This window comes from Thermomonas flagellata (genome assembly GCF_022419185.1).
GTDB lineage: Bacteria > Pseudomonadota > Gammaproteobacteria > Xanthomonadales > Xanthomonadaceae > Thermomonas > Thermomonas flagellata.
Genome location: NZ_JAJOZK010000005.1, coordinates 56070 through 111620, shown reverse-complemented (window position 1 = coordinate 111620; position 55551 = coordinate 56070). Strand labels below are relative to the sequence as shown.

Here is a 55551-nt window from a genome sequence, read left to right as displayed (position 1 = left end):
CGATGGAATTCCAGACCGGCGGCGAGGCCAAGTACTTGAGCCGGCAGAAGATGGACATCGGCTCCAAGCAGGAAATCGACATCCACGGCGGCCTGCAGCTGCTGCTGGAGGCGAATACGCTGGTGAGCCTGAAGGTCGGCGGCAGCGGCATCGTGATCGACCCCTCGGGGGTGGCGATCGTCGGGCCGATGGTGCGCATCAACTCGGGTGGAAGCCCCTCCTCGGCAGTGGTCGACTCGGTCGGCACCCGCCTGGTGGAGGCGCAGGGCACCCAGGCCACCCGCGACGGCCAGGTCACCAGCTCCATCCAGCAACTGCAGGCGCAGGCCCTGCGCAACGCCGCGCGGGCCGCGCAGCCGTTCTGTGCCGAATGCGAAGCGGCGCGCGCCGCACTCGAGGCCCTGCGTGCATGACCTGTCGCGCCCGCTTCCGCCGTATCGAAGGCTGCACGCGGCCCGTGCCGCGCGCGCACCGCGGCCGTGGGGAACCGCATTCAGGCAATCACGCACGCGCGCCGGGATGCGCACGCAGGCACCCGCATGGAGAGACCCACCGGTGATCCCGCCAAACCAGTTCGAGGTATTGCAGCGCAGGATCTTTTCCACCCCCGGGCGGGCGGTGTACGCGGTGATGGACGGGGCGATGGTGGACGGGCTGCCGGCGCGTCTGGCGCAGGTCGCCCCGGACGCGATGTGCCTATTCGAGGGCAGCCTGGACCCGATGCTGAGCGCCGCCGCCCCCTGGCTGCTGCACCTACAGCCGGGCACCGACGCCGCGCGCATGGTGCTGGCCGAGGGCTGGAACGGGCACTGGGGCATCGTGCTGGAGACCGACGCCAGCCACGACCTGCGCGCCGTCCGCGCACATCTGCGGCGGGTGCTGCGGGTGCGCGCCCCGGACGGCACCGCGATGCTGTTCCGCTTCTACGACCCGCGCGCGTTCCGCGCGGTGGTGCCGGTGCTGGAGCCGGCGATGCGGCGCGAGTTCTTCGGCCCGCTGCGCGGGGCTTACGTCGAGGCGCGCGCACCGGATGCGGTGCTGTACTTCAGCCGCGACGGCCAGCCCGAGCCGCAGACCCTGATGCTGGCGACAGTGGCCTGAGGACGCGCGCATGCTGGCGATCAAGCGCAAGCAGATGGCGGCGATCGGCGAGGCCCACCTGCGCCACAGCCTGGCCGACTGCGTCTCCCGCCACTTCGGCGCGCAGCTGCCACTGCCGCTGGACCAGCTCGACGCCGAGTTGGATGCGGTGATCGCCTATTGCCGCAAGGCCGGGCTGCGCAGCCAGCGCGCGATCGCGGCCTACGCCGTGGCCTGCGTGCTGTTCGGCAACCGCCGGGTGGCGCAGGACCCCTCGATCGCCGCGATCCTGGCCGACCGCGGCAGCCCGCAGCTGGACCGCGCGCTGATGATCGAGATGTGGACCGCCACGGCCTATGCCGACTACCGGCGGATGCAGGGGGCGTGACGATGTTCGACGGACTGACCTCAGGACTGTCGTCGATCGGCGCCAGCGCCGGGCAGGCGGTGCAGCAGGCGCAGCAGGCCGCCAGCGCCGCGGCCGCCAGCGCCGGCCAGGCCGCACAGGCGGCGATCGGCGAGGCCCAGACCGCGGTCGCCAATGCCGCGTCCGCGGCCGCGGGCGCCGCCAACGGCGCGATCGCGCAGGCGCAGCAGGCCGCGCAGCAGGCCGCCGCACAGGCCGGGGCCGCGGCCCAGGGCGCGCTGGCGCAGGCCAACCAGGCCCTGGACGCCGCCCGCGCCAGCGCCAACGACCTGGCGCAGAACGCACTGGCGCAGGCCAACCAGGCCCTGGACCAGGCCAGCCAGCAGGCCGGCGCCGCCGCCCAGGGCGCGCTGGCGCAGGCGCAGGGCGCGGTGGATCGTGCCCAACAGCAGGCACGCGCACTCGCGGAAGGGGCCTTGGCGCAGGCCAACCAGGCCCTCGACCAGGCGATGGCCTGCGCCGAACAGGCCGCGCAGGAGGCCATCGACCGCGCCATGGGCATGGTCGACAACGCGATGGCGCTGGTCGAGGACGGCATCGGGCGCGCGCTGGACGCCGCCAACACCGCCATCGACCAGGCGCAGGCGGCCCTGCGCGATGCCACCACCCGCGCGCTGGAGCAGCTGCGCGGCGAGGTGCTGGGGCGGGCGCGCGACGCGCTCGGCCAGGTCGCCGCGCTGCTGGACGCGCTGCCGAACGAATTCCCCAACCTGCCAGTGGACTTCCCCGCCTCAGACTGTCCGTACGTGCGCGCGCTGCAGGAGGAGCTGGCGCGGCGCGCGGCGCAGGCCAACAACGCGCTCGCCAATGCCACCGGGGCGCTGAACGACATCGCAGGCAATCTGCTCGACCAGGCCGATGCCCTGCTCGACCGCGCCGACGGGCTGGCCGACCAGGCCCTGGACGCGATGGACCGCGCGCTGGATGCGATCGACCAGGCGCAGGCCGTCGCCAACCAGGCCGCGCAGCAGGCGCTGGACACCGCGCGTGGCGCCGTCCGCCAGGCGCAGCAAACCGTGCGCGAACAGGCCGGGGCCGCGATCGCACAGGCACGCGATGCCGTCAACGGCCTGCGCACGCAGGCCAACCAGGCCGCGCAGGGCGCGATCGACCAGGCGATGGCCGCGATCGACGGTGCGCAGCAGCAGGTCGGCGAGGCCGCCCAGCAGGCGATCGACACCGCCCAGCAGGCGATCGCCCAAGCCCAGCAGCAGGCCAACCAGGCCGCGCAGCAAGGGTTGGCACAGGCCAACCAGGCCGCGCAGCAGGCGCAGCAGGCGCTCAACGGCGCCGCGCAGCAAGCCCTGGGCAGCGCGCAGCAGGCCCTGCAGTCGGCTGCGGCGAATGCCGGCGAGGCCGCGCAAGCCGCGGTCGCGCAGGCACAGGCTGCGGTCGGCGAGGCTGCCGCCGCGGCCGGCCAGGCCGCCCAGGGCGCCGTCGCCGCCGCGCAATCGGCCGCTGCCGGTGCTGCCGGCGCGATCGGCAATGCCGCGCAGTCGCTCGGAAATGCCGGACGGATGCTCGGCTGACGCACGCCGCGCGGGCGCGGTCCTGCCCCGCTCCGTGCATTCTTCGTCCAACAGTGCGCTGCCGCCGCCACCTCGCACAGGACAGGACGCGCGCGCTGACGGCACGCCAACCTCAGACGATGCGCGGGAGCGTGGGAGCGCGGACACAGGGTGCCTGCGGATACCGCCGGGATCGCGCGGGAATCATCGACGCTGCGGCCGGCACCGCTGCGGCCAGCGGCGCGGGCCGCCGGGGTGTACCGGCAGGCCTAGGGAATCAGCTCAGTCACCTGGCCCGGATTGAGCACGCTCACCAGCCCACCCCACAGGCACTGGCAGGTGCAGGTGTTGTCCACCGCCGGCAGGTTGCCGACCAGCACGGTGGCGGCGCCGGGCGTCCACGGCGTCTGCGTCATCGGGATGCAGGGCTGCGGGGTCAGCACCCCGCTGGCGGCGGAGGTCGCCGCCGCCACCTGCGGATTGGCCAGGCTCATGCACATGCCGAACGGCTGCACGTTGAGCATGGGCTTGTGGTCGAGGATGTTGGCCGCCGGCTGGTTACCCGAGAACACGCGGTTCGTCGGCAGCACCACCAGGCTGGAGGGCAGCATGCCGAAGCTGCACAGCAGCTGCGCGCCGTTGACGACCTGCAGCGGCATGGCCGCGGCTCAGCCACCAGTGGCCTGGATCTCGACCCGGCGGTTCTCCGCGCCCAGCGGATCGTCGGGATTGAGCAGTTCGCTCTTGCCCTTGCCCACCGCCCGCAGGCGCGAGGCCTCGACCCCGTTCTCGATCAGGTACTGGCGCACCGCGTTGGCGCGCCGCTCGGACAGGGCCTTGTTGTAGGCCGCCGAGCCGCTGGCATCGGTGTGGCCGACCACGGTGAAGCGGCGGCCCTCCAGCTGCGGCGAGGACAGCGCCTTGGCCAGAGTGGCCATGGTCTTGGCCGAACTCTCGGAGATCCGCGCGGAGTTGTAGTCGAAGTTGATGCGCATGTTGACCGATGCCGGCTTCGGCTTGGCCACCGGGGCGGGCGTCGGCGCCGGCGCGGTCGCCATCGCCGCTGCGCCCGGGCGCAGCGCGCGCGTCTGGCCGGGCCCTTCCGCCGGCGGATCGGCCTTCAGGCTGTTGATGATGGAATCGACCGACGGTGATTCCTGCACCGCCGGCGCCTGCTGGGCCGCGGCGATCCCGGCGGCGGACAGCAGCGCCAGCACCAGCAGCGGACGGAACGGAGCAGTCGTGTTCATGGCATGCCTCAGGTTCGGATCGGGACTTCCGACCGGTGCGCAGCGCGGCGCATCGCGGTCACAGCGGAAGTCTGCGCCGCGCGCGCCGCGAATTCGATACGCCGTTCGGTGTAGTCCACCGCCCATACACGAGGCGGCAGATAGCGCCGACGGCCTATCGCCGCCCCCGGCGCGGAGTCCTAGCCTGTGGGTCGAAACGGACATGCCTACGCACGATGGACATGCTGACTGCCGTGCTGGGGGGGGGGGCCGCGGCCGGCCTCGGCCTGCTGGCTGGCCTTACGCTGCAGGGCCGGCGCCTGCGGCAGGCACAGGCGCGCGCGCTGGCCCCGCTGCTGGCGGCAGCGCAGGACGACGACACGGCGTGTGCGCCAGCACCCGGCACCCCGGCCGCGCTGGCGGAACTGGCGCAGCGGATCGTCGAATGGCGGCGCCGGGCGCGCGACATGCAGGCGCAGCAGGAACGCATGGCCGTGGAGATGCTGCACCTGATCCAGCAGGGCGAGGGCGCACTGCGGGCGCGCCAGCGCATGCTCGACGCCACCGGCCACGACCTGCGCCAGCCGCTGCAGCGCATGCAGCTGGCGCTGGCGCGTCTGCCGCCGCCGCCCGACCCCGAGGCCGAGGCCGCACTCGCCTCGCTGCGCGAGGGCATCGCCGACATCGCCGGCGTGCTCGACGGACTGCTGCTGCTGGCACGCTGCGAAGCCGGCGCGGTGCAGCCGCAGGCCGCCGACTGCACGCTGGAGCCGCTGTTCGCCGCGCTCGTGCACCGCCACGCCGCCGCCGCGGCCCGTGCCGGCATCGGCCTGCACTGGCGCGCTGGCCGCTTCGCCGTGCACACCGACCCGGCACTGCTGGCGGACCTGCTGGAACGCCTGCTCGACAACGCGCTGCGCGCGACGCCGCCGGGCGGTCGGGTGCTGCTGGCCGCGCGCCGGCACGCCGATGGCGTGCGCATCGAGGTCCGCGACAGCGGGATCGGGATCGCGCCGGTGCACCAGCCACGGGTGTTCGACGAGTTCTTCCAGATCGGCAACCCGGAGCGCGATCCGCGCCGCGGTTACGGCCTGGGCCTGGCGATCGCGGCGCGCCTGGCAGCGCTGCTGGGCACGCGCGTGGAACTGGACTCGGCCCTGCACCGCGGCAGCCGGTTCTGGCTGGCACTGCCGCGCGCGGATGCGCAGGCGACCCGCCCGCACGCGCTGGTGTACGACCGCGATCCCGCGCGCGCCGCGGCCTTGGCCGGATTGCTGGCCTCCTGGGGCCATGCCGCGCAAGCCTGCACGTCGCCGGCGCAGTTGCAGGCCGCCCTCGCTGGTGGCGAAGCACGGCCTGCGCTGCTGCTGTGCGCGCTGGAGGACGCCGACGACCCGGCCTGGTTGCTGCTGGACCAGGAGCGACGGCACAGGCCGGCGCCGCAGATGGTCGTCCTGTGCCGGCAGCCGCGGCCGGAGCTGCTGGCACGCTGCGCCCGCCTCGGCGCGCGCCTCGGGCCGCTGCCACCGGCCCCTGCGCGCCTGCGCGCGCTGCTGGCCTCCAGCCCAGCCGTGCCTGCCTGCGCGCCGTGAGGCCCCGGCCCGGTTCCGACGCATTCGCGCATCGAACCGGGCCGGCCGGCGGATGCCGGCTCAGAACTCGTTGCAGCCGTTGCGGCGCTCGCTCTCGAAGCAGCTGCTCAGGTTCGGGCGGGTGCGCACCCGTGCCCACTCGTTGGCCAGGTCGTCGCCGGCGCTGGCCAGGCCCGGATCGTCCAGGCTGGCGTTCAGCGCACACACCGGCGCCCCCGCGATGTTGCGGTCGTAGACGTAGGTGTTCACCGGCTCGCTGACGAAGGCGGTGGGCGTCGCCGACAGCTGCGGCAGCGGGATGATCTGCAGCGCCGTGGCATTGCCCGGGGCCTGGGTGATCACGTAGTTGCGCGGGTTGCCGGTGCCGAGGATGGGATAGAACCCGATCGGCGAGAGCAACCCGGCCGGGCTGGTCCAGATCGGCGCGCTGCCGAACACGCTGGCCACGGTGTCGCCGTTGCGGAAGCCGGTGACCGTGCCCGTGAACGGCGGGTTGGCCACGCCGAGGTAGCGCACCGCCGGGTCGGCGGTGAACAGCAGGGTGGCGGGGGTGATGCTGAGTGTGCCCGGCAGCAGCACCAGCCGATAGCCGGCGGCGGAGGTGAAGCTGCCGCTGATGGGATAGGCGCCCACGTCGCTGCCGATGGTGGCGGGGGTGCCGGCGCTGCCGCTGGCGACCGCGGCCGGGCTGTCGCCCAGGATCGCGCCGGTCACGCTGAAGGTGAACACCGGATTGGGCAGGCCGTACTCGCGGCTGGCATCGTCGAAGCGGATGGTCGCCACCGGCTGCTGCACGTAGATGAAGTGGTCGTCGCCGGCCGGGATGCTGACCCCGCAACTGCCCTGGTACTGGCAGCCATACAGGTTCGGCAGCGCGCCGCTGCCGGCCAGGCCGCCACGGGTCTCGCCGACCCAGGTCTGCGCCCACACCCGCCAGTGACCGCCGGCGAGCAGGCGTGCGCCGACCGGGTTCTGCAGCGTGTTGGCGGTGACCAGGTCGATGTCGGCACCCGCCACGTCCGCACGCAGGGTGAGATCCCCCTGCAGGTTGCGCACGAACACATCGCCGCCGGCCTGCACGCCGCTGGCGGAGAGCGTGCCGAAGGCGTTGCCGCTGGCATCGAAGCCGGCGCCGGCGACCGTCCCGATCGCCAGTGCATCGCGGTCCTGGTAGCGGAAGCTGCCGCCCGCGCGCCCGGCGAGCGTGGTTGCCGCCACGTCGTTCTGGGCGGCGTCCAGCGCCACGTTGCCGCCGGCGATCGCGAGCAGGCTGTGGGCGCGCAGCGCACCGGCCGCGGTCTGGGTGATGTCGCCGCCGCTGGCGAGGGTCAGCGTGCCGCTGCCGACGTCCAGCCCGGCCTGCAGATCGATCCCGCCGCTGCCGCCCTGGTTCTGCAGGGTCAGATCGCCAGTGCGGCCGATCGCGCCCAGCACCCGGATCGCACCGGCATGCTGCTGGCTGCCGATCACCAGCCGCGGGGTCTCGATGCGCCCGAGTTCGCCGGCATCGAGCACGAACCCGCCGCTGCCCGCGCCGAGCAGGATCGCATCGCCGGTGCGCTCGGTCAGCCCGCCGCCGGCATCCACGCCTCCCGGGCGCAGGTTGATACCGAAGCTGCTGCGCAGGCGGCCGTCCAGCACCACCGCGTCGCTGCCGCCGGCATTGCCGGCGCGCAGCACCAGCAGGCCGTTGCCGGCATCCACTAGCGCGCCGTTGCCGACCCGCACCCCGGCGCCGCCGACGCCCTCCCCCGCCAGCGCGATCCCGCCGCCGTTGGTCGTGAGGTTCACCCCGTCGCCGATCACCAGCCCGCTGGAACCGGCCCCGGTCCCGCGCCCGCGCAGGTCTAGGCGGCCGCTCACCGTCGTCACCTGGCCGCTGTCCAGCGCCAGCCCCACGTCGCGCCCGATCCCGGTCAACCCGATCCCGCCCGTCGTGGTCGCCACCGCCGCCGCACCCGCAAAGCGCAGCCCGCGCCCGTTCGCCGCCTCGCCGACCACCACCACGTCGCCCGCACCGCCCTGCAGCCGGGCATCCACCAGCTCGGTGCCGATCCCGTCGTTCCCGCTCGCGCTGCCGCGCACCTCGATCGCCCCGCCGCCGCTGGCCAGCGTGCCGTCGCGCAGCGACACCCCCAGGCCCGCACCGCTGCCCACGATCCGGATCGCCCCGCCACCGCTGCTGAACCCCGGCGCCGCGTCCAGCCATACCCCCGTATCGCCGCTGCCGGTGATGGCGATTGCACCGCCGCCGCTGGCGAAGGCCGTGCCGCTGCTGCGCACCCCGGTTCCGCTACCGCTGCTGCTGCCGTCGATCCGCACCCGGCCACCGGCGCTGGTGAGGCTGGCGCCGACCAGGGCCACGCCATGGGTGAAGTCCGCCCCCTGCCCGACCAGGGTGAGGTCGCCGCCGGCGGTGTCGAGGCTGGTGCCGTCCACCCGCACCCCGGCATCGCCATCGCTCGCATCGGCCGCGGTGCTGGCCCCGCGCAGCAGCAAGCTGCCACCACCGGTGCGCACGCTGCCGCCGATCAGGCGAATGCCGCTGGAGAAATTGCTGGCGAAGCCGGAGAGCGGGTCGGACTGGCCGTACAGCCAGATATCGCCGCCGTTGCTCTCGAGGTCGGCGTTGGCGAAGCGGATGCCGGCATAGCCGCCGCTGCGGCTGGAGGCATCGGCATTGAAATACATCGCTAGGCGGCCGTTGAGGCTGGCGCCGATGCGGAAGTCACGGCCGGTGATCGCACCGTCCGCGTCCACCCGCAGGAACAGGTCGGCGACCCGGTTCTGGATGTCCACCCCGGCGGCGAAATCGACGTTGCCGGCATCCGCCGGCCCGGTGCCGGCGCGCAGGATGACATTGGTCGCGTTGGCCAGCGCGCCGTTGATCTCGTTGTCCTGCAGGCTCAGGCCGGCCGCAGGCGACGCCAGCGACCCGAGGGCGTTGCCATGCACGACAGAGAGATTGGGTGCCCACAGCGTCCAGCTGCCGGGGGTGAGCCCGCTGGCATTCACCTGCAGGCCGCGCACGTCAAAGTTTCCGGCGGTGGCGGTCAGGATGCTGCCGCCCGCAATGGTGCCACTGGCATTCAGCGCGCCGTACAGGGCGAGCGCACTGCTGGCGACGGCCAGCACGCTGCCGCCATCGCCATCCTTGGAACCGGCCCTGACCTCCGAATTGCGATCCATGCCCACTGCCTGGCCGGCGATGCGCACATTGCCGCCATCGCCGCGCAGGCTGGCCTCGGCCAGGACCTGCGAATTGGCCGTCAGCAGCACGGCGGTGTCCGCCAACAAATCGACAGCACCGCCACCGCCACTCCCGGAGGCATCGATCCTGCTGGCCACCGGGAACGGGTTGCCCGGTGCGAAGGGCGTGTCGTCCTCGTTGATCAGGATCACGGAGTTGCCGCGCAGCAGCGCATAGCCGCCGGTCTGGCCGCCGTCGCCGGTGACGTCGATGTAGCCGGCGGTGAACGGCGAGCTGGCATCGGAGAACACCCCCGGCGCCCCGAGCATGACCATCCCGCCGTCGGAGGTCAGCTCGACCCGGCCGTTGACGTTGGAGAGGGTGCGCGCGCGCAGGCTGCCGCTGACATACAGGTTGCCCCCGCTTCCGCCGGCGGTGGCGGCGGTGCGCAGCAGGATCCGGCCCGCATCCGCGGTCATGCTGCCGCGCCGGGTCTGCACGAACGCCGAGTTGATGTCCGCCGGCGCGGCCACCAGCACCTGGGTCAGGCCGTCGCCGAAATAGTCCAGTGCCACCGCGGTGCCGGCGCCGACCGCGATGGTGGCGCCGTTGGCGGTGATGCTGCCGTTGTTCACCACCGAAGGCCCGACCAGCGCCACCCCGCCGGCCCCGGCCTGGATGCTGCCGTTGTTGCGCAGGCCGGCGTTGCCGGTGTAGCCGGTGAACTGGAAGCGGCCGGTGGAGATGCCGGCGAGGAAGTCCGCATCGCTCATGGCCAGGGTCGAGGCCACCAGCCCGCCGACGTTCACCTGGGCATTGCCGCCGAACAGGATGCCGGCGGTGTTGAGCAGGAACACCCGGCCGTTGGCGCTGAGGGTGCCGTCGATCACCGACGGGCCGCCGGTGCCGACCACCCGGTTGAGCGCGACCGCGCTGGCGTTGGGCTGGTTGAACTGGACGCTGTAGCCGTTGCCGATGTCGAAGTTCAGCCAGTTGATGATCACGCCCTGGCTGGACTGGTTGATGGTGGCCTGGGTGCCGGTATAGCCGATCGTGGCGCTGCCGGAGACCACCGTGCCGCCGCCGGGCAGGTTCTGCGCCTGCGCCGTGGAGGCCGCCAAGAGCGTGAACAGGGCCAGTGCCAACCGCCGCCGGCGCAGCTGGCGGGTGGGCGCAGCGTAGACGTGGGCGCGCATGCCGATATCTCCTTCAGAACGCCTTCTGGACCGACCAGAACAGCCGCGGGTTGCGGTCGCCACCGTCGGTCAGGCCCGGGCCGGTCTGGCGCCAGGCCAGGCTGAGGTTGACCGCGTAGTTGCCGGGCTTGCCCCAGTTCAGGCCCAGCCCGTAGCCGCGCAGGCGGCGGGTATTGAACAGGTCGAACGGACGCGGATCGTGGTACACGTCGCCCTGCGCCGCGTCGTAGAACAGGAACACAGTGGCCTCGCGCCGCAGCGCCAGGCGCAGTTCGACGCTGGCCAGCCAGCCGTCGTCCACCAGCACCTCGCCGGTGGCATAGGCGCGCACGGCCTTGGGCCCGCCGAGGGAGAACTTCTCGTAGGGATCGAGGTTCTTGCTCGCGCGCTGGGTCGCGGCGCCGACGAACAGGCTGAGCCGCTGGGTGAGCCGCTGTAGGCGGGCAGCCTGCAGGGTCAGCTTGCCGAATCCGCCTTCGGTCTGGTGCCCGAACGGCGGGCGGTCGAAGCTTTCGCTGACCGGATCGCGGATGTCGAGGTCGCCGTGGTAGAGCATGAGGTTGGCGCTGCTGTAGCCGCCCCCGAGCCAGCCGTCGCGGTGTTCGAACGACAGCCCGAGCCCGGCGCCGACGATCCGCTTGCGGCTCTCGAAGGACACCGCCTCGAAGCGGTCGGTGAGGTCCTTGTGGTCGACCACCCCGCGCAGGAACAGGTTGGTGCTGCGCTGGCGGATGATCGGATAGCTGAAGGACAGGTCGGCGACATCGCCGACGCCGGTGGGCTTGAGCAGCGCGAACGGCCCGCCGAGTTCGTACTGCACCCGCGCCAGGCCCGCGCCGACGCGCAGGCCGCGGTAGCCGAGCGGGGTCTCGTAGGAGAGCCGCCCGAACGCGGTATGCATGCCCTGCGCCAGCATCAGGCGTAGGTCGAGGTTGTCGCCGCGCTCGAGCGGGCTGGCCCAGCGCAGGCTGCCAGTGGCGCGCAGGCGGCCGGAATCGCGGGTGCCGTGGTTGTCCAGTTCCAGCCCGTACTGCAGGCGCTCGCGCGGATCCACCTTGACCAAGAGGTCGGTGGTGCCGGGCGTGCTGCCGGCAGCGATCGCCGACTGCGGGCGGATGCCCGGCAGGTCCGACAGCAGCAACATCGCGCGCTCGTACTGGCGGCCGTCCAGCGGCTTGCCCGGCTGCAGCACCGCGAGCGTGCGCGCGACCCGCTCGCGCGCCAGCGGGGTGCCGGGCGCCATGTCGATGCCGACGCTGCCGAGCGCGTTCTCGCTGACCGCGATCCGCACCCGCCCGTCGACCACCTCCTGCACCGGCACGTACGCCTGTGCGAGCGCGAAGCCGCGGCGGTGGTACAGCGCGGTGATGCGCACGGCCAGCTGCTCGAGGTCGGCCAGGGTCACGCGGCTGCCGATGCGATCGGCCACCGCCGCCTGCAGCTCGGCCTCCGGCACGCCGGTGGCGCCGCTGAACTCCACGCCCCGCAGCTCGAAGCTGGCCGGCTCCGCCAGCGCCGGCTCCGGCAGCGGCTGCACCTGCTGCGCCTCGTCGGCGGTCGCGGCCAGCGCCGGGACCGGCGCGAGCAGCGCGGCAAGGCAGACGGCCAGCGGGCGGGCCTGCCACTTGCCGGGAAGGATGCGGCCAGCGCGGGGCATCATGGGGTCACCTTCAGTCGCCAGTTGCCGATCAGGTTGAACGGCGCCCAGTAGTACGGATGGGCGGTCTGCGGATCGGCCATCACCGCCAGCTGCGCGTCGCGCATCGCATCCTGCAGTTCACGTCCCTGCGCCAGATCCGCGTACAGGGTGGTCATCAGCTTCTCGGTGGCCGCGTCCGACACCGGCCACAGCGAGACCAGGAGGCTGGAGGTGCCGGCCGACAGGAACGAGCGCGTGAAGCCCAGCACCTCGTCGCCGTCGTCGACCCGGCCGAGCCCGGATTCGCAGGCCGACAGGGCCAGCAGCGCGACCCCGGACAGGTCCATGCCGATCACCTCGCGCGCCTCCAGGTAGTTCGGCTTGCCATCCTCGTCGGCCAGCAGCACCTTGGAATGCAGCGGGTCCAGGCTGTCGGCGGTGGCGTGCGCGGCGACGTGCACTAGCGGCGCGCCGGGGGCGGCCGCCAGGAAGTTGGTCTTGTTGGCGTCGGCGTTGAAATACAGGCGCGCCCCGGGGAACTGCTGCGCCAGTTCGCGCACCTCGCGTTCGGCGCCGGGCAGCGGATCGGCCACGTCCGGCGAGATGGTCGGGTTGCCGAACGCGAGCAGCCGGCGCGGCGCGCTGGGGGTGCGCCTGGCCAGGCGCGCGGCGATGCTGATCGAAGGCGCGATCGCGAGCGGATTGCGCTGGATCAGGTACTGATCGTCCAGGCGCAGCGCCTGGAACGGCAGGTAGTGCAGCGGACCGTGTGGGACGATGATCAGGCGTCGCCCCGGCTCCACGCCGAGCGGTGCCAGCAGCAGTGCGCCGATCTGCGCGCTGACCTCCGGTGCGCGCGGGTTGAGCTTGATCAGGGCGTCGCGGTAGGCATCCACCAGGCGGTTGAGGTCGGCGCGCGCCAGCGCGGCCGGGAAGCGCACCTCGCGCACGCCGTCGCGGGTCAGCACCCAGGCCACCAGCCGGTCCGGCAGGCTGTGGTAGGCGACCACCGCCTCGTCCGCGGCCAGCATCGCCTGCAGCTGGCGCGCATCCAGCGCGGCGCCGGTGTCGCCCTTGAGCTCGGCGCGCCCGGCGACCGCGTCCAGCAGCGCGCGCGCGCGGCTGCGCTCGCTGATATCGAACGCGCGCTCGGCCTCGCCGAGCTGGCCGTGCAGCGCGATCGCGCGCTCGAACACCGACTGCAGGTCGGAGAACAGGCCCATCTTGAACTCGTCGCTGCGGAACTGCGCGCGCGCGCGCTCGAAGGTGTCCAGCGCCTCGTCCAGCGCGGCCGCGGCCGCGGCCTGGTTGCCGAGCGCCGCCTCGCTCTTGGAGATGCCGTCCAGCGCCCAGGCGCGGTAGAAGGTTTCGTCGCCCTCGGCCGGGGCCTGCGCCAGCGCCCGGTACAGCTGCAGCGCCTCCGCCGGCTTGCCCTCCGCCAGCAGCAGGCGCCCGCGGGTGCGCTCCAGCTGCGCGCGCTGGCGTGCGCCCGCCGGCGTCGGGATCGCCTCCAAGGTGCGGCGCGCGCGCGGAAGGTCGCCGGCGAGGATCAGCGCGTTGGCCAGCGAGGCCTGCACCAGCGGGCGGAAGCGCTCGGAGCTCTCCTGCGCGGCCTGTTCGTACAGCGCGATCGCCTCGTCGTAGCGCTTCTGGCGGGTGCGCACGTCGCCCAGGATCTTGCGCGCCGGGCCGTTGACCTGGGTCGGGTCCTGCCCCGGGTACTTCAGCGCCAGATGCGCGAACTGTTCGGCCCGGGTCAGCTGCCCGCCGTAGCTGAAGGCGATCGCGAGGTCGCGGTAAGCCTTGCCCAGCAGATCGGTATTCCCGGTCTGCAGGGCCACGTGCAGGGCCTTGCTCGCGGCCCGGGTGCTCTCGCGGAATTCGCCCTTCTCGGCCAGTTCCACCGCCTGGCTGCAGTAGGCGTAGCCATCGAGTTTGACCGCATCGCGCTCGTACAGGGCCGCGCCCTCCGCCGCCATCGCCAGCGCGGTGTCGGCATCCTCGATGCGCGCCAGCGCGGCGAGCGCGGAGCGCGCTTCGGCGGCGACCGCCTCCTGCGCGGTGGCGGTGTCCGCAGCGGGCGTGGGCTGCACCGGTGCCGCGACCGGGGTCGCCACCTGCGCGGCCGCGGCCAGCGCGACCGGGGCGCAGCCGGCGCGCGCAGCGGGCGCGATCAGCAGGCCCGCCAGCAACAGCGCCGATGCAACGGCCGATGTGGATGGATGGCGCAGCATGGCCAGGCTCCCCGACGCAAGACACGCACGGCCATGCGGCCATGCAGACGGCGGGAGTCTAGGCAGCCCCCGCCGGGTGGCCTATTCCCGGGAAGGCATAGGGCGAACAGGCTAGGCCGGGCTGGCCGGTCGCGGCGCGGGATGGCGTGGCGCGTTCAGCCGCTCGGCGGATGCCGCACCTGGCCGTGGCCACGCACCACGAAGCGCTCGATGGTGAGCGCCTCCGCCCCCATCGGCCCGTAGGCGTGCAGGCGGGTGGTGGAGATGCCGATCTCCGCGCCCAGCCCGAGCTGGCCGCCGTCGTTGAAGCGGGTGGAGGCATTGACCATCACCGCCGAGCTGCGGGTGCCCTGCACGAAGCGCTCGGCGGCCTCGGGATCAGCGGTGGCGATCGCCTCGGTGTGGTCGGAGCCGTAGCGGGCGATGTGCGCCAGCGCCTGCTCCAGCGAATCCACCACCCGCACCGCCAGGATCAGGTCGAGGAATTCGGCGGCATAGTCGGCCTCGCTGGCCGGGCGCACCTCGGCGGCATGGGCGGCGGTGGCGGCATCGCCGCGCACCTCCACCCCGTGCGCGCGCAGCGCGGCCAGCGCCTGCGGCAGGAACGCGGGGGCGGCTTCGCGGTGCACCAGCAGGGTCTCCACCGCGTTGCACACGCCCGGGCGCGAGGTCTTGCCGTCGATCAGCAGCGCCAGCGCCTGCGCCGGATCCGCGCTGCGGTCGACGTACAGGTGGCAGACGCCCTTGTAGTGCTTGACCACCGGCACCCGCGCGTGTTCGGCCACGAACCGGATCAGGCTCTCGCCGCCGCGCGGGATCGCCAGGTCGATCAGGTCGGACAGCTGCAGCAGCTCCAGCACGTGCGCGCGCGCCGGATCCGCGAGCAGCCCGACCGCCGCCTCCGGCAGTCCGGCGCGGCGCAGCGCCGCGTGCAGGCAGGCGGCCAGCGCGGCATTGCTGGCGGCCGCCTCCGACCCGCCGCGCAGCAGCACCGCGTTGCCGGCCTTCAGGCACAGGGCGGCGGCCTCTGCGGTCACGTTCGGGCGCGCCTCGTAGATCATCGCGACCAGGCCCAGCGGGATGCGCTGGCGTTCCACCACCAGGCCGTTGGGACGCGTGTCGCGGCGGGTCACCTGGCCGACCGGATCGGGCTGCGCGGCCACCTCGCGCAGCGCCTGGGCGATGCCCTGCACCCGCGCCGGATCCAGCCGCAGGCGGTCGAGCAGCGCGCCGCCGGTCCCGGCCGCCGCCGCGCGCTGCATGTCCTGCGCGTTCGCGGCCAGGATCGCCGCCTCGGCGTCCGCCACCGCGTCCGCCATGTCCTGCAGCAGCGCGCGCCGCGCTGCCGGGACGAGCGCGGCGATCTGCGCCTGCGCCGCGCGCGCCGCCTCCGCCAGTGCTCGCACGTATCCGCTCATGGGGCCTCCGGGTCGGGCGGGGCCGCGGCGACCTGCACCAGGTCGTCGCGGTGGATCAGCACGTCGTCGTAGCGGAAGCCCAGCAGCGCCTCGATCTCGCGGCTGTGGCGCCCGGCCAGGCGCGCGCATTCGCCGGCGTTGTACTGCGCCTGCCCGCGCGCCAGCAAGCCGCCGTCCGGCCCGAGCAGCTCGACCACGTCGCCGCGCCGGAACTCGCCCTCCACCGCGCGCACCCCGCCGGGCAGCAGCGAGGCCCCGCGCGCCAGCGCGGCCGCGGCCCCGGCATCGATCCGCAGGCGCCCGGCGGCCGGCGCATGCCGCAGCCACTGCTTGCGCGCATTGATGCGCACCGGCGCGGCGCGCACCAGGGTGCCGTGCAGGCGGTCCTGCGCCAGCGCCGCCACCGCCTGCGGGTCGCGGCCGCAGAACAGCGCGGTCGGGATGCCGGCGGCCGCGGCCTTGGCGGCGGCCTCGAGCTTGGTGCGCATGCCGCCGGTGCCGAGCCGGCCGGGCGGGCCGGCCATCGCCAGCACCGCCGGCGTGACTGCGGCGACCTCGGGCACCGGCTGCACCTGCGGGTCTCGGCCGGGATGCCCGCTGTAGAGGCCGGCGATGTCGGTCGCGATCAGCAGCAGGTCGGCGCCGACCAGCGAGGCCACCGCCGCGGCCAGGTTGTCGTTGTCGCCGAGCTTGAGCTCGTCCACCGCGACGGTGTCGTTCTCGTTGATCACCGGCAGCACGCCGAGCCGCAGCAGCTCCTGCAGCGCGGTGCGCGCATTGAGGTAGCGGCGGCGGTGGCGCAGGTCGTCGTGGGTCAGCAGCACCTGCGCGACCGCGCGCGGCGACAGCGCCTGCCAGAAGCCGATCAGGGCGGCCTGCCCGAGCGCCGCCAGCGCCTGGCGCTGGACCAGGCCGTTGCCGGCCGCCGGCACCCGCGCGCGCCCGGCCGCGACCGCGCCGGAGGAGACCAGCACGACCTCGCGCCCGCGCGAGCGCGCCGCCTCCACGAACCCGGCCAGCGCGCGCGCATGCCGCGGGTCCAGCCCGTCCGCGCCGGCCAGCAGGCTGCTGCCGACCTTGAGCACGGCGCGCGACCACGGCGGCAGCGGCTGCGGCGGGAACCCCTGCATGTTCAGGCGAGCGCCTCCCAGCGCGCACGCAGCTCCGCAAGGCGCAGGTCCGCGGCCGCGCCGGGCGAGGTGCGCGCGGCCAGCGACCCTTCGGGCGTCCTGCCCTGCCCGGCCGCCTCGGCATCCGCGGCCGCGGCCTGGTAGGCCTCGCGGAACGGCACCCCGGCGATCGCCGCCTCCACCGCCACGTCGGTGGCGTACATGCCGGCATCGATCGCCGCGCGCATCCGCTCCGGCCGCCACGCGAGCTTGGCCAGCAGGTCCGGCAGCAGGGCCAGCGCCGCCAGCCCGCGGCCGAAGCCGTGCACGATCGCGCCCTTGGACGCCTGCAGGTCGCGGTGATAGCCCGACGGCAGCGACAGCAGCTGCTCGATCTCGGTGCGCGCCGCCGCCACGCTGGCATGGGCGGCGCGCAGCAGCTCGATCACGTCGGGGTTGCGCTTGTTCGGCATGATCGAACTGCCGGTGGTGTACTGCGCCGGCAGCGCCACGAACCCGAACTCGGCGCTGGTGAACAGCGACAGGTCCCAGGCGATCCGGCGCAGGTCGAGGGTGGCGCTGCCCAGCGCCTCCAGCGCGGCCAGCTCGAACTTGCCGCGCGAGAGCTGCGCATACACCGGGGACACCTGCATGCGCGCGAAGCCCAGCGCCTGCGTGGTGTGCGCGCGGTCGAGCCGCAGGTTGACGCCATAGCCGGCGGCGGTGCCGAGCGGGTTGCAGTCCACCAGCGCCAGGGTGTCGCGCGCGCGCACCGCATCGTCGATGAAGGCCTCGGCCCAGCCCGCCCACCACATCCCGGCGGAAGACACCACCGCGCGCTGCAGATGGGTATAGCCCGGCATCGGCAGGTCGTGTTCGGCCGCGGCGCGCTCCAGCGCGACCTTCGCGATCGTGCGTGCCTGCGCCATCAACCGCGCCAGCTGTTCCTTCAGCCACAGCCGGGTGGCGACCAGCACCTGGTCGTTGCGGCTGCGTCCGGTGTGGATCTTGCGGCCGGCATCGCCCAGGCGCTCGGTCAGGCGCGCCTCGATCGCGGAGTGGCCGTCCTCGTAGCGCGCGTCCAGCACGAACGCGCCGCTGCGGAAGTCCTCGGCCAGCGTGGCCAGCTCGCGCTTGAGGCTGCCCACTTCGTCCACGGTGAGGATGCCGATGCGCTGCAGGCCCTCGGCATGCGCGGCGCTGGCGGCGATGTCGTGCAGGAAGAACTCGCGGTCCAGCAGCACGTCGTCGCCGGCCAGGAAGGCCTGGAGGCCGGCATCCACCTGCACGCCGGGTTTTTGCCAAAGCAGGTCGCTCATGCCGCCTCCGGGGCCAGGGGAATGCCCGTCAGTTCTTCGAAGCCGAACGCCAGGTTGAGGTTCTGCAGCGCCTGCGTCGCCGCGCCTTTGAGCAGGTTGTCCGCGGTCGCCACCACCACCAGCCGGCGGCCGTCGGCGGACAGCGCGAACCCGCCCAGCGCGACGTGCTGGGCGCCGGCGATCCGGCTCACCCAGGGCGCCGGCTCCTGCACCCGCACCAGGCGCTCGCCGGCATAGCGGCCGCGGTAGCGCGAGAGCACCTCGTCGCGCTCGAAGGCGATCGCCAGGTGCAGGTTGCAGGTCACGGTGAGGCCGCGGAAATGCGGCGCCACGTGCGGCATGAATTCCACCGGATGCCCCAGCGCATGCGCGACCTCGCGCTCGTGCACGTGCCCGGTGAGCGCGTACGGCATCAGGTTGTCGCGCAGCAGCGCCGGATCGTTGCGCTCGGACGGGGTGGTGCCGGCGCCGGAATAGCCGGACACCCCGAAGCACTGCACCGGCCCGTCCAGCACGCCCAGCATCGGCGCGATCGCCAGCTGCATCGCGGTGGCGTAGCAGCCGGGGTTGCTGATCCGGCGCTGGCCGGCGTAGCGGGTGCGGGTCAGTTCCGGCAGCCCGTAGTACCAGCCGGGATCGAAGCGGTAGTCCGCCGACAGGTCCAGCAGCACCGCATCCGCCCCGGCATCGTCGAACTGCTGCACGATGGGGCCGGCCTTGCCGTTGGGCAGCGCCAGCACCACCGCGTCCGCGCCCAGCTCGGGCAGCGATTCGTAGGCCGGCGAGGTGTAGTGCAGCCCGCCGCGGTAGCCGGGCACGTGGTCGGCCAGGGCCCGCCCGTCCAGCTCGCGCGAGGTGACATAGGCCAGCTCGAAGGCCGGGTGCCCGGCCAGCAGGCCGATCAGTTCCGCGCCCACGTAGCCGCGCGCGCCCACGATCCCGATCCGCAAGGTCTTCATGCGCCTGCCTCCCCGCCCGGCTCTTCCAGCGTCGGCGGCCGCTGCGCGCACAGCGCCACGTAGCGCGCGATGCGGTCGAAGCCGGCCTCGCCGTACCAGTACACCTTCCACCGGGCCTGCTTGATGCAGCCGTCGGATTCGGCATCGTAGAACGCATTCACCGGGTTGCCGTGACGCGAACGCCAGAACAGCGCCGGGGTCTGCTCGCGCATCACCAGCCAGACCGCGCGGCCGAGGCCTTCGCCCTGCGCCTCGTCCAGCACCGCGAACTTGTCGAGGTACAGGCCGGCGTCCTCGCGGGTCAGGATCACCGCCGCGCGGTAGTGCTCGCTGACATAGGCCCGGTGCAGGCGGGTGGTCTGGAAATAGTCCGGCACCAGCCGGCGCCCGAAGGCCGACTCGATCAACCCGCGCAGGCGCGGCAGGTCGAAGTCGCTCCACGCCTCGCCCTGCAGCACGCGCTCGCCGCGCCGCACCAGCGTGCCCGAGCCCTTGTGGGTGAACAGCTCCTTGGCCAGCTCGGCCGGGCGCGTGATCGACACCGACGAGGCCTGCGGCAGGCCGTCCAGCAGGTCCTTGATCTGCGCGATCTTCACCCGCATGCCGCCCTCGAGCCAGGGCTGCTGCATCAGGTGGTCGTACTCGGTGGACAGGTTGATCGAATCGATGACCCTGCCGTCGGCGTCCAGCAGCCCGCCGGTGCCGGTCAGGAACACGATCTTGTACGGCTGCAGCTGCCGCACCAGCGCATTGGCGGCGAAGTCGGCATTGATGTTGAGGATCTGCCCGCCGGCGGTCTCGCCGAGGGACGCGATCACCGGGATCGAGCCGGCCTGCAGGCTGGCCTGGATCGGCGCCAGGTCCACCCGCTTGACCTCGCCCACCAGGCCGTAGCGTTCCCGATCCAGGTAGTCGGCCTCGAACACGCCCGAAACGATGCTGGTGGCGCGCGCGTCGCTGGCCTGCAGCGCCTCCACCAGCTTCAGGTTCTGCGCATGGAACACCCGGCGCACGATGGCCAGCGCCTCCGGCGAGGTGACGCGCAGGCCGTCGAGGGTCTGCTTTTCGATGCCGGCGGCGGACAGCTCCTCGTCCAGCTGCGGGCCGGCGCCGTGGATGACGATCGGGGTCAGGCCCACGTCCTGCAGGAAGGCGAGCGAGGACACCAGCGCGTCGAGGTCGTCGCGCAGCACCGCGCCGCCAACCTTGACCACCGCGAAGCGCGCCGCGTCGAGCTGCGAGAAGCGCTTGAGGTACTGGCTGATCTCCTTCGCGCTGCCCATGCTGGAGAGCAGGCGGACGATGGTCTGACGGGTCTGCGGCGCATGCACGGCATGCGGGCGGAGGGTCGGGGTCACGGTGGTTCAGGTCCCAAGCAGACGGGTAATGGAGGCGGCGTAGCGCTGCAGTTGCTCGAGCGCCACCCATTCGTCAGCGGTATGCGCCTGGGCGATGTCGCCCGGGCCGTACACGAACGCGGTCAGGCCGGCCTGCGAGAACAGCGAGGCCTCGGTCCAGAAATCGACCGCCGGGCCGATATCCAGGCCCAGACGCTCGGCGAGGTCGCGCGCGGCCAGCCGGCGCGATTCGGCCGCGGCCGGATCGCCGGCCGGCAGCGGCGGGCCGCGGAAGGTCTCCTCGTAGTGCACCGGAACGCCGCCCGGCGTTCCCTCGCGCAGCCGCGCATGCAGGGCCTCGATGGCGTGCGACGGCAGCGGGCGGAACCCGGAGCGCACCTCCGCGCTCGGCGCGATCACGTTGGCCTTGATCCCGCCCTCGACCTTGCCGATGTTGAAGCGCAGGCCGGTCAGCCCACCGAAGCGCGCGCCGGACTCGGACTCCACCAGCGCCAGCGCCGCGCAGCCCCAGCGCATGGCCTGGTGCAGCGCGTTGGCCTGCAGCGCGTGGGCACCGGAGGCGTGCCCGGCCTCGCCCTCGAACTTCAGCAGCACCGAGCTGATGCCGCGGTGGGCCAGCACCGCCTCGCAGCGGGTCGGCTCGGCGATGATCGCCTCGCGGAAGCCGTGGTCACGGGCGAGGAAGGCGGCGATGCAGCGCGCGTCGTTGGCCTCCTCGTCGCTGGAGAACAGGAATGCGGCATCGCCGTGGGTGGCGTTCGCCGCGGCCAGCAGGCCGGCCGCCGCGCCCTTGATGTCGCAGGCGCCCAGCCCGATGGCGCGCTCGCCCACCACCCGCAGGCGCAGCGGATCGGCGCTCCAGGCGTCCGAAGCCGGCACCGTGTCCAGGTGCACGTTGAACACCCGCGTCGGCGCGCCGCGCACGGCCAGCAGCGACACCGCGCCGGCGCCGTGGTCGGTCACCTCGATCCGGAAACCCGGCAGCTGCGCACGCAGGTAGTCGAAGATCCCGCCGGTGCCGATCCGCCGCGGCGGATTGCGGGTGTCGAACGCAACGAGGGCGTCGAGGTGGCGCAGGACCGCGTCGAGCATGTCAGCCACCGTGCGGCCCGCGGCCCTGCCCGCCGCTCTGCCCGCCATTGACCTCGGCCCACAGGGTGCTGCTCATGCCGAACAGCTGGATGAAGCCCTCGGCCTCGGCCACGCCCCAGTCGGCCGACTGCGCGTAGGTCGCGCCCTTGGCATGCAGCAGGTGCGGCGAACGCACCGCCACCGCATCCACCCGCCCGCCCGGGGTGCGCAGCACCACCTCGCCGCTGACCATGCGCTGGCTGCTGGCGAGGAAGGCCTCCAGGTCGGTCTTGAGCGGGTCGTGGTAGAAGCCCTCGTACACCAGTTCCACCCACTTGCGCGCCACCTCCGGCTTGAAGCGGTTCTGCTGCTTGGTCAGCACCGCTTCCTCCAGCGCGCGGTGCGCGGCCAGCAGCGCGGCCAGGCCGGGCGCCTCGTACACGATCCGGCCCTTCAGCCCGATCGTGGTGTCGCCGGTGTATATCCCGCGCCCGACCCCGTACTGGGCGAACATGGTGTTGAGCTTGGCCAGGAGCTTCTCGCCCGGCAGCGGGTTGCCGTCGAGCGCCACCGCTTCGCCCTGTTCGAAGCGCAGGGCGACCTCCAAGGGCTCGAGCGGCCAATGCTCGCGACGCGCGCACCAGCCGCGCGCGCCCTCGCCCGGCGCCTCCCAGCGGTCGATCTCGCCGCCGGACAGGGTCACCCCGAGCAGATTCTCGTTGATCGTGTAGGCCTTCTGCTTGGTGCGCACCGCGAACCCGCGCGCCTCCAGGTAGGCCTGCTCGTAGGCGCGGGTCTGGGTGTGCTCCTTCTGGATCTCGCGGATCGGCGCGACGATGCGCCAGTCGCCGCTGGCCTTGATCGCCAGGTCGAAGCGCACCTGGTCGTTGCCCATCCCGGTGCAGCCGTGCGCGACCGCATTGGTGCCGAGCGCGCGCGCGCGCGCCAGGGTCGCGTCCACGATCAGGTAGCGGTCGGACACCAGCAGCGGGTACTGGCCCTGGTAGCCCTCGCCCGCCCACACGAACGGCTTGACGAAGCCGGCCCACAGCGCCGGCCCGCCGTCCACGGTGACGTGGCTGGCCACGCCCAGTTCGGCGGCGCGCGCCTCGATGTAGGCGCGCTCCTCCGCATCCACGCCGCCGGTGTCGGCGAACACGGTGTGCACGGTCCAGCCCTGCTCCTGCAGGTAGGGCACGCAGAAGCTGGTGTCGAGGCCGCCGGAGAAGGCGAGCACGATGTCGCGGGAGTCGTTGGGGGTCGTCATGGGGGATCCGGGCGGGGAAGCGGGAAAGTGAAGAATGGGGAGACGCGGGGCGGCTCAGCGCAGCAGCGCCGCCATGATCGCCTTCTGCACGTGCAAGCGGTTCTCGGCTTCGTCGATGGCGATGCAGCGCGGGGAGTCCATCACCGCGTCGGTGGCCTTCACGTTGCGGCGCAGCGGCAGGCAGTGGCTGAACACGCCATCGTTGGTGAGCGCCATCTTGGCCTCGTCCACGATGAAGTGCTTGTACTGGTCGCGGATCGGCTTCTCGGCGGCCCAGTTGCCGAAGTACGGCAGCGCACCCCAGCTCTTGGCGTACACCACGTCGGCGCCGCGGTAGGCCGATGCGATGTCGTGGCTGATGGTGAAGCTGCCGCCGGACTCGGCCACGTTCGCCTGCGCCCAGCCCAGGTAGCGCTCGTCCAGCACGTACTCCGGGGTCGGGCACAGCAGGGTCACGTCCAGCCCGAAGCGGGTGGCGATGGTCAGCGCGGAATTGGCCACCGCGGTGTTCAGCGGCTTGGGATGGTAGGTCCAGGTCAGCACGTACTTCTTGCCGCGCAGGTCGGTGGTGCCGAAGTGCTCCTGCAGCGCCAGTACGTGCGCCAGCTCCTGGCAGGGGTGGGTGATCGTCTCCATGTTGATCACCGGCACCGTGGAGTACTTGGCGAAGGCGCGCAGCACCTTGTCCTCGCGGTCCTGCGTCCAGTCCTGGAACTTCGGGAACGCGCGCACGCCGATCAGGTCCACGTAGCGCGCCAGCACCCGTGCCACTTCCGCGATGTGCTCCTCGGCCTCGCCGTCCATCACCGTGCCGAAGTCGAACTCGATCGGCCAGGCGTCCTTGCCCGGCTGCAGCACCACCGCGTGGCCGCCGAGTTGGAACGCCCCCAGCTCGAAGCTGGTGCGGGTGCGCATCGACGGGTTGAAGAACACCAGCGCGATCGCGCGCCCCTTCATCGCATCGCCCCACTTCTCGCGCTTGAACGCGGCGGCCTGCGCCAACAGGGCGTCGAGGTCGGTGCGGCTCCAGTCCTGGGTATTGAGGAAATGCTTCATCGGCGGCGCTCGGTTGGTCACATCGGCAACGGATGCAGGAACGGAAAAACGCAAGAACCCAGCACGGGGCTGGGTTCTGGACGGTATGCACGCGCGGGCGCGGACCGGCTACCCAGCCTGGGATCGGCGGTGCGGTCGGCGCGCGCGCGAGGTCATCCCGGAGGCCATCCGGGCGGCGCAGGCGTGACGGGCGTGCAGGTGCAGGGACATGGCCACGGATGCTCGCATGCCGGCGCAGCCGGCGCAACCGGCAACTGCGGTCAGGGCACCGGGGTGACCGAGACCCGCACCCGCACCCGGTTGCCGGGATCGCGGTCCATGCGCGTGCGGAACTTGCTGCCGCGGTAGACGTAGTCGACGTCGTAGGCGATGGCGCGGCGCACTTCGCGCACCACCGGCGCCATCCGGCAGTTGCTCAGGCCGGCTTCGCGTTCCTCGCGGGTGGTGCCGCCCGACAGGCGTTGGCGCAGCGAGCTGACCATGCGCTCGAGCGGGTTCTCCTGGGTGGGCGCCGCGGCCACGCCGGGAGGCATGTCGACCACGTCGCAGACCCGCTCCATGCGGCTGGTGCGCAGCACCTGGTAGACCGGCTCGACCGACAGCACCTGCGCATAGTCGTAGCGGACGTATTCCTGCGGGATGGTTACCTCCGGCCCAGGCTCCTGCGCGCGCACCGGGAGCGCGGGCACGAGCAGGCAGCACAGGCAGGCGAGGGGTAGCGGCAGGAACGGGCGCACGCACGCAGTCTATCGACGCCCCCGCAGATTCGACTGAACCCCGGCTGTCACCGCCGGCGCTGGCTAGAATGGAGAACCCTCTGCCGGCCGCGCCGATGAGCCTGACCCTCTACAACAGCCTGACCCGCCGCGTCGAACCCTTCGTGCCGCAGGATCCCAGCGGCCCGACCATGTACCTGTGCGGGCCGACGGTCTACCACTACGTGCACATCGGCAATGCGCGCGGGCCGGTGGTGTTCGGGGTGCTGGCGGCCTTGCTGCGCCGGCGTTTCGGCCGGCTGCGCTACGCCCGCAACATCACCGACGTGGACGACAAGATCAACGCGGCGGCGCAGGAACTGGGCGTGCCGATCGCGGCGATCACCGACAAGTACACCGCCGCCTACCGCCAGGACATGGCGGCGCTGGGCGTCACCGGCGCGTTCGCACCGGACATGGAGCCGGCGGCGACCGCGCACATGCCGCAGATGATCGCGATGATTGAGCGCCTGATCGCCGACGGCCACGCCTACGCGGCCGAGGGCCACGTGCTGTTCGCGGTGGCCAGCTTCCCCGGCTACGGCAAGCTGTCGCGCCGCGACCGCGAGGAGATGCTGGCCGGCGCGCGGGTCGAGGTGGCGCCGTACAAGCGCGATCCGGGCGACTTCGTGCTGTGGAAGCCCTCCAGCGACGACCTGCCGGGTTGGGACTCGCCCTGGGGCCGCGGCCGCCCGGGCTGGCACATCGAGTGCTCGGCGATGGCCGAGGCCCACCTCGGGCAGACCATCGACATCCACGCGGGCGGCGTGGATCTGCAGTTCCCGCACCACGAGAACGAGATCGCACAGAGCGAATGCGCGCACGGCGGCCGGCCGTTCGCACGGTTCTGGCTGCACAACGGCATGCTGAACTTCGGCGGCGCCAAGATGGCCAAGTCGGTCGGCAACGTCCAGCGCGTGCACGAGCTGGTGCAGGCATACCCGCCCGAGGCCCTGCGCTACGCCCTGCTCTCCGCGCACTACCGGCAGCCGTTGGAATGGTCGGACGGCCTGATCGCGCAGTCGGTGCGCACCCTCGACCGGCTGTACGGCACCCTGCGCGACCTGGCGGACGTGGAGGCCGCGCCGGTGATCCCGGCCGGCATCGAGGCCGCGCTGTGCGACGACCTCAACACCCCGGCGGCGCTGGCCGAACTCGCCCGGCTCGCCGGCGAGGCGCGCAAGGCCGTCTCGATCGGGGAAAAAACCGCGCTCAAGGCGCAGCTGCTGGGCGCGGGCCTGGCGCTCGGCCTGCTGCAGCAGGACCCGGCGGCGTGGTTCGCGCGCGGCGCGGGCAGCGACGACGACGCCCGCATCCAGGCGCTGATCGAGGAACGCACCGCGGCCAAGCGGGCGCGCGACTTCGCCCGCGCCGATGCGATCCGCCAGCAGTTGGCCGAGGAAGGCATCCTGCTGGAGGACACCCCGCAGGGCGTGAGGTGGAAGCGCGCATGAGCGACTCGCCCTTCCCGCTCGAACCCACCGCCGCCGCCGCGCAGGCGGCGATCCGCGAGGAATTCGCGTTCTTCGGCGACTGGTCGGAGCGCTACCAGTACCTGATCGACCTCGGCCGCAAGCTGCCGCCGTTCCCGGAGGCCTGGAAGACCGAGGCCAACCGCCTGCACGGCTGCCAGTCGCGGGTGTGGGTGGTGACCGAGGGCGATGCCGCCCGGCTGGACATCCACGCCGCCAGCGATTCGGCGATCGTCTCCGGCCTGGTCTACCTCGCACTGCGGGTGTATTCGGGGCGCAGCGCGGCCGAAATCCTGGCCACCCCCGCCGACTACATCGCCGACATCGGCCTTGCCAAGCACCTCTCGCCGACCCGCAACAACGGCCTGGCGGCGCTGCTGGCGCTGATCCGGGAGCGTGCGCGCGCGGCCGCGGGATGAGCGCGGCCGCCTCGCCGCTGGCCAGCACCGGTTTCCGCCGGCTGCTGCTGTACCGCATCAGCACCCTGCTCTCCTACCAGATCGTCGCGGTCACGGTCGGCTGGCACGTGTACGAACTGACCGGCGATCCGCTCTCGCTCGGCCTGATCGGGCTGGCCGAAGTGATCCCGTTCTTCGCGGTGGCGCCGTTCGCCGGGCATTTGGTCGACCACCTGCCGCGCCGCCGGCTGGGCGCGGCGGCCTGCGCCGGGTTGGCGCTGACCGCGCTGCTGCTGGCGCTGCTGGCCGGCGGCCGGCTGCCGCTGCAGGGGCTGTGGCCGATCTATGCCGCAGTCGCGCTGGGCGGGATCGCGCGCACCTTCCTCGGGCCGGTCTACAACGCGCTGTTCGCGCGCACCCTGGCGCGCGCGCAGTTCGCGCGCGGCGCGGGCCTCGGCAGCGTGGTGTTCCAGGCTGGGCTGGTCGCCGGCCCCGCGCTCGGCGGCGCGCTGGTCGGGCTGGTCGGCAAGGCCGCGGCCTATGCCAGCGCCGCTGGCTTCGCCCTGGCCGCGGCCGCCGCGCTGCTGACGCTGCGGGTCGGCGAAGCGCCGCCCCCGGCGCAGCGCAGCCCGGTACTGGCCAGCATCGGCGAGGGCCTGCGCTTCGTGTTCGGCCACCAGATCCTGCTCGCCGCGCTGGCGCTGGACATGTTCGCGGTGCTGTTCGGCGGCGCGATCTCGCTGGCCCCGGCATTCATCCGCGACGTCCTGCACACCGGCCCGGAGGCGCTCGGCATCCTGCGCGGCGCGCCGGCCCTCGGCTCGGTGGCGGTCTCGCTGTGGCTGGCGCGGCACCCGCTGCAGGCCCATGCCGGGCGCATCCTGCTGGCTGCGGTGACCGGCTTCGGCGCGTGCATGATCGGCTTCGGCCTGAGCACGTCGTTCTGGCTGTCGGCGGCGTTCCTGCTGGTCTCCGGGATGTTCGACGGGGTCTCGGTGGTGGTGCGCTCGACCATCCTGCAACTGGCCACGCCGGACGCCCTGCGCGGGCGCGTCTCGGCGGTGAACGGGCTGTTCATCAGCTCCTCGAACGAACTGGGGGCGTTCTACTCCGGGGCAATGGCGCGCCTGCTCGGGCTGGTGCCGTCGGTGGTGGTCGGCGGCATCACCACGATCGCGGTGGTGGCCGGCACTGCCTGGCGCGCCCCGCGCCTGCGCCGGCTCGACCTGGCGCAATTGCAGTGAAGGCTGCGCACGGATGAGGCGGAAACGACGACGGCGCCTCGCGGCGCCGTCGTGATGCCAGATCGATGGCGGCGGAGTCAGTCGCCCATCTGCTTTTGCAGGTGCTCCCAGCGCTCCTGCGCATCCAAGGTGCGCTCGGCGGTCAGGCGCGCCTCCAGCCGCTCCAGACCGATCTCCTCGCCGGTGTCCACGCAGTAACCGTAGTCACCGTTGTCCAGCCGCTTCAGGGTGGAATCGATCTTGCCGATCAGCTTGCGGTAGCGGTCGCGGGTGCGCAGCTCGAGCGAGTTCTCGGTCTCTCGGGTGGCGCGTTCGGCCTCGTCGCCGACGTCGCGCACCTCCTCCTTGAGATTCTCGATCGTCTGCTTGGATTCCTCGACCAGCTCGGCGCGCCACTGCAGCAGGCGCTGGCGGAAGTACTCCAGCTGCAGCGGGTTCATGTACTCCTCGTCCGGCGAGGGCTTGTAGCCGGGCGGCAGGATCGGACGCCCGGTGGCCTCGTCGATCTGGTACGGCACCACCTTGAACTTGCCACGGGTCGCCGGCGCCGGCGCCTTGGCGAGCACCGCAACCGCGACCTTGCCTGGCTTGCGCGGGGCGGTGACCGGCGAGGCGGGATTGCCGGCCAGCGCCGTCTTCACCCCGCTCGCGGTCGGCGCCGGATCGACCGGCGCGGGCTTGCGCGCCGGCTTGTTCGCGGCCGTGGCCGCTGGCACAGGCTTGGGCGCGGGCGCCCTGGCCGGTACCGCCTTCGGCGCGGCCGGCCTGGCGACGGGCTTGGCCGCGGCCGGCTTCTTGCCCGCAGCCGGCGCCTTGGCGGCCTTGCTCGCCGCCGCCTTGCCGGCCACCGGCTTGGCGACGGCCTTCTTCGCGGGCGCCGCCTTCTTCGCGGACACCGGCTTCGCCGGCCCTTTCTTGGCCGCCTTGGCGGTTGGCTTGGCCGGCGCCGCCTTCTTCACGGCGGGCTTGGCAGTCGTCTTGGCGGCCTTCTTCGCGGGTTTCTTCGCTGCCACGTGCGCGTCTTCCTTGGGGATTCCCTTGAGCCGGGGAAGCGCGCTGTTATACCCTGCCGACCGCACAGCGGCAACCGCGCCGCTTCCCTTGCGACCTGCACGCCGCGTGATCGACCGCCTGCTCATCGCCCTGCTGCGCGGCTACAAGCGCTGGATCAGCCCGCTGCTCGGACCGCGCTGCCGGTTCGTCCCGACCTGCTCGGAATACGCGATGGAGGCGATCGCCCGCCACGGCGCCCTGCGCGGCGGCTGGCTGGCCGCGCGGCGGATCGCGCGCTGCCATCCGCTGCATCCGGGCGGGCACGATCCGGTGCCGCCGCCATGAGGCGATCGCCGCCCTGCGCTGCCGCGCGCATTGCGCTCGCGCTGCTGGCCGTGCTGCCGCTGGCGGGGATCCGGGTGTGGGCGCAGGCGGGAACCGGCGCCACCGCTGCCATCCGCGAAACCGCGGCAGGCGTGGTGTTTCCGGCCAGCGTGCCGCAGGGCGCGATGGTGATCGGCAAGGTGCCGGCCGGCAGCACGGTGACCTACCGCGGCCGCGCGCTGCGGCCGACCCGCTACGGCAGCGTGGTGTTCGGGGTCGGCCGCGACGAGCCCGGTCCGCTGGAACTGGCGGTACAGCCGCCCACCGGGCCCGCGCAGTCGGTCCGGATCGCGGTGACCCCGCGCGCATGGCCGCTCGAGCACGTCCGCGGTGCGCCGCCGGCCACGGTGAATCCCCCGCCCGCGCTCGCGCGCCGGATCGCGCAGGAGCAGGCGCGCGTGGCCGCCGCGCGCGCCCGCGACGGCGACGAGACCGGCTTCGCGGAGGCCTTCCAGTGGCCGCTGCAGGGGCGCATCAGCGGCCGCTTCGGCAACCAGAGGATCTACGACGGCACCCCGGGATCGCCGCATTCGGGCATGGACATCGCCGCCCCGGCCGGCACCCCGGTGCGCGCGCCGGCCAGCGGCGTGGTGACCTTCGCCGCGCCCGATCTCTACCTCACCGGCGGCACCCTGCTGCTCGACCATGGCCGCGGCATCAGCAGCAACTTTCTGCACCTGTCGCGGATCGACGTGCAGGTCGGCGAGGCGGTCCGCCAGGGCCAGGTGATCGGCGCGGTCGGGGCCACCGGGCGCGCGACCGGCCCGCACCTGCATTGGGGCATGAACTGGTTCGATACCCGCATCGACCCGCTGCTGGTGCTCGAACGCGGGCGCTAGCGGAAGCCACCGACGCAGCCGCCGCCCCGGCGCGGGCGTGGCCCGCGTGCCGCCACGCCGGCCGCCCTCAGGCGTTGCGCCCGGCGACGCTGGCCACCGCGTCGTGCGGATGCAGGCTCTCGAAATGCGCCACCTGCACCTGCCACGCCGCGATCCGCGCATCCGCGGCCAGCACCGCCGCGATCCGGCGTGCGGCGTCTTCGCAGAACATCAGGTTGGCGGCGTTGGCCTGGGCGAAGGCCTGCTCGTCCTCGCGCTTGACCGCGGTCTGCACCGGGGTGCCGAGCGCGGCCTCGCCGGCGTCGACCAGCGCCGCCAGCGGCAGCGCCTCGAAGCTGGGCCGCAGTTCGACCCGCACCTGCGCGCGGCTGCGCTGCGCATGCGGGGTGGCCGCCAGCCCGCGCTCGGAGGCGAGCCACGCCTGCACCGCCTCGTTCGACAGCGGGCGCACCCCGGCGAAGTCGGCGCCGAAGCGCGCGGCATTGGCCTGGCGCGACAGCGCGGCCGAGGCCGGGCAGGTGCTGGAGTATTCGAACGCGAAGCCGAGCGCGAGCTGCAGGCGCCCCTCGCGCAGCTGCGCCTCGACCTCGACCGGATAGCGCTTCCAGCCAAGGTTGCCGCTCACCAGCGCCGGCCGCTGCAGCAGGTGCTCGTAGCGGATGCGCAGGCGGGCGCGGTCGGCCAGCCCCTGCTGCGAGGCGATGCAGGCCTCCAGCAGCCGCCGCAGCGCCGGCGCCGACAGCGGCTCGCCCGCCAGCTGCTGCTGCAACAGCAGGTACAGGCGCGACATGTGGATGCCACGGGTACCGGCGCGGCCGAGGTTGACCGCCACGTCGACCCGCGCCGGGACCAGCAGCGGCGGCTCGCCGTCCTGCAGGCGCAGCGGCAGGTCCAGGCCGTCCATCCCGACCCAGTCCAGCGGCCGCGCCTCGGCGGCGGCATCGTCGGCCACGTCGGGCAGGACGGGCGCAGGCATCTTGGTGTCCATGCGCGCATTCTAGCCGCAGCGGGGTGCGCATCCCCGCAACGCTGCGGTGCGCGGGGCCTCAGCCGCGCGCCGCGCGCCACGCCCGCAGCAGCGCCGCCGGCAGCGGCACGGGCCCGGCATGCCCGAGCGCGCGGCGCCGCAGGCGCGCCTGCACCAACGCAGCGTGGATCCGTTCCGGGCGGGTGGCGGCCAGCGGCCCCGGCAAGTCCGGCAGTGCCAGCGATCCATGCTCCGCCGGCTGCAGCAGGCGACGCTCGCCGGCCAGCAGCCTGCCGGCGGCCGCGTCCGATGCCGCCGCATCCACCCCGAACAGGGCGGCGGCCACAGCGGCCTGCGCGGCCGCGCAGCCGGCGAGCAGGCGCGCGTCCTCGCCGCTGTCCGCCGACGCACGCGCCGCGGCCAGCACCGGCAGTGCCTGTGCGAGCGCGGCCCACGGCGCCGCGGCCGGCTGCAGCGCCTGCCCGAGCGGATGGCGCCGGCGCCCCTGCGCCCAGCCCTGCAGTTCTTCCGCCCACCAGCCGAGCTTGGCCGTGCCCGGGCGTGGATCGCCGCCGCCCCACGCGGCCTGCGCCAGCTGCATGCGCAGCGCCAGCCAGGCCGCCGCACGCAGGCGCTGCGACGCCGGCACGAACGCCTCCGCGACCTGCCATTCCGGCCACTGCGCGCGCCAGTCGCGCAGCGTCTCCTGCAGCGGGCCGAGGCGCTCCTGCACGGCTCAGCGCCCGAGCCAGGCCTGCACCGCGGCCGGGGCGGCGCACAGCGCGTCCGCGCCCCATTGCGCCGGCACCTCGTCGGGCAGGCGGTAGCCCCACAGCGCGACCAGCGCGGGCATCCCCGCCGCGCGCGCGGCGGCGATGTCGCGCGCATCGTCGCCGACGTACACGCAATCAGCCGCCGCCAGCCCGAGCGCCTGCGCGGCGTGCCGCAAGGGCAGCGGGTGCGGCTTGCGCTCGGCCAGGGTGTCGCCGCCGACCAGCACCGCGCAGCGGCCGTCCCAGCCGAGGCCCGAGAGCACCTGCCGTGCCAGCGCTTCGGGCTTGTTGGTGACGATGCCCCAGCGGCGGCCGGTGGCCTCGATCGCCTGCAGCAGCCCGGGCACGCCGGGGAACGGGCCGCCGTGCCGGCCCAACTCCTGCGCATAGGTGGCGAGGAACTCCTGCACCAGCGCCGCCGGCACCTCGCCGCCGAGCTCGGGGAAGGCCACCGCGCTCATCGCGCGCGCGCCGCGCGAGACGTGCGGGCGCAGCGTCGCCAGCGCCATCGGGCCCTGCCCGCGCGCCGCACGCATGCGGTTGACCGTGGCCAGCATGTCGGGCGCGCTGTCGACCAAGGTGCCGTCGAGGTCGAACAACACCGCCCGCGGGAACGGCGCGGCGCTCATTCCGGCTTGCGCGCGCAGGCCAGGTAGTTCACGTCCGGGCGGCCGCCGACCCAGGCGCGGTTGCGCAGCGGGTCGTAGCGCAGGCCGCTGACGTCCTCCAGCTCCAGCCCGGCCGCGCGCAGCCAGTGCGCCAGCTCCGACGGGCGGATGAAGTCGCGGTACTGGTGGGTGCCGCGCGGCAGCAGGCGGGCGACGTACTCGGCGCCGACGATGGCCAGCGCGAACGCGGCCGGGGTGCGGTTGAGGGTGGACAGCAGCAGGCGCCCGCCGGGCTTGAGCAGGGTCGCGCAGGCCTGCACCACCGCGCCCGGGTCGGGCACGTGCTCGAGCATCTCCATGCAGGTCACCGCGTCGAACGCCTCCGGCAGTTCCTCCGCCAGCGCCTCCACCGCGACCTGCCGGTACTCGACCTGCACTCCGGATTCCAGCCCGTGCAGGCGCGCGACCTTGAGCAGGCCCGGGGCGAGGTCGATCGCGGTGACGGCGGCGCCGGCGCGCGCCAGCGCCTCGCTGAGCAGGCCGCCGCCGCAGCCGACGTCGAGCACGCGCGCGCCGGCCAGCGGCACCCGCGCGGCGACATACCCGAGCCGCGCCGGGTTGAGCGCGTGCAGCGGCTTCTGCGGGCCGTCCGGATCCCACCAGCGCTGCGCCAGCGCCTCGAACTTGGCCAGTTCCGCCTGGCGCACGTTGGCGGTCGCCGGCGTACTCATGCCGGGCGCACCGCGGCGATGCGCGCGCGCCACTGCCGCGCGCGCGCGAGCACCGCCTCCTGGTCGATGTCGGTCAGGCGCCCGTCCGCCAGCTTGCGCCGGCCGGCGATCCACACGTCGCTGACCTGCTGGCGCCCGGCGGCGTACACCAGCTGCGAGACCACGTGGTGCAACGGCTGGGTCTCCGGCGGCGACAGGTCCACGCAGACCAGGTCGGCCTGCTTGCCCGCTTCGATCGAGCCGATCTGCTGCTCGAACCCGAGCGCGCGCGCGCCGCCGAGGGTCGCCGCGCGCAGCGCGGCGTGGGCGTCCAGCGCCGCCGCGTCCTGCGCCACCGCCTTGGCCAGCAGCGCCGCGGTGCGCAGCTCGCCGAACATGTCCAGGTCGTTGTTGCTGGCGCAGCCGTCGGTGCCGATCGCGAGGTTGACCCCCGCCCGCTGCAGCGCCGCCGCCGGGCAGAAGCCGGAGGCCAGCTTGAGGTTGGATTCCGGGCAGTGCGCCACGCTCACCCCGCGCTGCGCGCACAGGGCGATCTCGGCCTCGGTGAGCTGGGTCATGTGCACCGCGACCAGGCGGTCGTTGAGCAGGCCCAGGCGGTCGATCCGCGCCAGCGGCCGCTGCCCGTGCAAACGCAGCGAATCGGCCACCTCCTGCGCGGTCTCGTGCAGGTGCAAGTGGACCGGGATGTCGAGCTGGTCGGCCAGCATCCGGATCCGCGCGAACGCGGCGTCGCCGACGGTGTACGGCGCGTGCGGGGCGAACGCGGTCGCCACCAGCGGATCGTCGCGCCAGGCGTCGTGCACCTCGCCGGCGCGCGCGAAGTACTCGTCCTCGCTGCGCGCCCACGCGGTCGGGAAGTCGATCACCGGCAGCCCGACCCGGGCGCGGAAGCCGTGCCGGTGGTAGGTCGCCGCCTGCACGTCCGGGAAGAAGTAGTTCTCGTTGCAGCAGGTGGTGCCGCCGCGCAGCATCTCCACGATCGCCAGGGCGATGCCGTCGGCCACGAACTCCGGCCCGATCAGGGCACCCTCGATCGGCCAGATGTGCTGCTGCAGCCAGACCTGCAGCGGCAGGTCGTCGGCCACCCCGCGCAGCAGGGTCATCGGGTTGTGGACGTGGGCGTTGACCAGCCCCGGGATCAGCGCGGCGTCCGGGCGCGAGACGGTTTCCTTCGCGGCGTAGCGGGCGCGCGCCTCGGCGGTGGGCAGCACGGCCAGGATGCGCCCCGCGGAGACGGCGACGGCGTGGTCATGCAGAACCACGCCGTGCGGCTCGACCGGCACCACCCAGCCGGCCTCGATCAGGAGGTCGCAAGGCTGCGGTGCGGGCTCGGTCATGTCGTTGGGTTCCTCGCCATCACGCCCCCCGCCCGCGCCCGGCGCGGACGGGTGCGGGCATCACTTCACGCGCGAGACGTACTCGCCGCTGCGGGTGTCGACCTTGATCACCTCGTCCTGGCCGACGAACAGCGGCACGCGCACCACCGCGCCGGTCTCCAGGGTCGCCGGCTTGCCGCCGCCGCCGGAGGTGTCGCCGCGCAGGCCCGGATCGGTCTCGACGATCTTCAGCTCCACGAAGTTCGGCGGGGTCACCTGGATCGGCACCCCGTTGAACAGGGTCACGATGCACATTTCCTCGCCCTTGATCCACTTGGCGGCATCGCCGACGCCGGCCTTGTCGGCCTGGATCTGCTCGAAGGTCTCCGGGTTCATGAAGTGCCAGTACTCGCCGTCGCTGTACAGGTACTGCATGTCGGTGTCGACCACGTCCGCGGCCTCCACCGAGTCGGTCGACTTCATGGTGATTTCCTGCACCCGGCCGGTGCGGATTTGGCGGTAGCGCACGCGGGTGAAGGCCTGGCCCTTGCCCGGCTTGACGTAGTCGGTCTCGGTGATGATGCAGGGCTCGTTGTTGACCAGGATCTTCTGGCCGGCTTTGACGTCGTTCATGCCGAGGGAGGCCATGGGTACTCCTTGGGGCCACCCGCAGGGGCGGCGTACACTGGTGGATTCAGGAACGCCCCGCGCAAGGCGGGGCGTGGATGCATTCAGACGCGCCATGATACCCGCAGCCCCCACCGCGATGCAGCCTCCCGCCCCGCGCCGCTGGCAGCAGGCCTGGCGCGAGGCCGTGCGCGATCCGCGCGAACTGCTGGCGCTGCTGGGCTTGGAGCGCCTCGCCGCGGGCCTGTCCGACGCCGCCGCCGCGCAGTTCCCGCTGCGCGTACCGCGCGGCTTCGTGGCGCGGATGCGCCCGCGCGACCCGCACGACCCGCTGCTGCGCCAGGTGCTGCCGGTGCTGGACGAGGAGCGGGTGGTGCCCGGCTTCGCCCTGGACGCGGTCGGCGATGCCGCCGCGCGCCGCGGCGGCGGCGTCATCCACAAGTACCACGGCCGCGCCCTGCTGATCGCCACCGGCAGCTGCGCGGTGCACTGCCGCTACTGCTTCCGCCGCCACTATCCCTACGCCGAGGACACCGCCGCGACGGCCGGCTGGCGCGCGGCGGTGGCGCGGATTGTGGACGATCCGTCGATCCACGAGGTCATCCTCTCCGGCGGCGACCCGCTGGCGCTGGCCGACCACAAGCTGGCCGAGCTGACCGATGCGCTGCGCGCGGTCCCGCACGTGCGCCGCCTGCGCCTGCACACCCGGCTGCCGGTGGTGCTGCCCGAGCGGGTGGATGCCGGCCTGCTGGCCTGGCTGGGCGACCTGCCCTGGCCGGTCACGGTGGTGCTGCACGCCAACCACGCCCACGAGTTCGACCCCGCGGTGGATGCCGCGCTGGCGCGCCTGCGCGCGACCGGGGCCAGCCTGCTCAACCAGGCCGTGCTGCTGCGCGGGGTGAACGACGACGTGGAGGCGCTGGCGGCCCTGTGCGAACGCGGCTTCGCCGCCGGCGTGCTGCCCTACTACCTGCACCAGTTGGACCGGGTCGCGGGGGCCGCCCATTTCGAGGTGGACGATGCCCGCGCGCTGGCCCTGCACGCGGCGCTGGCGGCGCGCCTGCCCGGCTACCTGGTGCCGCGGCTGGTGCGCGAGATCCCCGGCGAACCGGGCAAGACCCCGCTGTGGCCGCCATCCCCGCGCGCGGCGGAATGATGTAGCCTGCGCGCAACGCCCACAGCCCCGCGCCCATGGTCATCGGCAAGGACACCGCCCTGCGCCTGCTTCTGGTGGACGACCAGGTCAACGAAGCCGAGGCGATCGTCAGCAGCCTGCGCAACGCCGGGATCGCGGTGCGCCCGACCCGCGCCGAGACCCTCGACGCCCTCGCCGCCGCCCTCCAGCAGGCCGGCGCGGTGGATCTGGTGCTGGCCGAATACGCCTCCCACCAGCTGCCGTTCGCAGAGGTCGCGGCGGTGGTCGCCGGCAGCGGGCGCGACGTACCCCTGCTGGCGGTCTTGGACGGCGTGAACGACGACCTGCTCGACGCGATCCAGGCCGCGGGCGCGCACGGGGTGGCCCTGCGCGGGCGCCCGCAGCAGCTGCTGCGCGCCGTGCGCGCCGCCTGGCAGGACCTCGACGCGCGCCGCTCGCAGCGCCGGCTGGAGGCGCAGCTGCGCGAGAGCGAGCGCCGCTGCGATGCCCTGATCGACTCCTCGCGCGACCCGATCGCCTACATCCACGAGGGCATGCACATCCGCGCCAACCAGGCCTACCTGGAGATGTTCGGCTTCGCCGCGTTCGAGGACATCGAGGGCATGTCGCTGCTGGACCTGGTCGCGCCCGCGCACGTGGCCGGCTTCAAGCAACTGCTCCGGCAGCTCTCGCGCGGGGAACCGCCGCCACCGCGCTACGAGCTGACCGCGCGCGACGCCGAGGGCCGCGACTTCCCGGCGGTGATGGAATTCACCCCGGCGCAGTACGAGGGCGAGCCCTGCCTGCAGGTGATCTTCCGCCGCCAGGCCGCCGAGCACGACCCGGAGTTGGCGCGCCAGCTGGAGGAGCTGCGCCAGCGCGACCCCGCGACCGGGCTCTACAACCGGCCGGCGTTCATCGCCGCGCTGGACGCGGCGGTCGCCGACGCCGCCGCGCACGGCGGCCAGCACGCGCTGCTGCTGGTCGAACCGGACCACATGGGCACCCTGCTCGACGTGATCGGGCTGGATGCCGCCGACCGCCTGCTGGCCGCGGTCGGCGCGCGCCTGCAGCAGGCCGCCCCCGACGCGATGGTGGCCCGCTTCGGCGAGCGCCAGCTGGCGCTGCTGGCCAACGGCAGCGACCATGCCGCGACCAGCGCGCTGGCCGAGCGCGTGCGCCAGGACTTCCTCGGCCACGTGCTGGAGGTCGGCGAGCATTCGCTCAATGTGACCGTCAGCCTCGGCGGCGTGCAGATCGGCGAGAAGATCGCCAGCACCAGCCAGGTGCTGGCGCGCGCCAGCCAGGGCGTGGCCGCCGCGCTGGCGGTCGGCGGCAACCGGATCGAGCTGTTCGACCCCGGCGCCATGGACCGCGCCGAACAGGCGCGGATCGCGGCCTGGGTCGCGCGCATCCGCCAGGCGATCGCAGAGGATGGCTTCGAGCCCGAGTTCCAGCCGATCATCGCCCTGCAGGGCGACGGCCGCGAGCTGTACGAGCTGACCCTACGCCTGCGCGGCAGCGACGACGCCCCGGTGGCGCCGGACGAATACCTGCCGATCGCCGAGGAGCACGGCCTGCTCGGCGCGATCGACCGCTGGGCGATCGCGCGCGCGGTGGCGCTGATCGGACAGCGGCTGGCGGGCGGCCGCCACACCCGGCTGCTGCTGGCGGTCTCGCAGGACAGCCTGCAGGACCCGTTGCTGCCCGGCTACGTCGCCGAGCGCCTGGCCGCCGCCGGGGTTCCCGGCGAGTTGCTGGTGCTGGCGATTCCCGAATCCAAGCTGTTCACCAGCCTGCGCGAGGGCCAGGAGTTCATCGCCGGGCTCGGCGCGCACGGGGTGCAGGTCGCGCTCGACCGCTTCGGGGCCGGGCTCAACTCGCTGCAGTTGCTGGCGCACGTGGCACCCGGCCTGGTGCGGCTGGACCCGCAGCTGATGGCCGACCTCGCCCGCAATCCGCAGTCGCAGCAGCAGGTGCGCAGCATCGCCGGGGCCGCCGCGCCGCAGGGCATGCGGGTGATCGCCGACCGTGTGCAGGACGCCGCCAGCATGACCCTGCTGTTCTCCGCCGGGGTCGACTACGTGCAGGGCGACTTCCTGGCCCCGCGCGGGCCCGAGATGAACTACGACTTCAGCTGAGCCGGCCGCGCCCGCGCCGCTAGGCCCGAAAACGCGACGCCCGCCGGGTGGCGGGCGTCGTGGTGCACGCGCAGCGGGGCCGCAGGCTCTCAGGCCGCCAGGCCCTCGCGCAGGGCCTCCGGGGAGGCGTTGCGCAGGGCGGCGATCCGCTCCTCCAGCGGCGGATGGCTCATCAGCAGCCGGCGCAGGCCGTGGCCGATCCCGCCGCTGATGCCGAACGCCGCCACCTGCTTGGGCAGGGTGCTCTCGCCGTAGGTCTGCGCCAGCCGCTCCAGCGCGGCGATCATCTTGTGGCGCCCGGCCAGGGCGGCGCCGCCGGCATCGGCGCGGAACTCGCGGTAGCGCGAGAACCACATCGCGATCATCGAGGCGAACAGGCCGAACACCATGTCCAGCACGAACACGCTGACGTAGTAGCCGATGCCATAGCCGTCGCGGTTGCCCAGGTAGCCGTCGATGACCCGCCCGACCACCCGCGACAGCACGATCACGAAGGTGTTGAGCACGCCCTGCAGCAAGGCCATGGTCACCATGTCGCCGTTGGCCACGTGGCTGACCTCGTGCCCGAGCACCGCCTCGGCCTCGTCGCGGTCCATCGCCCGCAGCAGGCCGGTGGACACCGCCACCAGCGCGTTGTTGCGGTCGGCGCCGGTGGCGAAGGCGTTGATCTCCGGGGCGTCGTAGATCGCCACCTCGGGCATGCCAATCCCGGCCGCCTCGGCCTGCCGGCGCACGGTGTCCACCAGCCAGCGCTCGACCTCGTTGGACGGCTGCGCGATCACGTGCGCGCCGGTGGTGCGCTTGGCCACCCACTTGGACATCAGCAGGGACACGAACGCGCCGCCGAAGCCGAACAGCGCCGCCATCACCAGCAGCCCACCGAACGCCTGCGGGTTCACCCCGAGGATCGACATGACGATACTGACCAGCGCCAGCACGGCCAGGTTGGTCGCCAGGAACAGGAACACTCGCTTGAACATCGGCCCTCGTCCTCTGCAGCTCGTCGGAGATCGTATTCGGACAGTATGGCCGGCCGGCGACGGCTTCAAGCCGCACCCGGCATGAACGGCGCCGGCTACCGCGGCCGCTTCGCGCCCTCGCCGACCGGACCGCTGCATGCCGGCTCGCTGTTGGCTGCGCTCGGCAGCTGGCTGCGGGCACGCCGCGCCGGTGGCCAATGGCGGGTGCGCATCGAGGACCTCGACCCGCCGCGCGAGGTGCCCGGCGCGGCGCAGGTGCAGCTGGCCACCCTGGCCGCGTTCGGCCTGCACCCGGACGGCGCGGTGATCCGGCAGAGCCGGCGCAGTGCCCGCTACCAGGCCGCGCTCGAGCGCCTGCTGGACGCCGGCCTCGCCTTCGAATGCCACTGCAGCCGTGCGGACCTCGCGGCCACCGGGGGCATCCACCGCGCCTGCGTGGCGCGCGCGCGGCGCCCGGACCCGGCGATCCGGCTGCGGGTCGCGGACGGCTGCACGGTGGCGTTCGAGGACGCCGTGCACGGCCGCATCGAACAGCGGGTGGATCTGGCGGTGGGCGACTTCGTGCTGCGCCGCGCTGACGGCCTATGGGCCTACCAGCTGGCGGTGGTGGTAGACGATGCCGCGCAGGGCATCACCGAGGTGGTGCGCGGCGCCGACCTGCTCGACTCCACCCCGCGCCAGATCCTGCTGCAGCGCGCGCTCGGCCTGCCCACCCCGCGCTACCTGCACCTGCCGCTGCTGGTCGGCGCGGACGGCCGCAAGCTGTCCAAGTCCGAGGGCGCGCTCGCGGTCGATCCCGCGCGGCCGCTGCCGCTGCTGCGCGCGCTGTGGGCGGCGCTGGGCCAGGCCCCGCTTCCGGCCGTGCGCCTCGAGGCCTGGCTCGCCGCGGCGCCGGCCGCGTTCCGCGCGGAGGCCATCCCGCGCGGGCCGGTGCCGGCATCCGCGGCACTGCACAACACGGACGCCACCGGCGCCCCCTAGAATCGGCCCACCCTTCCGCACGCAAGGAGCACGGCATGACGTCCCGAGTCGCACTGGTCACCGGCGGCACCGGCGGCATCGGCACCGCCATCGTCAAGCGCCTGGCGGCGATGGGCCACCGGGTCGCCACCAACTACCGCAACGAGGAGAAGGCGCGCGCCTGGCAGCAGAGGCTACGCGACGAGGGCTGCGAGGTGTTCATCGCGCGCGGCGACGTCACCTCCCCGGACGAGGCGGCGGCGATGGTGCAGGCGGTGGAGGCGGCGCTCGGGCCGGTCGAGATCCTCGTCAACAACGCCGGCATCACCCGCGACACCACCTTCCACAAGATGACCGCGCAGCAGTGGCTGGAGGTGATCAACACCAACCTCAATTCCTGCTTCAACGTCACCCGTCCGGTGATCGAGGGCATGCGCGCGCGCAAGTGGGGCCGGATCATCCAGATCAGCTCGATCAACGGCCTCAAGGGCCAGTACGGGCAGGCCAACTACGCGGCGTCCAAGGCCGGCATGCACGGCTTCACCATCTCGCTGGCGCGCGAGAACGCGCGCAACGGCATCACCGTGAACACCATCTCCCCCGGCTACATCGCCACCGACATGGTGATGGCGGTGCCGGAGGAGGTGCGCGCCAAGATCATCGCCGACATCCCGACCGGCCGCCTCGGCACCCCGGAGGAGATCGCCCACGGCGTGGCCTTCCTGGTGGACGAGCAGGCCGGCTGGATCACCGGCTCCAACCTCGACATCAACGGCGGCCACCACATGGGCTGGTGAGGCGGCCGTCGCGCCCGCCCAGCTCCGATCAGACTCAGATCACCCGGTGCCGGCGCCAGCCGCGCGGCTGCGGCGTCTCGACCACGCCGGACAGCGAGCCCTCCGCGTGCAGCATGCGCCCGTTGCCGGCGTCGATGCCGATGTGCCTCAGGTCCGGCGAGACCAGCAGATCGCCAGGCTCGGCGGTGCCGTCCAGCACCAGCGTGGTCTTGTGGTCCCACGCCGCGATCGACTTCTGAGTTGGTTGTAGCTGCGAGATCGACATGCAGTAATTGATGAAGCCGACGCAGTCGAAGTGGCGGATGTTCTCGCAGGCCTCGCCCAGCACGATGCCCTCGCCGGGGGTCGGGCGCAGGCTGGAGCCGATGATATGGCGCGGCCACAGGCGGCCCTCCAGCGGCGTCCACGCCTCCGGCGGCTGTCCGCGCAGGCCGTCCAGGTAGCGCGCCAGCGCGCGGTCGTTCGGCGGCAGCCAGCGCCCGCCGGCCCGCGCCGAACGCCCGGCGCACACGTGCAGGTCGGTGAAGTTGGAACAGGCGGCGTGCAGCCGCGGGCGCGCCGCGTCGAGCTGGGGGCGGTGCATGGTCACGCCGTCGGGGCGCAGCGGCATGCCGTCACTACAACCCGGGCGCGCCCCGGCCGCGCCCCAGAGGTAGTGCGCGCCGATGTGGCGGCGGGCCTCCTCGACCAGCGCGCGCCGGCGCATCGCGGCGACCGCATTTCTGGCCATGAACTCCAGCACCACCCAGTCCACCACGCTGCCGTCGGGGGCGCGCGCTTCCAGCCGCACCGGTCCGCTTGCCTGCGCCCGCACCTGCCACAGGCGGCTGTTGCCGGCGATGCGGCCGCGCTCGCAAGCCGCCGCGCCCTGCCGCACCACCACCTCGTATTCGCGCTGCGCCGAGGCGAGATACCCCCACAGCCCGATGTCGATCGGACCGCTGACCTGCAGCGTCTGCCCAGAGACCCGCGAACCGGCGGGCCAGACATGGAAATGCGCCATCGAAGTCTCCTACGCCCGCGTGCCGATGCCGGCGTTCGCCGGCATAAACGCAGGCCGCTTTCCGCACCGGCCAAGCCCCGGCCCGACCGCCGGACAATGCGGCCTTACCCCCGCGGGTATCCGCGCCGGATCCGCGTCGCGGCGGTCGCTTGCAACCCCTGTTGCACTGCGCCATGCTGCGGCGCACGTCCCTAGAGTGTTTGCTCGATGAGCGCGACCCGGATCATCAAGAAGTACCCGAACCGCCGCCTGTACGACACCGAGATCTCCAGCTACATCACGATCGAGGACGTGCGCCAGCTGATCGTGGACGGCGAGGCCTTCGAGGTGCGCGACGCCAAGACCGGGGAGGACCTGACCCGCCAGGTCCTGCTGCAGATCATCGCCGAGCACGAGCAGGAGGGGCAGCCGATGCTATCCACCCAACTGCTCAGCCAGCTGATCCGGTTCTACGGCGACTCCCTGCAGGGCTTCATGGGCAACTACCTGGAGCGCTCGATGCAGCTGTTCCTGGACCAGCAGCAGCAGTTCCGCCAGCAGATGGGCGGGCTGCTCGGGCAGACCCCGTGGGCGATGCTCAACCAGCTCACCGAGCGCAACATGGAGCTGTGGAAGGAGTTCCAGAAGAACCTGCTGTCCGGGATGGGCGGCGCCCCCGGCGCAGGCAGCGGCCCTCGTCCGCGCGACGCCGGGGTCGGCGGCAAGCCGCGCTGATCTGCCTGCTCAGCCGGGCGCCGGCCGCGCCCGCCGCGCCAGTTCCGCGCGCACCGCGTCCCAGTCCAGCCCGCGCGCGCGCAGCAACACCAGCAGGTGGTAGACGAGGTCGGCGGCCTCGCCGCGCAGCGCGACATCGTCCGCGGTGACCGCCGCCAGCGCGGTCTCCACGCCCTCCTCGCCGACCTTCTGCGCGATCCGCGCCAGGCCGGCATCGAGCAGGCGCCGGGTGTAGCTGCCGGCCGGCGCCTCGACCAGGCGCGCGGCGACCACCGCGTCCAGCTCCGCCACCGCATCGCCCGGCGCCGCGGGGAAGCAGCTGGTGCGCCCGGTGTGGCAGGTCGGCCCACGCGGGCGCGCCTGCACCAGCAGGGCGTCGCCGTCGCAGTCGGGCGCGATCGCGACCAGTTCCAGCACATGCCCGCTCTGCTCGCCCTTGGTCCACAGGCGACCCTTGCTGCGGCTGAAGAAGGTGACCCGCCCGCGCTCGAGGGTGGCCTGCAGCGCCTCGCGGTTCATGTAGCCGAGCATCAGCACGCGCAGGCTGGCGGCGTCCTGCACCACCGCGGGCAGCAGCCCGCCCATGCGCTCCCAGGCCAGTGCGGCCGGATCGAAGGTCGGTGATTCAGGCACGGCGCACCTCGATGCCATGGGCGGACAGGTGGTCCTTGAGATCCGGGATCGCGATCGCCCCGGTATGGAAGACGCTGGCGGCGAGCGCGGCATCGACGTCGGCCTCGCGGAACACCGCGACGAAGTGGTCGGGCGCACCGGCCCCGCCGGAGGCCACCAGCGGCACCGTGCACACCGCGCGCACCGCCTGCAGCTGGGGGATGTCGTAGCCGGCACGCACGCCGTCGCTGCCCATGCAGTTGAGGACGATCTCGCCGGCGCCGCGCTGCTGCACCTCGCGCACCCAGTCCAGGGTGCGCCGGCCCTCGCTGCGGGTGCGCGCTGGGTCGCCGGTGTAGCTGCGCACCCGCCATTCCCCGTCCGGGTCGCGCACCGAATCGATGCCGAGCACCACGCACTGGCTGCCGAACTCGGCGGCCAGCGCGTCCACCAGGCCGGGCTGCTGCAGCGCCGGGGTGTTGATCGAGACCTTGTCGGCGCCGGCGTGCAGCACCGCGCGCGCGCGCTCCACCCCGTCGATGCCGCCGGCCACGCAGAACGGGATGTCGAGCAGGTCGGAGACCCGCCGCACCCAGTCCACGTCCACCGCGCGCCCCTCCGGGCTGGCGCCGATGTCGTAGAACACCAGCTCGTCGGCGCCGGCGTCGCGGTAGCGCAGGGCGAGCTCCTCGATCGCGCCCATGTCCACGTGGTCGCGGAAGCGCACGCCCTTGACCACCCGCCCGCCGCGCACGTCCAGGCAGGGGATGATGCGCCGGCTCAGCATGCCGCCGCCTCCGCCGCCAGCACCTCGGCCAGCGCCAGCCGTCCCTCCAGCAGGGCGCGCCCGAGGATGGCCGCGCTGCAGCCGAGTGCGCGCACCGCGGCGACGTCGCCGGCGTCGCGGATGCCGCCGGAGGCCTGCAGCGCCAGCGTCGGCCAGGCCTGCCGCAGCCAGCGGTAGAGTGCGAGGTTGGGGCCGGCGAGCATGCCGTCGCGGTCGATGTCGGTGCACAGCACGTGCTGCGCGCCGTGGTCGCGGTAGAACCCGAGCAGGCCGTCGAGGGTGGCGCCGGTGGCCTCGGTCCAGCCGTGCACCGGTACCCGCCAGACGCCGTCCGCGTCGCAGCGTGCGTCCAGCGCCAGCACCAGGCGCCCGCCGCCGTGGGCGCGCAGCCAGCCGGCCACCCGCTGCGGCTCGCGCACCGCCAGCGACCCGACCACCACCCGCGCCGCGCCGGCCTCGAGCAGCGCGGCCACGTCGCCATCGCCGCGCACGCCGCCGCCGGTCTGCACGTGGAGGCCAGTGGCGGCGACGATCCGGCGCAGCAGCGGCAGCAGGGTATAGCCGCCGGCGCGCGCCGCGTCCAAGTCCACCAGGTGCAGCCAGCGCGCGCCGGCCGCGGCATAGGCCTCGGCCTGGGCCAGCGGGTCGGCTGCGTACTCGGTCTGGCGGGCGTAGTCGCCCTGCGCCAGCCGCACCACGCGGCCGGCGCGCACGTCGATCGCGGGAATGGGGGCGAAGCTCATGCCGGGCTCCAGCGCAGGAAGTTGGCGAGCAGGCGCGCACCGACCGCGCCCGAGCGCTCGGGATGGAACTGCACCCCGGCGAGGTTGGCGCGCGCCACCAGCGCCGCGAACTCGCGCCCGTGGCTGCAGGTGGCCAGCGTGTCCGCGCCGGGGTCCGCCGCGTAGCTGTGCACGAAGTAGGCCTGCTGCCCAGCCGCGATGCCGTCCAGCAGCGGATGCTCGCGCCGTGGCTGCAGCGCGTTCCAGCCCATGTGCGGCAGGCGCAGGCCGGGCGCGGCGGGCAGCCGGCGCACGCGCCCCGGCAGCCAGCCCAGGCCGTCCACCGCGCCCTCCTCGCTGTGCTCGAACAACACCTGCATGCCGATGCAGATGCCCAGCAGCGGCACCCCGCGCGCGAACACCGCCTCGCGCAGCGCCGGCACCAGCCCGTGTTCGCGCAGGATCGCCATCACCGGCGCCGCCGCGCCCACGCCCGGCAGCAGCAGGCGCTCGGCCGCCGCGATCCGCGCCGGGTCGCGGGTCAGCTCCGGGGTGGCGCCCAGCCGCTCCAGCGCCGCGCGCACCGAGCCGAGGTTGGCGCCGCCGGCATCCACCATCACCAGTGCGCTCATGCCGCCCGCCCCCGCCTCACAGCACGCCCTTGCTGCTGGGCAGCGCGCCGCCGGCCTCGCGCCGTAGCGCCTGGCGCAGGGCGCGCGCGACCGCCTTGAAGCAGGCCTCGACCTGGTGGTGCGCGTTGTCGCCGCGCACCGCCAGGTGCAGGGTGATGCCACCGGCCTGGCACAGGGAATGGAAGAAATGCGGCACCAGCTCGGTCGGCAGGTCGCCCACGCGCTCGCGCGCGAAGCCCCCCTCGAACGCGAACCACGGCCGTCCGGACAGGTCGAGCACCGCACTCGCCTGCGCCTCGTCCATCGGCAGGGTGAAGCCGTAGCGGCCGATCCCGCGCTTGTCGCCGAGCGCCTCGCGCAGGGCCTGGCCGAGCGCCAGCGCGCAGTCTTCCACGGTGTGGTGCTCGTCGATGTGGAGGTCGCCGCGGCACTGCAGGCGCAGGCCGAAGCCGCCGTGGGTGCCCAGCTGCTCCAGCATGTGGTCGAAGAAGCCGAGCCCGGTGGCCACCTGCGGCGGGCAGGCGGCGTCGAGGTCGAGTTCCACCGCGATCTCGGTCTCGCGCGTGCGCCGCTGCACGCGCGCGGTGCGCGGCGCATCCACCAGCGCGTGCGCGACCGCCGCCCAGTCCAGGCCGTCGCCGAACTGCGGGCTGGCCAGCTTGAAGCCGCGGATGCCGAGGTTGGCGGCGAACGCGAGGTCGGTGTCGCGGTCGCCCACCATCGCGCTGCGCGCCCAGTCGATCCCGCGGTCCTTGAGCAGGTGCAGGACCAGGCCGATGCCGGGCTTGCGGGTCGGTAGCTGCTCGTGCGGGAAGCTGCGGTCGATCAGCACCTCGCGGAAGCGGATGCCTTGGCTCTCGAACACCTGCAGCATCAGCGCATGCGGCCCGGCGAACGCTTCCTCCGGGAACGCCGGGGTGCCGAGGCCGTCCTGGTTGCTGACCATCACGAACTGCCAGCCGGCGTCGCGCAGGCGCAGCAGCGCCGGGATCACGCCCTGCACGAAGCGCAGCTTCGGGTAGGCGTCGATCTGGAAATCCGCCGGCTCCTCGATCAGGGTGCCGTCGCGGTCGACGAACAGGATCGGCGCCGGCGCGCTCATGCCGCCCTCCGCAGCGCCGCCAGCGCGGCGATGACCGCGTCGTTCTCGGCCGGGGTGCCGAGGCTGATCCGCAGCGCGTCGGCCAGGCGCGGGTCGGCGCGCATGTCGCGCACCACGATCCCGGCCGCCAGCAGCGCGTCGTAGGCGGCCTGCGCCTGCGCGCAGCGCACCAGCAGGAAATTGCCCTGCGAGGGATACACCCGGCGCACCGCCGGCAGCGCCGCGAGCGCCGCCGCGAGCCGGGCGCGCTCGGCGCGCGCCTGCGCCACCCGCGCCGCGGTGGCCGCCAGCGCCGCCGGCTGCAGGGCCGCCAGCGCCGCCGCGACCGCCGGCTGCGCCAGCGGATACGGCGCCTGGCAGCGCTGCAGCAGGCCGACGATTTCGCGGCTCGCCAGCACCGCGCCGATCCGCGCCGCCGCCAGCGCATGCGCCTTGGACAGGGTCCGCAGCAGCACCAGGTTGTCGTGCGCGGCCAAGAGGTCCGCCCCGGCCGCGGCGTCGGCGTACTCGGCATAGGCGCCGTCGACCACCACCAGCGCCCGGCCCTCGAGGCGCGCGGCCAGCGCGGCCAGCGCGGCCGGCTCCAGCGCCTCCCCGGTCGGGTTGCCCGGCGCGCACACGAACACCAGGCTGGCGGCGGCAGCGAGCGCGGCCTGCGCCATCGCATCGAGGTCGCTGCGCCAGCCGGCGTCGGTGTCCTCCGCCGGCACCTCCACCACCCGCGCGCCGTGCAGGCGTGCGCACACCGCGTACATGCCGAACACCGGCGGCGCGGTCACGATCGCGCCCTGCCCCGGCGCGCAGAACGCGCGCAGCAGCAGGTCGATGCCCTCGTCGCTGCCGCGGGTCGCCAGCACCTGCGCCGGCGCGACCGCGTACAGCCGCGCCAGCGCCTCGCGCAGGGCCGCCGGCTGTGGATCCGGGTAGCGGCGCAGGCCGCCGCCGGGATCCGCGCTGGAGGCCTGCGCGGATTCATTGGCGTTCAGCCACACCTGACCGCTGGCCTGGCTGCTGCGCGCGCTGCGGTAGCCGCCGAACTCGCGCAGGTCCGGGCGCAGCAGGCGCTGCGCGGTGCTCGCCGCGGTACTCATGCCTCAGCCGCCAGGCGCAGCTGGACCGCGCGCGCATGCGCGTGCAGGCCCTCGGCCTCGGCCAGGGTGACCGCGCACGGGCCGATCGTGCCGATCCCGGCGCGGCTGGCGCGCTGCACCGTCAGCGACTTCATGAAGCTCGACACCGACAGCCCGCTCCAGGCGCGCGCCGCGCCGCCGGTCGGCAGCACGTGGTTGCTGCCGCTGCAGTAGTCGCCCAGCGATTCGGGCGTGTAGTCGCCGAGGAACACGGTGCCGGCGTTGCGCACCGCCGGCAGCCAGCGCTCCGGCTCGCGCACCGACAGGATCAGGTGCTCGGGCGCGTAGTCGTTGCTCAGCTCGACCGCCTGCGCGATGTCGGCGACCCGGATCAGGCGCGAGTGCGCCAGCGCCTGGCGCGCGATCGCGGCGCGCGGCAGGGTTTCGAGTTGGCGCTCGACCTCGGCGGCGGCCGCGGCGATCAGGCCGGCGTCGTCGCTGAGCAGGATCACCTGGGAGTCGGGGCCGTGCTCGGCCTGCGACAGCAGGTCGGCGGCCACGAACGCGGGGTTGGCGCCGGCATCGGCGATCACCAGCACCTCGGACGGCCCGGCCGGCATGTCGATCGCCGGCCCGTCCGGGCGCTCGGCGGCCTGGCGCTTGGCCTCGTCCACCCAGGCGTTGCCGGGGCCGAACAGCTTCTCGCAGCGCGGCACGCTGGCGGTCCCGAAGCTCATCGCGGCGATCGCCTGCGCGCCGCCGAGCTTGAAGATGCGCGCGTTCGGCGCGTAGCTGGCGGCCACCAGCACCGCCGGGTCGGCGCTGCCGTCGCGGCGCGGCGGGGTGCACAGCACGATCTGCGCGCAGCCGGCCAGCTGCGCCGGGATCGCCAGCATCAGCGCGGTCGAGGGCAGCGGCGCGCTGCCGGCCGGCACGTACAGCCCGACCGGGCTGATCGGCCGCAGCACGCGCTCGCAGCGCACGCCGGGCGCGGTGTCGAGCGCGTAGGCGCGCGGCATGCCGGCGCGGTGGAAGGCCTCGATGCGGGCGGCGGCCTCGTCGATCGCCGCGCGCAGGGCCGGGCCGACCGCCGCGAACGCCGCACTGCGCTCCTGCGCGCCGACCTCGAACGTCTCCAGCCGCACCCCGTCGTAGTGCTCGGTCAGCACCCGCAGGGCGACGTCGCCGCGCGCGGCCACGTCGGCCATCACCTCCTCCACCCGCGCGCGCACGCCCGGCGCCAGCGCGCGGGTCGGGCGAGTCAGCAACTGCGCGCGGGCCGCCGCGTCCTGCGCATCCCAGTCGATCGTCTTCATGCCAGCATCCTCTCCACCGGCAGCACCATCAGGCTGCGCGCACCGGCACGCTTGAGTTCCTCCAGCCGCTGCCAGGTCACCACCCCATGGCAGAGGGCCTGCATCGCCAGCAGGTCCTGGCCCTCGACCGGATAGGCGGTCGGCGGTTCGGCGTCCGGCAGCAGCCGCAGCACGTCCGCCAGCGCCGCGCGCGGGGCCTGGAACATCAGCAGCTTGCTGTCGCGGATGCGCAGCACGCCGTCGATCCGGCGCAGCAGCATCTGCGCGGTCTCGGCCAGGGTCGGGTCGAGCTCCGCCTCCGGCCCGGCCAGCACCGCCTCGCTCTGCAGCAGGTCGCACACCGGGGTGAGCTGGTTGGCGGCCAGGGTCGCGCCGCTGGAGACCAGGTCGCAGACCACGTCGGCCTGGCCCAGGCGCGGGGCGATCTCGACCGAGCCCGACAGCACCACCACCTCCGCCTGCACGCCCTGGGCGTCCAGCCAGTCGCGGGTGAGTGCCGGGTACGAGGTGGCGATCCGGCGTCCCTGCAGCTGCGCCGGCCCCTGCCAGGCCCAGTCCTGCGGCACCGCCAGCGCCAGTCGGCAGCCGCCGAAGCCGAGCGCGCGCCACTCGCGCACGTTCGCGCCGCGCCCGGCGCGGCGGCGCTCGCTGGCCTGTTCCTGCAGCACGTTGCGGCCGACGATGCCGAGGTCGCACAGGCCGCTGTCGATCAGCCCGGGGATGTCGTCGTCGCGCACCAGCAAGAGATCGACCGGGGCGTTGTCGCCGTAGCAGAACAGCTTGTCCGGGCTTTCGCGCCAGGACAGGCCGCAGCTGCCGAGCAGCGCGCGCGCCGGTTCGCTGAGGCGGCCGTTCTTCTGGATGGCGATGCGCAGGCGTTCGCGCACGCCGGGAGCGGGAGGGGGGCTCATCGGGAACCTCGGTCGGAGGCAGGCAGGGTGGCCAGCGCCGCGGCATAGCCGCCGGCGCCGCGTTCGAGGGTGCGCGCGACCCGGCCGATGGTCGTCACGCTGACGCCGGTGCGGTCGTGGATCGCGCGGTAGGGCGTGCCGGCGCGCAGCAGCGGCACCACCTTCCAGCGGTCGGCGAGCGCCTCCAGTTCGGCCGGCGTGCACAGGTCCTGCAGGAAGGCCGCGACCGCAGCCGGATCGCGCAGCGCGGCCAGCACCTGCGCCAGCGCGCGCAGGCCGGCGTCGGCGTCGGGTCCGGGCGGGAGGTGGGTGCGGGTCTTCACGGTGCGGGCATGCTTCAATGTATTAACGCGCTATCACATTAACGCATTGAATGATCCTGCGCAAGTGCGCGCGCCGACGACCCGCGCACCGCGCAGGCAACGGTTCAGTTCAGGACGGGGCACCGGCCGGGACGGTCGCAGGGCGTGGCTACGACCGGCGGCGGCATGCGTTCAGCGTGCGGCGACCGCAGGCGACGGCGCGGAGGTGCAGAACCGCGCGCGGTAGGCCTCCGCTTTCGGCAGCAGCGCCTGCAACTGCTGGATGCGGGTGTCGGCGCTGGGATGGGTGGACGCGAATTCGGGCGGGCTGCGCCCGCCTGACGCCTGCGCCATGCGCTGCCAGAGCGGGATCGCCTCCGCCGGATCGAAGCAGGCGGCGGCCGCCAGCAGCAAGCCCAGTTCGTCGGCCTGGGTCTCCTGGCTGCGCGCGTAGGGCAGCGCGCTGCCGTAGCCATAGGCCGACATCACCGCCTGCAGGGTGCCCTGGTCCATGCCGCTCATCGCGCCGGCCAGCTGGCCGAGCTGCTCGAGGCGGCCGCGGGTCATGCGCTGCGCGCCGTGGCGCAGCAGCGCATGCGCGATCTCGTGCCCCATCACCACCGCCATCGCATCGGCGTTCTGCGCGACCGGGATCAGGCCGGTGTAGACCGCCATCTTGCCGCCGGGCAGGCAGAAGGCATTGGCCTGGTCGGACTGCAGCACGCTCACCTGCCAGTCGAAGCCGCGTTCGACGTGGCTGGCCGCCAGGCCGTGTTCGGCGGCCACGGCGTCGGTCACCGCCGGGACCTTCGCCACCAGCCGCTGCATGATGCCGGCGATCTGGCGCGCGGCCGGCGCGGAGGGATCCAGCGGCCGCTCCTGCTGCAGGATCTCGCGGTAGGCCTGCAGCCCGAGCGCCTTCTCGTCCTCGGGCGAGATGCTGCGGTCGATCACCGCCGCCTCGCCGGTCAGCGGGTCGATGCTGCGGTTGGAGAACCAGTACCAGGCGGCGTAGCCGGCGAACAGCACCAGCACCCACACCCGCAGCCCACCGAATCCGCGCCGCGACGCGCCCTGACCGCCCTCGGGATACTGCCGCATGTCCGCCCTCCCCGGCCCGCGCAGCGGGCCTGTGCTCACAATACACGCACCAGCCGGAAGCCGACCCGCGCATTGGTGGCATCCACCCCGCCGAACGCACGCCAGGCCGAGCGCGCCTGGCTCGGCGCGCTCGCCCAGGAGCCGCCGCGGTACAGCCGGTTGCGGCAGCCGGGATTGACCCAGGCCGCGCCGGTGGCCGGGGCCCGCCGGTAGCCGGCATGCCAGCAGTCGGCCACCCATTCGCTGACGTTGCCGTCCATGTCGTACAGGCCGAACGCATTCGGCGCGAAGCTCCCGACCGGCGCCGGCCCCCACCAGCCGTCGCCATAGTCGGGCACCGCATTGCCCCAGCGCCGGCCCTGCGGCGAGACGTCGCGCGCACCGGCGAGGTTCTCGCTGGCCGCCGGCGGGGTCGGCCGATCGCCCCACGGCCAGCGGCTGCGGCTGCCGGCGCGCAGGGCGTATTCGAACTCGGCCTCGCTCGGCAGCCGGTAGTGCGCGCCGGTCTGCTGCGACAGCCAGGCGGCGTAGGCCTCGGCGTCGCGCGCGGCGACGTGCAGCACCGGCATGTCGTCGCCCGCCGGGCGGCCGTCGTAGCCGGAGCGCCAGTCGATCCCGCTGGCGCGCACGAAATTGCCGCTGCGCGCGTCGTACACCAGCGAATGCCCGCGCTGGGTCGCGCGCGGCACGTAGCCGCTGGCCTGCACGAAGCGGCGGAACTGGCCGACCGTGACCTCGCGCCGCATCATCGCGAACCCGCGCTCGAACCGCACCGCATGCTGCGGACGCTCCAGCTCGCTGCCGGCCGGATCGTCGTCGGGCGACCCCATGCGGAACGCGCCGTGCGGCACCACCACCAGCTCCGGCCCGCGCGCGCCGTCGGCCAGGCCGTCGGTGAACACCTGCCCGGGCCGGAACAGCCCGTAATGGGTGGCCAGGTCGATGCGCTCGCGCAGCTCGAGGCTGGCCGGATGCGCGGGATCGCCGATCCGCAGCATCTGCGCGAGGTGGCCGCGGGCCACGTCGAGCCCGCGCGGATCGGCCAGCGCGATCAGGCCGGCATCGCGCAGCGCGCGCAGGCGCGCCTCGCGCGCGGCCTCCACCCGTGCCTTCGCCGCTGCGACCGCGGCGGCGCCGGCCGCGCCGCGCACCCGCGCCGCCTGTTGCAGCGCAGCGGCCGCCGCGGCGAAATCGCCGGAGGCCGCCGCGCCTTCCGCACGCGCGAGCAAGGCCTGTTCGATCGCCGCCAATCCGGCCTGCGCGCGCGCCGATCCGGGCGCCAGCGCCAGCGCCGCGCGGAAGGCCGCGAGCGCACCGCCGGGCTCGCCGGCCGCCGGATCGCCGATCTCGCCCGCCCCCAGCAAGGCCTCGCCGCGCGCGTTCCACTGCCAGGCCTGCTCGGCCGCCAGCACCCGCGCCTCCAGCGCCTCGGTCTCGGCCTGCCCGGGCCACAGGCGGCGCGCGACCACCGCGCGCTGCTGCGCCGCGCGCAACGCCGCAGGGTCGGCGTCGGCCGCCGCGAGGGCGGCGTCCGCCTGCCGCAGCAGCGCGGAGCGCGCCGCCTCCAGCAGGCGCGCATCGCCGGCGGCGGCGGGATCGGCGCGGCGCAGTGCATACAGCAGCGGCAGCGCCGAGTCGGGATGTTCGAACAGGTCGCCGGCGGCCAGCGCGCGCCGCGCCTGCGCCCGCGCGCGCGCCACCTCGCCCGGCGCGAGCACGACTTCCGGCAAGCGCCAGCTGAGCAGCTGGGCGAGCGCATCGTCACCGCTGATCTGCACCCGCCCGGGCGCTGGCGGCGCCTGGGCTTGCGCCGGCGCAGTCGCCGGCGGCGCAGGCGCCGGCCGGCAGCCGCTGGCCGCGGCTACCAGCAGCAGGAACATCGCCCAATGCGCACGCACGCCGCGTTCGTCCTCCACCGGATGCGGGCAAGGGTACGCGATCGCCCGCATAATGGGCCGATGCCCCATTGGATCGATACCCCCGCGGCGCTGCGCGCCGCCCTCGCCGCGCCGCCACCCGTGATCGGGCTGGACACCGAGTTCATCCGCGAACGCACCTACTGGCCGCAGCTGGCGCTGGTGCAGATCGCGCTGGCCGATGCCGACGATGCCATCCTGCTGGTGGATGCCCTGGCCCCCGGGATCGCGCCGGTGCTGGCCGGGTTGCTGGCGGATCCGGGCGTGCTCAAGGTCATGCACAGCCCGAGCGAGGATCTGATCGCGCTCGGCCGCGCCTGCGGCACGTCGCCGGCGCCGCTGTTCGACACCCAGCAGGCCGCGGCGCTGGCCGGCCTCGGCGCCGGCCTCGGCTACCAGAAGCTGGTGCAGGCGCTCACCGGCATCACGCTGGACAAGGGCGAGACCCGCTCCGACTGGCTGCGCCGGCCATTGAGCGCCGCCCAGCTCGACTATGCCGCCGCCGACGTCCGCCACCTGCACGCGCTGCATGCGCAGCTCGCTCAGCGCCTGCAGGCGCTCGGCCGCAGCGAGTGGGAAGCCGAGGACAGCGCCCGCCTGCTCGCCCAGGCCGGTGGCGACGGCGGCGAACGCTGGCCGCACCTGGCCCTGCGCAGCGCGCAGTTCCTCGACCAGGCCGGCCAACGGCGCCTGCTGCGCCTGCTGCGTTGGCGCGACGCGCAGGCGCGCGCGAAGGACCGCCCGCGCGGCTGGATCCTCGACAACGAACTGGCGGTCGCGCTCGCGCGCGCCGCCCCGCGCGACCGCGCGGCGCTGGACCGCGTGCTCGACGCCAGCCCCAAGGCCCCGCGCGGCCTGCGCGACGCGCTCTGGGACGCGATCGCAACGCCGCTGGCGGACGAAGCCGACGCGCCGCTGGCGCGCGCGGAGGAACGCGACCGCGAGCGCCTGCGCGCCCTGCAGGCGGCGGTGCGTGCCCGGGCCGAACAGCTCGGCCTGCCGGAGACCGTGCTGGCCCCGCGTCGGCTGCTGGAGGCCCTGCTCGACGGCCCGGCGTGGCCCCCGGCCCTGTCCGGCTGGCGACGCGCGCAGTTGGAGCCTGAGCTCGCGCCGCTGCTGGCAGTTGGCAAGCCGGCCCCGGCCTCCCTATAATGCGCGTCCCGACGGGGCCATAGCTCAGCTGGGAGAGCGCGTCGTTCGCAATGACGAGGTCGGGAGTTCGATCCTCCCTGGCTCCACCATCCCCCGAAAACCCGGCGCACGCCGGGTTTTCTTTATTCCTCCGCCGGCGTGGCCTCCGCGACACCGGCACGCTCCGCCCGCCTGACGGCCTGGCGCGTACCGCACCGCATCCGACGCCTCAGGCGAGGCGCTGTGCGATCCAGGCCCCGAGCCGGCGCATCGCGGCATCGGCCGGCGGCAGCACCGCCTCGAGCGCGAGGAACCCGTGGTTGACCCCGGCCACCGGCTCCAGTTCGACCGCGACCCCGGCCTCGCGCAGGCGCTGCGCATAGACCTCGGCTTCGTCGTGCAGGATGTCGTATTCGGCCGAGAAGATCAGGGTTGGCGGCAATCCTGCGAACGCAGCATCGTGCAGCGGGGCCGCATGCGCCGGGATCCCGCGTTCCGGGTGCGGCAGGTAGGCAGCCCACGAGCGCAGTCCGCCCTCGACCTGCACCACCCGGCCCGGCTCGAGCGCGACCGCGCCACTGGAGGCCACCAGCAACCCCGCAGTGGAGGCCGCGCGCAGCCAGCGCCAGCCTGCGGCCGGCATCGCTCCCAGCGCCTGCAGCATCCGCTTCATCTGCTCTACCTGCCGGGGGCGACCGGGATTGGTCGATTTCGTTATTCATTCGTACAACGAAATTTCCGGGGATGCAAGCCCCTCCCGCCAGCCGTGGCCGGCAGGCACAATCCGGGCATGCCGCGCCCAGACAGCAACCGCAACAAGCGCGCCCTGCAGCGCGAAGCCACCCGCGCCAGCATCCTCGATGCGGCCCTGATCGAGTTCTCCGAGAAGGGCTACGAAGGCGCCTCGACGCGTGAGATCGCGCGCCGCGCCGGGGTCCATCCGGCGCTGATCAAGTACCACTTCGACGGCAAGGAAAGCCTGTGGCGGAGTGCGGTGAACTTCCTGTTCGAGCGCCAGGAGCTGGAACTGAATTTCCCCAAGATGCCGCTGGACACGCCCGATGCGCGCAAGACCTATGCGGCGGAGGCGATCCGCCAGATCGTCTACTACTTCGCGCGCCACCCCGAGCATGCGCGCCTGATGGTGCAGGAGAGCTGCAGCGACACCGAGCGCTTCCGCTGGGCCGCGGACACCCACATGGACCGCATGAGCCATGCCGCCGGCGCCTTCATCGAGCACATGCAGCGGGAGGGGGTGTTCGCGCCCGGTTCGGTCACCGCGCTGGTCTACATCCTGGTCGGCGGCGCCACGCTGTTCTACATGCTGGCGCCGGAGGTGCGCCGGGTGTGGCGGACCGATCCGCAGGATCCGGCCGCGATCGAGGCGCACGCCGAGGCGATGGTGCGCCTGTTCGTGCGCTGACCGCGCAGCGTGCGGCCGGCCTCAGCGGCAGCCGCCC

General features: G+C 73.7%; 53 protein-coding genes and 1 tRNA gene (2 of these 54 running past the window's edge). 18 read left to right on the top strand and 36 right to left on the bottom strand.

Features of this window, described 5'->3' with window-relative positions; all coding sequences use genetic code 11:
• The 4 genes from ML340_RS06530 to ML340_RS06515 all read left to right on the top strand — a co-directional run.
• Positions 1-413: the end of a type VI secretion system Vgr family protein gene (locus ML340_RS06530; RefSeq protein WP_240097913.1), read on the top strand. The gene continues 1714 nt to the left of window position 1, outside the view; only the last 413 of its 2127 coding nucleotides appear in the window; the start codon falls outside the window, past its left edge; it ends in the stop codon at positions 411-413.
• A gap of 142 nt (positions 414-555) precedes the next feature.
• Positions 556-1101, top strand: a complete 546-nt coding sequence (locus ML340_RS06525) for a DUF4123 domain-containing protein (protein ID WP_240097911.1) — start codon at positions 556-558, stop codon at positions 1099-1101.
• A 10-nt stretch (positions 1102-1111) separates the two neighbouring features.
• Positions 1112-1468 (top strand): hypothetical protein, encoded by a 357-nt coding sequence (locus ML340_RS06520; RefSeq protein ID WP_240097909.1) that lies wholly within the window; start codon positions 1112-1114, stop codon positions 1466-1468.
• Between the two features lie 2 nt (positions 1469-1470).
• Positions 1471-3036: a hypothetical protein gene (locus ML340_RS06515; RefSeq protein WP_240097907.1), complete on the top strand. Its 1566-nt coding sequence runs from the start codon at positions 1471-1473 to the stop codon at positions 3034-3036.
• 248 nt (positions 3037-3284) lie between these two features.
• On the opposite strand, the gene ML340_RS06510 is transcribed toward ML340_RS06515, so the two are convergent.
• Entirely contained in the window at positions 3285-3674 is a 390-nt protein-coding gene (locus tag ML340_RS06510; protein WP_240097905.1) for a DUF4280 domain-containing protein, read from the bottom strand.
• A gap of 9 nt (positions 3675-3683) precedes the next feature.
• A complete protein-coding gene (locus tag ML340_RS11930; protein ID WP_275672643.1) occupies positions 3684-4265 on the bottom strand; it encodes an OmpA family protein in 582 nt (193 codons plus the stop codon).
• 221 nt (positions 4266-4486) lie between these two features.
• Here ML340_RS11930 and ML340_RS06500 point away from each other — a divergent pair, with 221 nt between their 5' ends.
• On the top strand, positions 4487-5836 hold the full coding sequence (locus ML340_RS06500; protein WP_240097903.1) for an ATP-binding protein: 1350 nt from the start codon (positions 4487-4489) through the stop codon (positions 5834-5836).
• 60 nt (positions 5837-5896) lie between these two features.
• Here the strand turns inward: ML340_RS06500 and ML340_RS06495 are convergent, their stop codons facing one another.
• From ML340_RS06495 to ML340_RS06440, 12 genes are all read right to left on the bottom strand, one after another.
• Positions 5897-10222 carry a two-partner secretion domain-containing protein gene (locus tag ML340_RS06495; protein WP_240097901.1) on the bottom strand — a complete coding sequence of 1442 codons (4326 nt, stop codon included), beginning with the start codon at positions 10220-10222 and terminating at the stop codon, positions 5897-5899.
• A gap of 13 nt (positions 10223-10235) precedes the next feature.
• Complete coding sequence (locus tag ML340_RS06490) at positions 10236-11879, bottom strand: ShlB/FhaC/HecB family hemolysin secretion/activation protein (RefSeq protein ID WP_240097899.1); 1644 nt, start codon at positions 11877-11879, stop codon at positions 10236-10238.
• Positions 11879-14095 carry a CHAT domain-containing protein gene (locus ML340_RS06485; RefSeq protein WP_240097897.1) on the bottom strand — a complete coding sequence of 739 codons (2217 nt, stop codon included), beginning with the start codon at positions 14093-14095 and terminating at the stop codon, positions 11879-11881. The genes ML340_RS06490 and ML340_RS06485 overlap by 1 nt, the downstream gene beginning before the upstream one ends.
• 155 nt (positions 14096-14250) lie before the next feature.
• Positions 14251-15513, bottom strand: a complete 1263-nt coding sequence (locus ML340_RS06480) for a glutamate-5-semialdehyde dehydrogenase (RefSeq protein WP_240097895.1) — start codon at positions 15511-15513, stop codon at positions 14251-14253.
• Positions 15510-16643, bottom strand: a complete 1134-nt coding sequence (gene proB / locus ML340_RS06475; RefSeq protein ID WP_240097893.1) for a glutamate 5-kinase — start codon at positions 16641-16643, stop codon at positions 15510-15512. Before proB ends, ML340_RS06480 begins: the two co-directional genes overlap by 4 nt.
• A 2-nt stretch (positions 16644-16645) precedes the next feature.
• Complete coding sequence (gene argH, locus ML340_RS06470; RefSeq protein ID WP_240097891.1) at positions 16646-17941, bottom strand: argininosuccinate lyase; 1296 nt, start codon at positions 17939-17941, stop codon at positions 16646-16648.
• Positions 17938-18900, bottom strand: coding sequence for an N-acetyl-gamma-glutamyl-phosphate reductase (gene argC, locus ML340_RS06465; protein ID WP_240097889.1), 963 nt, complete (start codon positions 18898-18900; stop codon positions 17938-17940). The genes argH and argC overlap by 4 nt, the downstream gene beginning before the upstream one ends.
• A complete protein-coding gene (locus ML340_RS06460; RefSeq protein ID WP_425608293.1) occupies positions 18897-20183 on the bottom strand; it encodes an acetylglutamate kinase in 1287 nt (428 codons plus the stop codon). The genes argC and ML340_RS06460 overlap by 4 nt, the downstream gene beginning before the upstream one ends.
• An 81-nt stretch (positions 20184-20264) precedes the next feature.
• Positions 20265-21359, bottom strand: a complete 1095-nt coding sequence (locus tag ML340_RS06455) for an acetylornithine deacetylase (RefSeq protein WP_240097885.1) — start codon at positions 21357-21359, stop codon at positions 20265-20267.
• Positions 21352-22596 (bottom strand): argininosuccinate synthase, encoded by a 1245-nt coding sequence (locus ML340_RS06450; RefSeq protein ID WP_240097883.1) that lies wholly within the window; start codon positions 22594-22596, stop codon positions 21352-21354. Before ML340_RS06450 ends, ML340_RS06455 begins: the two co-directional genes overlap by 8 nt.
• A gap of 54 nt (positions 22597-22650) precedes the next feature.
• Complete coding sequence (locus ML340_RS06445; RefSeq protein WP_240097881.1) at positions 22651-23652, bottom strand: N-acetylornithine carbamoyltransferase; 1002 nt, start codon at positions 23650-23652, stop codon at positions 22651-22653.
• A 260-nt stretch (positions 23653-23912) separates the two neighbouring features.
• Positions 23913-24389: a hypothetical protein gene (locus ML340_RS06440; protein ID WP_240097879.1), complete on the bottom strand. Its 477-nt coding sequence runs from the start codon at positions 24387-24389 to the stop codon at positions 23913-23915.
• Between the two features lie 95 nt (positions 24390-24484).
• On the opposite strand from ML340_RS06440, the gene cysS reads away from it, so the two are divergent.
• From cysS to ML340_RS06425, 3 genes are read left to right on the top strand one after another with little or no spacing between them, the layout of a single operon-like run.
• The gene (gene cysS, locus ML340_RS06435; protein ID WP_240097877.1) at positions 24485-25861 is read left to right on the top strand and encodes a cysteine--tRNA ligase; all 1377 of its coding nucleotides are present in this window, start codon (positions 24485-24487) and stop codon (positions 25859-25861) included.
• Positions 25858-26298, top strand: coding sequence for a SufE family protein (locus ML340_RS06430; RefSeq protein ID WP_240097875.1), 441 nt, complete (start codon positions 25858-25860; stop codon positions 26296-26298). Before cysS ends, ML340_RS06430 begins: the two co-directional genes overlap by 4 nt.
• Positions 26295-27521 (top strand): MFS transporter, encoded by a 1227-nt coding sequence (locus ML340_RS06425; RefSeq protein ID WP_240097873.1) that lies wholly within the window; start codon positions 26295-26297, stop codon positions 27519-27521. Before ML340_RS06430 ends, ML340_RS06425 begins: the two co-directional genes overlap by 4 nt.
• 77 nt (positions 27522-27598) lie before the next feature.
• On the opposite strand, the gene dksA is transcribed toward ML340_RS06425, so the two are convergent.
• Entirely contained in the window at positions 27599-28534 is a 936-nt protein-coding gene (gene dksA / locus ML340_RS06420) for an RNA polymerase-binding protein DksA (protein WP_240097871.1), read from the bottom strand.
• Positions 28535-28640: 106 nt separating this feature from the next.
• On the opposite strand from dksA, the gene yidD reads away from it, so the two are divergent.
• A complete protein-coding gene (gene yidD / locus ML340_RS06415; RefSeq protein WP_240097869.1) occupies positions 28641-28859 on the top strand; it encodes a membrane protein insertion efficiency factor YidD in 219 nt (72 codons plus the stop codon).
• Complete coding sequence (locus ML340_RS06410; protein ID WP_240097867.1) at positions 28856-29737, top strand: M23 family metallopeptidase; 882 nt, start codon at positions 28856-28858, stop codon at positions 29735-29737. Before yidD ends, ML340_RS06410 begins: the two co-directional genes overlap by 4 nt.
• Positions 29738-29804: 67 nt before the next feature.
• On the opposite strand, the gene folE2 is transcribed toward ML340_RS06410, so the two are convergent.
• From folE2 to efp, 6 genes are read right to left on the bottom strand one after another with little or no spacing between them, the layout of a single operon-like run.
• Positions 29805-30725 carry a GTP cyclohydrolase FolE2 gene (gene folE2, locus ML340_RS06405; RefSeq protein ID WP_240097865.1) on the bottom strand — a complete coding sequence of 307 codons (921 nt, stop codon included), beginning with the start codon at positions 30723-30725 and terminating at the stop codon, positions 29805-29807.
• A 58-nt stretch (positions 30726-30783) separates the two neighbouring features.
• Positions 30784-31437 (bottom strand): phytoene/squalene synthase family protein, encoded by a 654-nt coding sequence (locus ML340_RS06400; RefSeq protein WP_240097863.1) that lies wholly within the window; start codon positions 31435-31437, stop codon positions 30784-30786.
• Positions 31438-31440: 3 nt separating this feature from the next.
• Positions 31441-32124, bottom strand: coding sequence for a phosphoglycolate phosphatase (gph, locus tag ML340_RS06395; RefSeq protein ID WP_425608292.1), 684 nt, complete (start codon positions 32122-32124; stop codon positions 31441-31443).
• Positions 32103-32816 carry a bifunctional 2-polyprenyl-6-hydroxyphenol methylase/3-demethylubiquinol 3-O-methyltransferase UbiG gene (gene ubiG / locus ML340_RS06390; protein WP_240097858.1) on the bottom strand — a complete coding sequence of 238 codons (714 nt, stop codon included), beginning with the start codon at positions 32814-32816 and terminating at the stop codon, positions 32103-32105. Before ubiG ends, gph begins: the two co-directional genes overlap by 22 nt.
• A complete protein-coding gene (locus ML340_RS06385; protein ID WP_240097856.1) occupies positions 32813-34153 on the bottom strand; it encodes a TRZ/ATZ family hydrolase in 1341 nt (446 codons plus the stop codon). The genes ubiG and ML340_RS06385 overlap by 4 nt, the downstream gene beginning before the upstream one ends.
• 60 nt (positions 34154-34213) lie before the next feature.
• A complete protein-coding gene (efp, locus tag ML340_RS06380; RefSeq protein ID WP_240097854.1) occupies positions 34214-34780 on the bottom strand; it encodes an elongation factor P in 567 nt (188 codons plus the stop codon).
• Positions 34781-34874: 94 nt separating this feature from the next.
• Between efp and epmB the strand changes: the two genes are divergently transcribed.
• Positions 34875-35915, top strand: coding sequence for an EF-P beta-lysylation protein EpmB (gene epmB / locus ML340_RS06375; RefSeq protein WP_240097852.1), 1041 nt, complete (start codon positions 34875-34877; stop codon positions 35913-35915).
• Between the two features lie 35 nt (positions 35916-35950).
• Positions 35951-38035: an EAL domain-containing protein gene (locus ML340_RS06370; protein ID WP_240097850.1), complete on the top strand. Its 2085-nt coding sequence runs from the start codon at positions 35951-35953 to the stop codon at positions 38033-38035.
• Between the two features lie 89 nt (positions 38036-38124).
• Here the strand turns inward: ML340_RS06370 and htpX are convergent, their stop codons facing one another.
• Positions 38125-39015: a protease HtpX gene (gene htpX / locus ML340_RS06365; protein ID WP_240097847.1), complete on the bottom strand. Its 891-nt coding sequence runs from the start codon at positions 39013-39015 to the stop codon at positions 38125-38127.
• A gap of 81 nt (positions 39016-39096) precedes the next feature.
• Here htpX and gluQRS point away from each other — a divergent pair, with 81 nt between their 5' ends.
• Positions 39097-39996 carry a tRNA glutamyl-Q(34) synthetase GluQRS gene (gene gluQRS / locus ML340_RS06360; protein ID WP_240097845.1) on the top strand — a complete coding sequence of 300 codons (900 nt, stop codon included), beginning with the start codon at positions 39097-39099 and terminating at the stop codon, positions 39994-39996.
• A gap of 35 nt (positions 39997-40031) precedes the next feature.
• On the top strand, positions 40032-40772 hold the full coding sequence (gene phbB, locus ML340_RS06355) for an acetoacetyl-CoA reductase (protein ID WP_240097844.1): 741 nt from the start codon (positions 40032-40034) through the stop codon (positions 40770-40772).
• A gap of 34 nt (positions 40773-40806) precedes the next feature.
• On the opposite strand, the gene ML340_RS06350 is transcribed toward phbB, so the two are convergent.
• Complete coding sequence (locus ML340_RS06350; protein WP_240097842.1) at positions 40807-41775, bottom strand: NlpC/P60 family protein; 969 nt, start codon at positions 41773-41775, stop codon at positions 40807-40809.
• 207 nt (positions 41776-41982) lie between these two features.
• Between ML340_RS06350 and phaR the strand changes: the two genes are divergently transcribed.
• Entirely contained in the window at positions 41983-42489 is a 507-nt protein-coding gene (gene phaR / locus ML340_RS06345; RefSeq protein ID WP_240097840.1) for a polyhydroxyalkanoate synthesis repressor PhaR, read from the top strand.
• Positions 42490-42498: 9 nt separating this feature from the next.
• Here phaR and hisIE read toward each other — a convergent pair whose 3' ends face one another.
• The 11 genes from hisIE to ML340_RS06290 form a co-directional block, all read right to left on the bottom strand.
• Entirely contained in the window at positions 42499-43074 is a 576-nt protein-coding gene (gene hisIE / locus ML340_RS06340) for a bifunctional phosphoribosyl-AMP cyclohydrolase/phosphoribosyl-ATP diphosphatase HisIE (RefSeq protein ID WP_240098047.1), read from the bottom strand.
• Positions 43075-43114: 40 nt separating this feature from the next.
• Positions 43115-43888, bottom strand: coding sequence for an imidazole glycerol phosphate synthase subunit HisF (hisF, locus tag ML340_RS06335; RefSeq protein WP_240097838.1), 774 nt, complete (start codon positions 43886-43888; stop codon positions 43115-43117).
• Positions 43882-44631, bottom strand: coding sequence for a 1-(5-phosphoribosyl)-5-[(5-phosphoribosylamino)methylideneamino]imidazole-4-carboxamide isomerase (locus tag ML340_RS06330; protein ID WP_240097836.1), 750 nt, complete (start codon positions 44629-44631; stop codon positions 43882-43884). The genes hisF and ML340_RS06330 overlap by 7 nt, the downstream gene beginning before the upstream one ends.
• On the bottom strand, positions 44628-45242 hold the full coding sequence (gene hisH / locus ML340_RS06325) for an imidazole glycerol phosphate synthase subunit HisH (RefSeq protein WP_240097834.1): 615 nt from the start codon (positions 45240-45242) through the stop codon (positions 44628-44630). The genes ML340_RS06330 and hisH overlap by 4 nt, the downstream gene beginning before the upstream one ends.
• Before the next feature lie 16 nt (positions 45243-45258).
• On the bottom strand, positions 45259-46344 hold the full coding sequence (hisB, locus tag ML340_RS06320; RefSeq protein ID WP_240097825.1) for a bifunctional histidinol-phosphatase/imidazoleglycerol-phosphate dehydratase HisB: 1086 nt from the start codon (positions 46342-46344) through the stop codon (positions 45259-45261).
• Entirely contained in the window at positions 46341-47435 is a 1095-nt protein-coding gene (gene hisC, locus ML340_RS06315; RefSeq protein WP_240097823.1) for a histidinol-phosphate transaminase, read from the bottom strand. Before hisC ends, hisB begins: the two co-directional genes overlap by 4 nt.
• Positions 47432-48730 (bottom strand): histidinol dehydrogenase, encoded by a 1299-nt coding sequence (gene hisD / locus ML340_RS06310; protein ID WP_240097821.1) that lies wholly within the window; start codon positions 48728-48730, stop codon positions 47432-47434. The genes hisC and hisD overlap by 4 nt, the downstream gene beginning before the upstream one ends.
• Positions 48727-49641: an ATP phosphoribosyltransferase gene (hisG, locus tag ML340_RS06305; RefSeq protein ID WP_240097819.1), complete on the bottom strand. Its 915-nt coding sequence runs from the start codon at positions 49639-49641 to the stop codon at positions 48727-48729. The genes hisD and hisG overlap by 4 nt, the downstream gene beginning before the upstream one ends.
• Positions 49638-49964, bottom strand: a complete 327-nt coding sequence (locus ML340_RS06300; RefSeq protein WP_240097817.1) for a YerC/YecD family TrpR-related protein — start codon at positions 49962-49964, stop codon at positions 49638-49640. The genes hisG and ML340_RS06300 overlap by 4 nt, the downstream gene beginning before the upstream one ends.
• A gap of 171 nt (positions 49965-50135) precedes the next feature.
• Positions 50136-51044, bottom strand: a complete 909-nt coding sequence (locus ML340_RS06295) for a M48 family metallopeptidase (protein ID WP_240097815.1) — start codon at positions 51042-51044, stop codon at positions 50136-50138.
• Between the two features lie 35 nt (positions 51045-51079).
• A complete protein-coding gene (locus tag ML340_RS06290) occupies positions 51080-52924 on the bottom strand; it encodes a formylglycine-generating enzyme family protein (RefSeq protein ID WP_275672648.1) in 1845 nt (614 codons plus the stop codon).
• A gap of 78 nt (positions 52925-53002) precedes the next feature.
• Here ML340_RS06290 and rnd point away from each other — a divergent pair, with 78 nt between their 5' ends.
• Together rnd and ML340_RS06280 are read left to right on the top strand one after the other, a co-directional pair.
• Positions 53003-54112, top strand: a complete 1110-nt coding sequence (gene rnd / locus ML340_RS06285; protein ID WP_240097811.1) for a ribonuclease D — start codon at positions 53003-53005, stop codon at positions 54110-54112.
• A gap of 13 nt (positions 54113-54125) precedes the next feature.
• Positions 54126-54201: transfer RNA gene (locus ML340_RS06280), tRNA-Ala, on the top strand.
• 119 nt (positions 54202-54320) lie between these two features.
• Here the strand turns inward: ML340_RS06280 and ML340_RS06275 are convergent.
• Entirely contained in the window at positions 54321-54764 is a 444-nt protein-coding gene (locus ML340_RS06275) for an alpha/beta hydrolase fold domain-containing protein (protein ID WP_240097809.1), read from the bottom strand.
• Positions 54765-54881: 117 nt separating this feature from the next.
• Between ML340_RS06275 and ML340_RS06270 the strand changes: the two genes are divergently transcribed.
• Positions 54882-55514, top strand: coding sequence for a TetR family transcriptional regulator (locus ML340_RS06270; RefSeq protein WP_240097806.1), 633 nt, complete (start codon positions 54882-54884; stop codon positions 55512-55514).
• Positions 55515-55535: 21 nt separating this feature from the next.
• On the opposite strand, the gene ML340_RS06265 is transcribed toward ML340_RS06270, so the two are convergent.
• A protein-coding gene (locus ML340_RS06265; protein ID WP_240097804.1) for a serine hydrolase domain-containing protein crosses the window boundary here: on the bottom strand, positions 55536-55551 show its final stretch. It continues 1562 nt past the right edge of the window; 16 of the gene's 1578 nt are visible here — the last part of the coding sequence; its start codon lies beyond the right edge, outside the window — the gene reads right to left on this strand; its stop codon occupies positions 55536-55538.

Excerpts from the sequence above, each read along its gene's own strand:
- ML340_RS06495 (WP_240097901.1), bottom strand. The coding sequence starts at position 10,222 with ATGCGCGCCCACGTCTACGCTGCGCCCACCCGCCAGCTGCGCCGGCGG.
- ML340_RS06460 (WP_425608293.1), bottom strand. The coding sequence starts at position 20,183 with ATGGGCAGCGCGAAGGAGATCAGCCAGTACCTCAAGCGCTTCTCGCAG.
- hisH (WP_240097834.1), bottom strand. The coding sequence starts at position 45,242 with ATGAGCGCACTGGTGATGGTGGATGCCGGCGGCGCCAACCTCGGCTCG.
- hisG (WP_240097819.1), bottom strand. The coding sequence starts at position 49,641 with ATGAGCCCCCCTCCCGCTCCCGGCGTGCGCGAACGCCTGCGCATCGCC.
- ML340_RS06425 (WP_240097873.1), top strand. The coding sequence starts at position 26,295 with ATGAGCGCGGCCGCCTCGCCGCTGGCCAGCACCGGTTTCCGCCGGCTG.
- ML340_RS11930 (WP_275672643.1), bottom strand. The coding sequence starts at position 4,265 with ATGAACACGACTGCTCCGTTCCGTCCGCTGCTGGTGCTGGCGCTGCTG.
- ML340_RS06385 (WP_240097856.1), bottom strand. The coding sequence starts at position 34,153 with ATGACCGAGCCCGCACCGCAGCCTTGCGACCTCCTGATCGAGGCCGGC.
- ML340_RS06515 (WP_240097907.1), top strand. The coding sequence starts at position 1,471 with ATGTTCGACGGACTGACCTCAGGACTGTCGTCGATCGGCGCCAGCGCC.
- ML340_RS06445 (WP_240097881.1), bottom strand. The coding sequence starts at position 23,652 with ATGAAGCATTTCCTCAATACCCAGGACTGGAGCCGCACCGACCTCGAC.
- ML340_RS06520 (WP_240097909.1), top strand. The coding sequence starts at position 1,112 with ATGCTGGCGATCAAGCGCAAGCAGATGGCGGCGATCGGCGAGGCCCAC.
- ML340_RS06270 (WP_240097806.1), top strand. The coding sequence starts at position 54,882 with ATGCCGCGCCCAGACAGCAACCGCAACAAGCGCGCCCTGCAGCGCGAA.
- ML340_RS06450 (WP_240097883.1), bottom strand. The coding sequence starts at position 22,596 with ATGACGACCCCCAACGACTCCCGCGACATCGTGCTCGCCTTCTCCGGC.
- hisD (WP_240097821.1), bottom strand. The coding sequence starts at position 48,730 with ATGAAGACGATCGACTGGGATGCGCAGGACGCGGCGGCCCGCGCGCAG.
- ML340_RS06275 (WP_240097809.1), bottom strand. The coding sequence starts at position 54,764 with ATGAAGCGGATGCTGCAGGCGCTGGGAGCGATGCCGGCCGCAGGCTGG.
- ML340_RS06295 (WP_240097815.1), bottom strand. The coding sequence starts at position 51,044 with ATGCGGCAGTATCCCGAGGGCGGTCAGGGCGCGTCGCGGCGCGGATTC.
- ML340_RS06430 (WP_240097875.1), top strand. The coding sequence starts at position 25,858 with ATGAGCGACTCGCCCTTCCCGCTCGAACCCACCGCCGCCGCCGCGCAG.
- ML340_RS06480 (WP_240097895.1), bottom strand. The coding sequence starts at position 15,513 with ATGAGCGGATACGTGCGAGCACTGGCGGAGGCGGCGCGCGCGGCGCAG.
- phaR (WP_240097840.1), top strand. The coding sequence starts at position 41,983 with ATGAGCGCGACCCGGATCATCAAGAAGTACCCGAACCGCCGCCTGTAC.
- ML340_RS06485 (WP_240097897.1), bottom strand. The coding sequence starts at position 14,095 with ATGCTGCGCCATCCATCCACATCGGCCGTTGCATCGGCGCTGTTGCTG.
- gluQRS (WP_240097845.1), top strand. The coding sequence starts at position 39,097 with ATGAACGGCGCCGGCTACCGCGGCCGCTTCGCGCCCTCGCCGACCGGA.
- ubiG (WP_240097858.1), bottom strand. The coding sequence starts at position 32,816 with ATGAGTACGCCGGCGACCGCCAACGTGCGCCAGGCGGAACTGGCCAAG.
- hisIE (WP_240098047.1), bottom strand. The coding sequence starts at position 43,074 with ATGGGCGGGCTGCTGCCCGCGGTGGTGCAGGACGCCGCCAGCCTGCGC.
- argH (WP_240097891.1), bottom strand. The coding sequence starts at position 17,941 with ATGAGCGACCTGCTTTGGCAAAAACCCGGCGTGCAGGTGGATGCCGGC.
- ML340_RS06510 (WP_240097905.1), bottom strand. The coding sequence starts at position 3,674 with ATGCCGCTGCAGGTCGTCAACGGCGCGCAGCTGCTGTGCAGCTTCGGC.
- argC (WP_240097889.1), bottom strand. The coding sequence starts at position 18,900 with ATGAAGACCTTGCGGATCGGGATCGTGGGCGCGCGCGGCTACGTGGGC.
- hisF (WP_240097838.1), bottom strand. The coding sequence starts at position 43,888 with ATGCTGAGCCGGCGCATCATCCCCTGCCTGGACGTGCGCGGCGGGCGG.
- ML340_RS06500 (WP_240097903.1), top strand. The coding sequence starts at position 4,487 with ATGCTGACTGCCGTGCTGGGGGGGGGGGCCGCGGCCGGCCTCGGCCTG.
- ML340_RS06330 (WP_240097836.1), bottom strand. The coding sequence starts at position 44,631 with ATGAGCTTCGCCCCCATTCCCGCGATCGACGTGCGCGCCGGCCGCGTG.
- ML340_RS06370 (WP_240097850.1), top strand. The coding sequence starts at position 35,951 with ATGGTCATCGGCAAGGACACCGCCCTGCGCCTGCTTCTGGTGGACGAC.
- ML340_RS06410 (WP_240097867.1), top strand. The coding sequence starts at position 28,856 with ATGAGGCGATCGCCGCCCTGCGCTGCCGCGCGCATTGCGCTCGCGCTG.
- hisB (WP_240097825.1), bottom strand. The coding sequence starts at position 46,344 with ATGAGCGCGCCGGCGCCGATCCTGTTCGTCGACCGCGACGGCACCCTG.
- ML340_RS06350 (WP_240097842.1), bottom strand. The coding sequence starts at position 41,775 with ATGGCGCATTTCCATGTCTGGCCCGCCGGTTCGCGGGTCTCTGGGCAG.
- hisC (WP_240097823.1), bottom strand. The coding sequence starts at position 47,435 with ATGAGTACCGCGGCGAGCACCGCGCAGCGCCTGCTGCGCCCGGACCTG.
- efp (WP_240097854.1), bottom strand. The coding sequence starts at position 34,780 with ATGGCCTCCCTCGGCATGAACGACGTCAAAGCCGGCCAGAAGATCCTG.
- epmB (WP_240097852.1), top strand. The coding sequence starts at position 34,875 with ATGATACCCGCAGCCCCCACCGCGATGCAGCCTCCCGCCCCGCGCCGC.
- ML340_RS06490 (WP_240097899.1), bottom strand. The coding sequence starts at position 11,879 with ATGCCCCGCGCTGGCCGCATCCTTCCCGGCAAGTGGCAGGCCCGCCCG.
- proB (WP_240097893.1), bottom strand. The coding sequence starts at position 16,643 with ATGCAGGGGTTCCCGCCGCAGCCGCTGCCGCCGTGGTCGCGCGCCGTG.
- ML340_RS06290 (WP_275672648.1), bottom strand. The coding sequence starts at position 52,924 with ATGTTCCTGCTGCTGGTAGCCGCGGCCAGCGGCTGCCGGCCGGCGCCT.
- folE2 (WP_240097865.1), bottom strand. The coding sequence starts at position 30,725 with ATGGACACCAAGATGCCTGCGCCCGTCCTGCCCGACGTGGCCGACGAT.
- phbB (WP_240097844.1), top strand. The coding sequence starts at position 40,032 with ATGACGTCCCGAGTCGCACTGGTCACCGGCGGCACCGGCGGCATCGGC.
- htpX (WP_240097847.1), bottom strand. The coding sequence starts at position 39,015 with ATGTTCAAGCGAGTGTTCCTGTTCCTGGCGACCAACCTGGCCGTGCTG.
- rnd (WP_240097811.1), top strand. The coding sequence starts at position 53,003 with ATGCCCCATTGGATCGATACCCCCGCGGCGCTGCGCGCCGCCCTCGCC.
- cysS (WP_240097877.1), top strand. The coding sequence starts at position 24,485 with ATGAGCCTGACCCTCTACAACAGCCTGACCCGCCGCGTCGAACCCTTC.